We start from the raw sequence: 56142 nt of genomic DNA on the forward strand, positions 1-56142 counted from the left end.
CAGCAGATAACGGCGCTAATGTGCGCCAGTGGATGCGTGATGAAGCGCTGGTCGCGCAGATTAATCAGGAACATCGCAACGGGCGCTACCTGCCGCACTATGCGATAAATCCTGTCGTGCAGGCATCCACCGATATGCAGACCGTGCTGGAAAATGCCGAGTTAGTATTGATTGCAATACCCTCTAAGGCATTTCGTAGCGTGGTACAGGCGGCTAAGCCTTGGATGTCGCCAGAGCAGATCTTGGTCAGCACCACGAAAGGTATAGAGCAAGATAGTTTTTTACTGATGAGCCAAGTGCTCGAGCAAGAAACCGGCTTTCCTCACATTGGCGTTATCGCTGGGCCTAACTTGGCATCTGAAATAGCCGACAAGCAGCTCACCGCCACGGTCATCGCCAGTGCGGACGCGCTAACACGCACGCGGGTACAGCAGGCTTTAGGCTGCCGCTATTTCCGCGTATACGCCAGCAACGACCGTCACGGTGTTGAGCTAGGGGGCGCGCTCAAAAATATCTATGCCATTGCTGCGGGTATGGCGGCTGCGCTGGGAATGGGGGAAAACACGCGCAGCATGCTGATGACCCGCGCCTTGGCAGAGATGAGTCGCTTTGCGGTGGCTCAGGGCGCTAACCCCATGACCTTTTTAGGCTTGGCAGGCGTAGGTGATTTAATTGTTACCTGCTCATCCAACTTATCCCGTAACTATCGGGTAGGATTTGCTATGGGTGAAGGGCGCAGCCTAGAAGAAGCTGTCTCGGCGCTTGGGCAAGTTGCCGAGGGAGTGAATACGGTGAAGTTGGTATGTGAAAAAGCTCGTGAAATGGGTGTTTATATGCCATTGGCCGAAGGTTTAAATCGCGTGCTCTTTGACGGTGTGCCTGCCCAGGAGATGGCGGGCACGCTGATGATGGGCGAACAAAGCAGCGATGTTGAGTTTATCTTGCCCCGTGAAGCGGTTCAGCAGGCGCATCGCAACAGCGGTGGCTGGCATGAATAGTGGCGCAAACAGGCTGCTGATTATGCGCCATGGTGAAGCTGGGCCTGGCGTTCCTGATCACTTGCGGCGGCTCACGCTTACGGGCGAGCAAGAAGCAAGCGCGATGGCGCGTTGGTTGGCCGCACGAAAAGAGCAAGGCGAGTTGCCGCAGCTCACGCTGTATGCAAGCCCTTATGCGCGCGCCCAGCAAACCGCTCAGCAACTTGGCGAGGCGCTGGGCGTATCACTTTATACGCTGGACTTCATAACACCGGATGATTCGCTCGCTGCGGTGAGCGATTGGCTGCTGAGCCAGCCTGAAGACCAAACGATCATCTTGGTAAGCCATATGCCTTTTGTTGGTGACTTGGTGGGCCTGTTGGTTGAGGGAGCGTCCAGCCAGGGAGTCGGCTTTCCCACAGCCGCTATTGCCGAACTCGAAGCAGACGTCTGGGCTGCTGGCTGTGCACAGCTCAAGCGTTTTACCCAGCCCAGCCAGTTGCCATAGCGGCATAAAAAAAGCGGCTGCCGAAACAGCCGCTTTTAATGCTAATGTAAGCGGTCGCGCAGCTTATAAGAGCGCATCTAGCTTCGTTTTTAACACGCCGTTTACCTGCTGCGGGTTGGCTGTGCCGCGCGATGCTTTCATCACTTGGCCAACAAAGTAACCAATCATCTTGCCGCGTTTTTCAGGCTCTGCATCGCGGTACTGCGCTACTTGTGCCGGGCTTTCTGCAATGACTTGATCGATCATCGCTTCAATAGCGCCGGTATCGGTGACTTGCTTCAAGCCTTTGGCTTCAATAATAGCGTCTGCGCTTTCACCCTGGCCGTTCCACAGCGCCTGAAACACCTGCTTAGCGGCTTTGCCGTTAATGGTGTCATCGAGAACGCGGCTGATAAGCTCGCCGAGCTGCTGCGCCGAGACAGGGCTATTCTGAATGCTCAGGTTTTCACGGTTAAGCGCACCGGATAGCTCGCCTTGTACCCAGTTGGCCGCCTGTTTGGCATCACCGCATACCCGGTTTACCTGCTCGAAATACTCTGCCATTTCGCGGCTCGCGGACAGCACATTGGCATCGTAAGCGGACAGGCTCAGCTCGGTTTGGAAGCGGGCGCGCTTGTCAGCAGGTAGTTCCGGCAGCTGGCTGCGCAAATGATCTAAATACGCCTGATCCAGCACCACGGGAAGAAGGTCTGGGCAGGGGAAGTAGCGGTAGTCGTTAGCTTCTTCCTTGGTGCGCATGCTGCGTGTTTCATCGCGCTCAGGGTCAAACAGGCGAGTTTCCTGAACCACCTTGCCGCCATCTTCAATCAGCTCTATTTGGCGCTCAACTTCAAACGCAATGGCGCGCTCCACAAAGCGGAACGAGTTCACGTTTTTAACCTCTGCCCGGGTGCCAAACGCTTCTTGCCCTTTGGGGCGCACCGAGACGTTGACGTCGCAACGCATCGAGCCTTCGGCCATGTTGCCATCGGAAATGCCCAGATAGGTGACGATGGAGTGGATTGCTTTCAGGTAGGCGGCAGCCTCTTTGGCGCTGCGCATATCCGGCTCGGAAACGATTTCCAGCAGCGGTGTGCCTGCGCGGTTAAGATCGATACCGGTCATGCCGTGGAAATCTTCGTGCAGCGACTTACCCGCATCTTCTTCTAAGTGGGCGTGATGGATGCGAATCCGTTTAGTGGTGTCGTCATCCAGAGTGATTTCCACTTCCCCAGCGCCGACGATGGGGTGGTACATCTGGCTGGTTTGGTAGCCCTTAGGCAAGTCGGGGTAGAAGTAGTTTTTACGGTCAAATACTGAGACTTCAGGGATCTCAGCATGAACCGCTAAACCAAACTGCACGGCCATCGCTACTGCCTGTTCGTTGAGTACCGGCAGCACGCCCGGCAGGCCTAAGTCAACGGCACAGGCTTGGGTGTTTGGCTCGGCTCCGAACGCGGTGGAGGCACCGGAAAAAATCTTAGAGCGCGTTGCGAGCTGAACGTGGACTTCCAGCCCAATCACTGTTTCCCATTGCATTAGGCGTTCTCCTCGGCAAAGGCAGGCAGCTGAAGATGCCAGTCGGTGGCTTGCTGGAACTGGTGCGCAACGTTGAGCAGCTGCGCTTCGGCAAAGTGGGTGCCCAGAATCTGCAACCCAACGGGGCGGCCACCCGCAAAGCCTGCGGGCACGCTAATGCCGGGAATGCCCGCGAGGTTGACGGCAATGGTGTAGATATCTTGCAGGTACATGGATACCGGGTCTTTCTTCGCGCCAAGGTCAAACGCAGGCGTGGGTGAGGCCGGGCCCATCAAGACATCCACATCTTCAAAAGCATCGAGAAAATCCTGACGGATCAAGCGACGAACTTTCTGTGCTTTGGTGTAGTAAGCGTCAAAAAAGCCTTCGGACAGCGTATGCGTGCCGATCAAGATACGGCGCTTCACTTCCTCACCAAATCCTTCTGCCCGCGAGCGGGTGTAAAGGTCAATGAGATCCGCAGGTGCATTGCAGCGGTGGCCGAAACGTACGCCGTCGTAGCGTGACAGGTTAGAGGAGGCTTCAGCGGGGGCGATGACGTAGTAAGCCGGAATCGCATAATGCGTATGCGGCAGGCTGACTTCACGCACAGTGGCACCCAGGGATTCGTACTCTTTCACCGCCGCGCGAATAGCTTTCTCTACCTCGGGATCCAGGCCGTCACCGAAATACTCTTTAGGAAGGCCAATTTTGAGGCCAGAGAGCGGGGCATTCAGGGTTTCGGTGTAATCGGGCACGCCGCGGGCGACACTAGTGGAATCGCGCACATCGTGGCCGGCAATGACGTTCATCAGGTGGGCGCAATCTTCAGCAGTGCGCGCCATGGGGCCCGCTTGGTCGAGGCTGGAAGCGTAGGCGATCATGCCGTAACGCGATACGCGGCCATAAGTGGGCTTCAAACCTGTAATACCGCAGAACGCGGCGGGTTGGCGAATAGAGCCACCGGTATCAGTGCCCATGGCGGCAGGTACTAACCCTGCTGACACGGCGGCAGCGCTGCCACCGGAGCTGCCGCCGGGAACGGCAGACAGATCCCAGGGGTTTTTGACCGCGCCGAAATGACTGTTTTCGTTGGAAGAGCCCATGGCGAACTCATCCATATTGGTTTTGCCCAGGCTGATGGTACCTGCCGTCCTGAGTTTTTCTACCACCGTGGCATCGTAGGGCGCGATAAAGTTATCGAGCATTTTGGAGCCACAGCTGGTTTTGACGCCTTGGGTACAAAAAATATCTTTCAGCGCCAGTGGAATGCCTGTCAACGTTCCAGCATTACCCGCTTTGCGAGACTGGTCGGCAACTTCAGCCTGTTCGAGCGCTTGCTCAGCAGTCACCGTGATAAAGCTGTTGAGCGTGCCATCGGCTTGCTCAATGCGCTGTAAAAAGTGCGAGGTAAGCTCGCGACTGGAAAACTCACCACTTTTAAGCGCGGCGGCCAGTTGGGTAACGGTTTTATCATGCATGACCCGGAAACTCCGTTCGGGGCGAAAAGGAGAGGTGGAAAATAGTGGCGCTGGCAGCGCAGGCTATCTCTGCTTAATTCGCTATTTATTCCACGACACGCGGTACAAGGTAGAGGCCTTCTTCTACAGCAGGGGCGCAGCGCTGGAAGCTGTCGCGCTGATTGGTTTCCGTTACCTCGTCGGCACGTAGACGCTGGGTGGCATCCAGAGGGTGTGCAAGTGGCATAACACCTTCAGTATCAACGCTTTGTAGTTGGTCGACCATATCCAGTATGCGGCTTAAATCGTCCACAAAGCCACTGGCTTGGTCATCGCTAACGGCGAGCCGGGCTAAGTGCGCGGCCCGGCGTACATGAGAGTCTTCAAGCGCCATGATCGAGATTTCCTCGCAAATGTGATGGAACATATTCCGCGTTAAGCGGTATACATACGGTCATCTTAAATTCGTCTTATATGGTAGACATAGAAAATAGCCGCAAAAGGTACCACATATTGACTCTTTCGGGCAGTGTTGGGCGTGACTCGCGCTTGCTGCCAAGGGGTTGCGGTGATACCGTTTGCATCCGCACAGGGTTCCCGGTCTGCACTAGGTAACAACATCCATGTTCAAACGTCTGAGGGGGCTGTTTTCCAGCGATCTATCGATCGACCTGGGTACGGCCAACACACTGATTTACGTACGCGGTCGTGGCATCGTTCTTGATGAACCGTCCGTGGTCGCCATTCGCCAGTCTGGCAATATGCGCACTGTGGCGTCGGTAGGCACCGATGCAAAACGGATGCTTGGCCGCACGCCTGGCAATATCACGGCTATCCGCCCGATGAAAGACGGCGTTATCGCCGACTTTACCGTTACCGAGCAGATGCTTCAGCACTTTATTCGTAAAGTTCATCAGAGCACTTTTCTCACACCAAGCCCTCGGGTTTTGGTTTGTGTACCGTGCATGTCTACTCAGGTTGAGCGGCGTGCTATTCGCGAATCAGCCGAAGGGGCTGGCGCCCGTGAAGTCTTCCTAATTGAAGAGCCTATGGCGGCCGCTATTGGTGCTGGACTTCCGGTAGAAGAGGCACAGGGCTCGATGGTAGTGGATATCGGTGGCGGCACCACCGAGATCGCGATTATTTCTCTCAACGGCGTGGTGTATTCAGAATCTATCCGCGTCGGCGGTGACCGTTTTGATGAGGCCATCACTGCGTATGTGCGTCGTCATTACGGCAGCCTGATTGGTGAGGCCACCGCAGAGCGCATCAAAGAAGAGATTGGTTGCGCTTATCCAGGCGGTGAATTGCGTGAAATCGACGTGCGCGGACGTAATTTGGCCGAAGGTATTCCGCGCAGCTTTACGCTTAATTCTCATGAGATTTTAGAGGCGCTGCAGGAAACGCTCGCCTCTATTGTGGCGGCAGTGAAGAGCGCGCTAGAACAGTCTCCGCCAGAGCTTGCCTCTGATATCGCCGAGCGTGGTTTGGTGCTAACTGGCGGTGGGGCTTTATTGCGCGATCTTGATAAGCTGATTGCCGAAGAAACAGGCTTACCCGTGATTGTGGCAGAAGACCCGCTTACCTGTGTCGCCCGTGGCGGCGGTAAGGCGCTTGAAATGATTGATCAGCACACCTTTGAGCTGCTGTCTAGCGACTGAGTAGAGCGGTTATCGCGGGGGATTGCCTATTAAACCGCTGTTTTCGCACGGTCCGTTGCCGGGTTATCGTCTCTTTTTCTGCGTGTTGGCAGCATGTGCCCTAATGTTTGTGGACCATCGCTTTACACGCATGGAAAGCGTTCGCGCTCAAATGACCATGATTGTAGCCCCTATTCAGTGGGTAGTTAGCGTGCCTAGCGATCTACTGAACTGGGGGGCGCTGGCGCTCTCCGATCAGCAAGCGTTGGTGGATGAAAATCGCCGCTTACGTGAGCAGATTTTGACGCTCTCTCATCGTGGGCAGCGCTTAGCCAGCTTAACCGCTGAAAATGCTGAGCTCCGCAGTCTACTTCAGGCTGCCGAGCGCCACGATATTCCCTATATGGCTGCCGAGCTGCTCTCCCTGGATAATGACCCCTTTAGCCACCAGATGGTGGTTAATCGCGGTCATCGAAATGGCGCTTATGTCGGTCAGCCAGTCATTGATGCATTTGGCCTAGTAGGACAGGTAACGGCAGTGTCAGCGTATTCTAGTCGTGTTCTACTCCTTGCAGATGCTAGCCATGCGCTTCCTGTACAAGTGAATCGCAACGGGCTGCGCTTTATTGTGCAGGGTACCGGGCGTTATGGCAGTGTTGGCGTGCTGCATGTGCCTGATACGGCGGATATTCGTGAGGGTGATTTGCTCACGACCTCAGGTTTAGCCGGTCGCTTCCCCCCGGGTTATCCCGTCGCGAGAGTCACTGAGGTCTATCATGACCCTGGCCAACCGTTTGCCCAAGTAACCGCTGAACCCTCTGCCCAGTTGCAGCGTTCGCGGCATTTTTTGCTGCTTTTCCCGCCTCCTCCTGAGAAGGTCGATGAGACGGTGTGGGATGAGGATATGGCTATTTCAGCGAGCGCACTACACGCCGCGCAGCGCCTTAGCCTTTCTAGTCAGCCCGTCACGCAGGAGGTGCCCTAATGGCGCGAGCACCTGTAGTGCCATTGATAGTGGTGTGGCTGAGTTTTTTATTGGCGTTATGCTTACAAGTCATGCCGTTGGCCGATGGGTGGCAGGTCTATCGCCCTGAATGGATTGGCCTTATTTTGGTATATTGGTGTATGCGTGCGCCGAGCCGTGTAGGGGTCTTTCATGGGTTTGTCATTGGTATTTTGATGGACTTAATTGAGGGATCCTTGCTTGGTCAGCATGCGGCTATCCTTTCGTTGTTGGCTTTTTTGTGTGCGTTGGTTTATCCCCGTTTTCGCACCTACTCCCTTGTGCAACAGTCGGTACTAGTGCTGATTTTGTTAGGGATTGTGCAGTTGATTGAGCAATGGCTGCGCACACTAACCGGCGACTTTTCGATCCACTTGTCTTTCTTAATACCTTCTATGATTAGTGCGCTGCTTTGGCCATGGCTTGCGACCATGCTTCTCTCGCTGGAGCGCCGCTTAGCAGCCAGCTGACCAGTGGGCCGATGCGTATATGAGTACCAGTGCTGTGATGGGTGACACGTCTATGCCCCGGTAAGAACAATTGCGTAGAGAGAGGCTCTGATGAGTAAACCGAACTCAATCACGTCCACAGGGACGCTTGAAGAGCTGGCGCCTGTACTATGCCTCGCCTCTGCGTCGCCTAGACGTAAAGCGCTGCTGGCTTCCATTGGCGTTTCTGTAACTGTACTGCCCAGTGATGTAGATGAAACGCCGTTATCGGGCGAGTTACCTGGCGATTATGTTGAGCGATTAGCAGTGGCTAAAGCAGAGGCCGCAGTGCCGCAAACCCAATTGCCGGTATTGGGGTCGGATACAGCGGTTGTGATTGATGGCACCATAATGGGTAAGCCACGTGATGAACAAGAAGCCGCTGCAATGCTCACAAAGCTGTCTGGGCGCACTCATCAAGTACTGACGGCGGTCGCGGTAGTAGGGCCTCAGGGTGTACTCTCTTGCTGTGTGACGACACAGGTAAAAATGCGTGCTATCCATCCGGATGAAATAGCCTGCTACTGGCAGACAGGTGAGCCAGTTGACAAGGCCGGTGGCTATGCCATTCAAGGCTTAGCGGCGGCATTTGTTGAGCAAATTCACGGTAGTCACTCCGCTGTTGTGGGACTACCGCTATTCGAAACAACGCGCTTGTTGTGCCAGCAAGGGGTGCCAATATGGGCGGGACGTTATCGACGTACCTGATTGCTGTTTCACCGCCTGCTGTGCTGGCAAGGATTATGACTCAATAAGGAATTTTGCATGAGCGGTGAAGTTCTCATCAATTTAACGCCAATGGAGACCCGCGTTGCGCTGGTAGAAAATGGCGTGCTCCAAGAGGCGCTCATTGAGCGCTCCCGCAGGCGCGGTATTGTAGGTAATATCTACAAAGGTAAAGTAGTTCGTGTACTGCCTGGTATGCAGGCTGCCTTTGTTGATATTGGCTTAGAGCGTGCGGCGTTTATCCATGCCCACGAGGTGATGCCCTCGGGCACGCCCAGTGATGAGCAGCAAACGATAGGTCAGTTACTGCATGAAGGGCAAGCTCTGGTGGTGCAGGTCACCAAAGACCCGATTGGCACTAAAGGCGCGCGGCTCACAACCCATCTTTCAATCCCGTCTCGCTATCTTGTGTATATGCCTGACTCGCCGCACCATGGTGTTTCCCAGCGTATTGAGGATGAGCGGGAACGGGAGCGACTCAAAGCGCTGCTGGATAAGAGTATAGAAGAGCAAACGATTGATGTAACGGGCGGATTCATCGTGCGCACGGCGGCCGAAGGCGTGGGCGACGAAGAGCTGGCTGGCGATATGTACTTTCTGCTGCGTATCTGGCGCAAGGTCAGTGAGCGTAAAATCACCGCTGCCCCGCCCAGCGTCATCTATGATGACCTGCCGCTTTTTATGCGCACATTACGTGATGTGATGCGCGATGATATTGAAAAAGTGCGTATCGACTCACGAGAAAATTTTGTCAAGCTTGTTGAGTTCGCCGAAGAGTTTATGCCTGAAGCAGTGGATCGTATTGAGTACTATCCCGGCGAGCGCCCCATCTTTGACCTCTACAGTGTTGAAGATGAGATTCAAAAAGCGTTAGGACGCAAAGTGCAGTTAAAGTCGGGGGGCTATTTGGTGATTGACCCCACCGAAGCCATGACGACGATTGATGTTAATACCGGAGGCTATGTTGGCCATCGGAACCTTGAAGAAACTATTTTTAAAACCAATCTTGAAGCGGCCACGGCGATAGCGCGTCAACTGCGGCTTCGCAACTTGGGCGGTATTATCATTATCGATTTTATCGATATGGTAGATGTCGAGCATCAGCGTCAGGTACTGCGTGTGCTGGAAAAAGCGCTGGAGCGGGATCATGCTAAGACCAAGTGCACAGGGGTAACCGAGCTGGGCTTGGTCCAATTGACCCGTAAGCGTACGCGGGAAAGCTTAGAGCAGACGCTGTGTGAAGCGTGCCCCACCTGTAGTGGGCGCGGTACATTAAAAACGCCTGAAACCGTCTGTTATGAAATTTTTCGCGAGATACTGCGTGAAGAGCGGGCTTATAGTGCAGAAACCTATATGGTACTTGCTTCTCAGCCAGTGGTGGATCGTTTGTTAGATGAAGAGTCCGCAGCGGTAGCTGATCTTGAAAGCTTTATCAATAAAACGATTCGTTTTCAGGTTGAACAGCACTACTCCCAAGAACAGTACGATATTGTGCTGATGTAATGATAGCGCTACGTTCATGGATACGTTGGCTTCTTATCGCGCTTGCATGGTTGCTTGGTGGGCTGGCTATCTTTCTTTTGATAGTCAGGTTGCTGATTAGCCAAGTAGGAGGGCTAACACCAAAAATAGAAGCGCTGTTTGAGGCGCGAATTGGTGTGCCGGTGACGATTGATCACCTCTCACTAACCCTTGAGCGCAACGATTTATTTTTGCGCCTGGAAGGCATGGAAGCCGCGACGCTGCAAGGGCAAAAACTATTCTCTCTTGGCGAGGCTCACCTGCGTCTTGATAGCTGGGCCTCATTGCTTAGTGCCGCTCCGATTTTTAACGATGCCCGTATTACTGGTGCTGAGTTCCATCTTTACCAGCAGCAAGATGCTGCTTGGGGCTGGCCAAACCCTGCCGAGCTACCCGATCTGATAGCCTCAGAGCCTACGCTGGATTTAGCAAAAATAGACAAGTGGGCCGGTATTATTCTACGCCAACGCTTATGGGTGGATAATACGCGGGTGGTGCTGCACGGTGAGCAGGACGAAGTCACGATGCATGCGCCGATGCTGCTGCTCAACGGCGACGAACGGCGCACGCAGCTTGAGGGCGCCGTCAATATTCTTGAAACCCCCGATCTGCGCGATGACGAGGCGCTACCCGCACTGCATATGCAGGTGGAAATGCAGCCAGGGCCGCAAGGGTTCAGCGATTTTTCAGCGGCGCTTCAGCTAGATATGCAGCTTGATCACCTGCTGGCGTTAGCGGCCGTGTTCCGGCCAGACTATATGCCCCATCTTGAGCAGGCGGGGGGCGAAGTTAAGCTTTGGGGACGGTGGCATCGTGGGCGGCTCGATGAAGCGCGCCTTGCGGTGGATATCCCTGAACTTACGTTACGCCATCAAATTCAGTATGTGGTACTCCAAGATATTCAGGCGAGTGGCCTTTGGCAGCGTGATGGTGATGGCGGTGAAGCGTGGTTAAGTGGCGACGCAGAAAGCGTTGAGTGGGCGCGGCCTGACGGTATTAGTGAAGGCCCGGCGCTACCGATGCACTGGTATCTGTCTCATCAGTCTGATGCCTGGGAGCTCCGCACAAGCGCTTTTGAACTCTCGTCGCTCACCGCTTGGCGTGACTATGTATTGCTGCCTGAGTCGGTCACCCGAGTACTTCAAACGCTCTCTCCCAGCGGTCAGGTTCAAGGGTTGCGGGTAGGGCAGCGTGAAGGACATTGGAGCATTGATGCAGCGCTAACGGATGTTGCTGTTTTGCCGTGGCAGCAGGCGCCCGGTGGTGGGCCTTTGGATGCCTGGGTGCAGGCTCGGGATTTTCGTGGGCGGGTGACCTTCAATAGTGCCGGCGATAGCACGCTGCATTTCCCCGGGTTATTTATTGCGCCTATGCAGCTGAGCCATGCCCAGGGCGTGGTGGAGTGGGTCTATGATGGCCCCAGTACGATGATTAGTGGCCGAGAGTTAACCGTCGAGTGGGATGGTGCAGAGATCAGCGGCGGCTTTGGGTTAATTAGGGATAAACAGAAGGGGCAATTTGGTTTAGATATCGATTTTGCAAATGTCGATGCACTGGAATACCCCCTGTCACACTGGTTACCTGTCTATGCATTTGAACCTGGGCTTCGCGAATGGCTGCTCAACGATATCGGCGGCTACGTGCCCAAAGGATCTCTCCAACTTAGCCTGCCGCTTGCTGCGAACCAAACCGCTGATGAACTCTCAGCAACGCTTGCGCTGTCGGTGACGCAAGGTCATATGCCGATAGCGCCAGATTGGCCACGTTTAGAGCAACTGGAAGGGCGGTTAACCTGGAAAGATCAGGTGCTGGAAGCTCATATTGAGCATGCTGAGAGCCATGGTGTTGAGGCATCTGAAGGTGCCTTGAGAATGGCCGATGAGCAGCTAGCGCTCTCTGGGCAATTAAATAGTAATGGGCGATCCCTTATTAAATTTCTCCAGGCTATTCCTAGCGTAGATATGTCGTTGCTTGATGATGTGCGTGCTGAAGGTGACGTTGAGGGGGATATTGCACTGTCGCTACCGCTTAATGCACCGGACACATTGCAGATGGAAGTCAATGCACGACCACAATTTTCAAGCATCACCTACCAGCCGCTGGAGTTGCCTGTCACCAATGTCGAAGGCGCGCTCACTTGGCAGCAGTACGGAGACGATTACGCGCTGCTTGGTAATGCCAACGGCAGACTGTTAGGTGGCCGTATCGCAGCGGACGTTAATCGTCAGCAAGACCGGATCGATTTACGTGGCGATGTTAATACCGCCGCGCTATTTCGCTTGATTGGTATACCGGTTGAACAAGCGCGACAGGTAATTGAAGGGAGTGCCGAGTGGCGTGGTCAGGTTCAGCTTGAACCAACGCCTAAGCTGTCGCTAGAAAGTCGTTGGCTGGGCGTGGTAAGCCACTTACCCGAACCCTTTGCTAAAACCGCCGAGCAGGCTTGGCCGTGGCAGTTGACGGTTGATATAAAGAGTGGGCGACTGGACACACATCTGTCCGAACTCGTTCGGGCGAGGGTACAGCGGTTAGCAAATGATGAGTTAGCTGGCGAGCTGGCGTTGGGTGGGGCGACTCAGCCGCAAGCCTCGCCAAATCAGTCGGGTTTTCACGTGGCCGCCGAGCTGCCCGAAATAGACCCCGTCGCATGGTACGCAGCGCTTACACCATTAATGCAAGATCAGTCTGTTGGTATTAACAATCAGGATAGCGAGGCACCTATCTCGCTAAGGATAAATACCCCTTGTTTACGTTACCGCAGTGAATGCTTTGGAGCGCTAAGTGCATCGGGCGATCTTCAAGGTCAGAACGTAGGGATTCTGCTCAGCGGTGACTTTATGTCTGGTCGGGTTGAGTATTCGCCTGATGCCGAGCGGCCTCTGGATATCATCATTAGCTCATTAGAAGCAGAGCGTCTGCTTGATATGCCTTCTAAGGAGCATAGCAGCAGCGCGCCGTCTCCAGGTTCATGGGTTGAGGCAGTGGAAACCCAGTACGCCACGTCGCGGCCCATACCTTCATGGCTGTCCGATCTGCCCAATGGGCGGTTACGGCTTGCAGAGATCAGTTTGGGTGGAGGGCGATTTGGCCCGCTAACGGCCTACTGGCAAAGTGATGATCGACGCTTTTCTCTTTCACCTGTTGGATTGACCTTGGGCCAGCTTTCGGCTCGGGGCGAATTGTTCTGGGAAGGTAATGCCATTAACAGCCAAACCAGGGCCGATATTTCAATTTTAGGGGGCGATGTTGGTAGTGCCCTAGAGCAGCTTGGTCAACCGGTGGCGATGCGGAGTCGCTCGACGGAGATAAACGCTGAGTTAGCTTGGCCTGGCGCACCTTGGCAGTTTAACCTAAATCGGGCGGGCGGAGAGATGACTATCGATATCCGCGATGGTCGTTTTCTGACGCTAGACTCGGCACCTGCTAGGCTGGTCGGGTTGCTTAACTTTGACAATATCCTGCGTCGACTGCGCTTGGATTTTTCTGATGTCACCGGTCAAGGTACCGCCTTTGATCGAGTGCACGGCACAGCCGATGTGGCCGGTGGGCAACTAATGCTGCGCGGGCCATTACGTATCGAAGCACCAGCAACATCCATTACTCTTACTGGCAATATCAACTTGGCGCAGCGTGAACTCGATCAGCGTTTAGGCGTCACACTGCCAGTTAGCCAAAGTTTGCCCATCGCGGCCATTGCGGTTGGCGCCCCCATAGTGGGCGGAGCCTTATTTCTTGCAGACCAACTGTTTGGCGACGCGCTGGATCGAGCAACCACTATTCACTATCGCGTGCGAGGTCCCTGGACATCGCCGCAGGTTACCTTAGAAGGCCCTCAATGACCGCACTAAAAAGCGATTTAGATACCGCTGTTTCCATTCTGCTAACGCCGAGTGGTCTTGACTTGGAGGCGCTAGACACAGGACTTGGCTATGCCATGGGAGCCGGCATTGACTACGCCGATCTCTATTTTCAGCGCACCTGGCAAGAAGGTTGGGTACTGGAAGATGGCGAAGTTAAAGAAGCCAGCTACAACATTGATGGCGGAGTGGGGGTTCGCTCGCTAGCCGGTGAAAAAACGGGCTTTGCTTACTCAAACCAGATCACCGCTGATGCACTGGTGGATACTGGCCGCACGGCGGCAGGTATTGTACGGAGTGGTAAACAGCTGTCTGGGCAGGCGGTCAAGGCGGTGTCTGTCGCGCCTTTTTACGCCAGGCTTGATCCGTTGGCTGGCCTCACGGCAGAAGATAAAGTCGCGCTACTGAAGGAGGCTGACCGCGTGGCGCGTGCGGCTGATCCCTGTATCAGCCAAGTGAGCGCTTCACTTTCCGGTACCTACGAGGTCGTGCTGGTGCGCGCAAGCGATGGCACCTTGGCGGCAGATATCCGTCCGCTGGTGCGCTTTAATGTCAGCGTTATTGCGTTTAAAAATGGCCGTCGTGAACGCGGAAGTGCGGGGGGCGGAGGACGCTACTCCATGTCACGGCTACGCGATGAAGGCGTTGCTGAGCGCTATGCTAAAGAGGCGGTGCGCCAAGCGCTAGTCAACTTAGAGGCAATCGATGCACCGGCAGGACACATGCCTGTCGTGCTGGGCGCAGGTTGGCCAGGTATTCTACTGCATGAGGCGGTGGGCCACGGTTTAGAAGGCGATTTTAACCGCAAAGGTAGCTCTGCATTTGCTGGGCGCATGGGACAGCGAGTCGCTGCCAAAGGCGTGACAATTGTCGATGACGCTACGCTATCAGATGGCCGTGGGTCGCTTAGCGTCGATGATGAAGGAACGCCAGGACAAAATACACCGCTCATCGAAGATGGGATTTTAACCGGCTATATGCAAGATAAACTCAACGCGCGTTTAATGAAGATGGCGCCCACGGGTAACGCACGACGCGAGTCGTTTGCGCATCTGCCTATGCCAAGGATGACCAATACCGTGATGTTAGCAGGGCAGGATGAACCCGATGACATTATTAAAAGCGTTAAGCGTGGCATCTACGCGGTAAGTTTCGGTGGCGGGCAGGTCGATATTACGTCGGGTAAATTTGTGTTCTCAGCGAGTGAAGCCTATCTCATTGAAGACGGTAAAATCACCGCACCCGTTAAAGGGGCGACGCTCATCGGTAATGGGCCAGAGGCCATGGGGCGGGTCTCCATGATTGGCCACGATGCGGAGATGGACCCCGGTATTGGGGTATGTGGCAAAGAGGGGCAGGGTGTGCCGGTTGGCGTCGGTCAGCCCACTTTGAAATTAGATGAGCTGACCGTTGGCGGAACCCAGTCGTCTTAACCCGAACTTAGAGAGCCAAGGTTTCGCGTAGGTGCTTGAATAGCTTGCGCGAACTGGTTGGCGGCTTGCCTTGCTCGCGCTCTTTTCGTGCATTACGCACTAGCTGGCGCAATGTCTGGCGGTCGCCAGTAGGGTGCTCGGCAAGAAACAGGTCAACGCCGTCATCGCCTTCGTCGATTAAGCGGTCGCGCCATTTCTCAAGGCGATGAAAGGCATGGTCGCGCTGCTCTTTCTCTTGTTCAATGCCGTCAAATACCCCTTGAATAGCGACGAGGTCCTCTTTGCGAATAAGTTTGCCCACGTACTGCATGTGGCGTCGGCGCCCTTCATGGGAGCGAATGCGCGAGGTTTCCTCGATAGCCCGTAGCATGTCATCCGAGAGCGGAAAGCGCGCCAGTTCTGCGGGCTTCATGGCAATGAGTGTTTCACCAAGTGCCTGAAGTGCATGCATTTCTCGCTTTAGCTGAGATTTACTTGGGCGCTCTTCCTGTTCGTCACTATCGAAGGGTTCGGGGCGTTGCTTAGGCATACTAGAACTCACTGATCAGATTCGTTTGCAGCATTATATCAGCTGCGACAACAACATTGATTCGCCAATGTGATTCTGGCGAAAAGGAGGCCACAATATGGCACAGGCATTTGATGCAACCTCACAGCAGGCGCTGTTAACCACCCGCGCAGAAGAAGCGCTGGCGTTGGCCAAGCAACTCGGTGCCGATGCAGCCGAAGTCGGCGCCAGTGTCGATCAAGGCGTGGGCATCAGCGTGCGCCTAGGTGAAGTGGAAACCGTTGAACTTTCACGAGATCAGGGGATTGCCGTTACCCTGTATGTGGGCCAGCGCAAAGGCAGCGCCTCTTCGTCTGATGCAAGCAGTGCCTCTATCAAAGCGACGGTGGAAAAGGCCCTGGCGATTGCCCGATATACAGGGGAAGACCCCGCTGCTGGTTTGGCAGATGCTGGCCTAATGGCGACCCATCTACCCGATTTAAAAGTGCATTATCCCTGGGCGCTAACCACCGATGAGGCAATTGAAATAGCCCTGGCGTGCGAACACGCTGGCCGGAATGTGGCGGGTATTCATCAATCTGAAGGTGCGTCGTTCTCTAGCGGCGAAGGCGTGCGCGTATACGCCAATAGCCATGGTTTTTTGGGAACCCAAAAAGGCAGCAGCCACTCGCTCTCCTGCATGTTAATCGCCCAAGATGAAAATGGCATGCAGCGAGACTATGACTATACTTCGGCACGCAACCCGAACGAGCTTCGTGACCCTGAGAGTGTCGGCCGCGAAGCAGCTGCTCGCACACTTCGGCGCTTAGGCGCGAAACGTCCGCCAACAGGCACGTTCCCTGTGCTATTTGACCCAACGCTTGCTAGTGGATTGATTGGCCACTTGATGGGCGCATTAGCGGGTGGGTCGCTCTATCGTCAGGCGTCATTTCTATGCGATCGGTTAGGGACACCGTTGTTCCCAAGCTGGTTTAATTTAGAAGAGAAGCCAATGGAGGTGGGCGCTACCGCAAGTTCACCCTTTGATGGAGAGGGCGTTCAGACTAGAGATAATCGCTTTATTGACCAGGGAAATATCGCAAGCTATATGCTCTCGTCTTACAGTGCCCGCCGTTTAGGCATGCAGACTACCGCTAATGCTGGCGGTGCACGTAATATTCGGCTGAAGACCCCAGCCACTAGCCGGGAGGCACTGCTAAAGGAGATGGGGCGTGGGATTTGGGTGACCGAGTTGATGGGCCAGGGTGTTAATGGCGTTACCGGTGACTATTCAAGAGGGGCCGCAGGTTTTTGGATTGAAAATGGGGAGGTGCAGTACCCCATCGAAGAGTTCACTATTGCCGGAAATCTTAACAGCATGTTTGCGGGCTTGGTTGGCGTTGCTGATGATACAGATACCCGAGGCAGCATTCACACCGGCAGCTGGCTAATTGACGCCATGACCATCGCTGGCAGCTAGCGTCAGCAGTTAGCCGCTACTGATCCTCATCAAAGCGCGCATCGAACAGGCGTTGGATAGCCTCCAACGCCTGTTCAGCGTCCTCGCCCTCGGCAATGATCTTTAACTCGGTACCACAAGGGGCTGCTAGCATTAGCAGCGACATGATATTGGCCGCATCTGCCATCTGTTGCTGCTTATAAACGTAAATGCTGGCGGAATACTGCTGCCCACACTGGACTAGCTTAGTCGCCGCTCGCGCGTGTAAGCCGCGCTGATTGGTAAGGGTTAACGTTCGTTCTGGCACCCTGGTTCCTTTTTGCCGAGTGGTGTCGTCTTTGTTGGTGACGTACGCTTTAGACGTTATGGTTGATCATGTTTGATCAATTCTGAAGAGAGTTGCTTCGCTGGTTGCTCGCTAAGCGTGTATTGAAGTCCCAGTTCTCTGTGCCTTAGCTGCACTTCCCCTATGTTTTTTACGAGCCTTTGTGCAAGTTCTTCCACCATATAAACAGAGCGGTGTTGGCCGCCGGTGCAGCCAATGGCGACGGTCATATAGCTTCTCTGACTATTTTGGTAGGCAGGTAGCCACTTCTCTAGCCAGCTATAAATATCGCTACTCATTGCATCGACGATAGGATAGCTGTTGAGAAATGCCACAATCTTTGCATCTCGGCCGGTATATTGTCGTAATGTCGGGTCCCAATAAGGGTTAGGTAAACAGCGAACATCAAAAACAATATCGGCATCTAGGGGGACACCACGCTTATAGCCAAAGGACTCAAACGTAAGGGTGAGGCTATCACTATGCTGATGGGCAACTTGGTCAGTAATGCGGCGGCGTAAATCGTGCACTGACAAGCGAGAAGTGTCGATCATCAGATCAGCAAGGTCACGGATCTCTAACAGCGTTTCTTCTTCTTTATTGATCGCTTCCTCTAGCGTCATATCGCTATCACGAGTTAACGGATGGCGGCGCCGAGTGGCGGAGTAGCGTTCTAGTAAAACTCTGGCATCAGTCGTCAGGTAAATGACCTGGAAGCGAATATCCCGCTGCTTGAGCTCTTCAAGCAAAGATGGCAGTTGCTCAAGGGCAGTGGGCAAGTTACGGGCATCGATACTCACCGCTAAATGTGTACGCCCACCCTGAGCGCGCAGCTCGTCAACGAGAGAGCCAAGCAGCATGGCGGGTAAGTTGTCGATGGCGTAATAGCCTAGATCTTCTAGCGCTTGTAAGGCGATAGATTTACCGGATCCGGAACGGCCGCTAATGATCACCAGTTGCATAGATTTTCTCTTGGGCTGCCAAAAATAAGTGGGGCTTCAACAAAAAAGTCAGCAGCTAGCGTCGAAGTAGATGCTTAATGCGCGGTTTTTTCACGAATTTTAGAGGTGATAAGCTCAAGAAGCTCACGCTGGCTTTCGCTTTTGCGCAATTGCTGGCGCGTATCGGCCTCATTCATGATGGTGGCAACTTGCCCAAGCAACGCTAGGTGAGTGTCGTCGGCCTCTTCTGGTACTAATAAAACGAAGACCAAATCGACTGGATCTCCGTCGATAGCATCAAAATCGACCGGTTCAGCAAGTTTTAAAAAGCCAGCGATAGGCGCGGTGCAGTGCGGGCTTCGCGCATGGGGGATGGCAACACCGTTGCCTATCCCCGTGCTTCCCAGGCGCTCGCGACCGATTAAACGGCTAAAAACTTCCTGGCTATCAAGGCTAGGGGTATTTTGAGCAATAAAGGTGCTGAAAAATTCCAGCACCCTTTTTTTGCTGCCCCCGGGCACGTCGTAAAGAATGCGCTCCGGGGGAAGTATGGTTTCCAACGTCATTGAATTAACGCACGCCAGCGCCTTGGGCGCGAGCTTGTGCTTTTTCCTTGTGTTTAACGAGTTGACGGTCGATTTTGTCTGCTAAAGCGTCAATAGCAGCATACATATCATTGTCTAGCGCCTCGGCATGCAGGTCAGCCCCTGCTGCATGCAGCGTGCAGGCAGCTTGTTGGCGCTCTTTTTCAACAGATAAGGTCACTTGTACTGTCGTAATGTTGTCGTAATGTCGCTCAACGCGCGCTAGTTTTTCGTTGACGTAGTCACGCAAGGCGTCAGTCAGTTCTACATGATGACCAGTGATGTTTACTTGCATTGACGTGCTCCTTATCCATGGGACTGTACTTCGATTGTAACCCTTTTTGCGCTATTGCAAAGCCCTATAGCGGTGTTTCCTTGTTCGCTAACGTAAACGGCGCCGTTCACTGGAGGAGGGAATGCCCATTGACTCTCGATATTTAGCGACTGTGCGCCGCGCAACACTGATACCACCTGTTTCCAAAAGCGCTACCAAACGGCTGTCGGAGAGCGGCTTGCCGGGCGGCTCCTCTTGAACCAACTTCTTAATCCGTGCGCGGATGGCGGTGCTGGAGTGGCTATCGCCACCTTCCTGGCCGCTCACCTGGCTGGAGAAGAAATATTTAAGTTCAAATACGCCGCGAGGCGTATGAATATACTTTTGGGTGGTCACCCTGGAAATCGTGGATTCATGCATTTCCACGGCCTCGGCGATATCCGCTAGGATTAACGGCTTCATTGCCTCTTCGCCATGCTCTAAAAAGCCAATCTGGCGCGTGATAATTTCACGGCCCACCCGCAGCAGCGTGTCATTACGGCTGGAAAGGCTTTTAATCAGCCAGCGGGCTTCCTGCAGGTGCTCTTTAAGAAACTGGTTGTCTTGGCTTTTATCTGCACGCTTGATGAGGCTGGCGTAGTCTGGCTGAATGCGCAGCTTTGGCAATGCTTCCGGATTAAGTTCTAAGTGCCACCCTTCGTTGTCATGCCGTACGACTAAGTCTGGGGTTATGTAGCTATCGTCGCTATCGCCATAGGCACTGCCGGGACGCGGGTCAAGGCTACGAATAAGGCGAATAACGTCATCAAGCTGTTCATTGTCTAGACTCAACCGCCGCTTAAGCAGTCGTAGATCGTCTTTGCCTAACGCTTCAAGAAACTGGCGCACCAACCGTTTAGCGGGCACTAGAAACGGGGTTTCCTCTGGGAGTGTGGCGAGTTGAAGCATGAGGCACTCGCGTAAATCCCGTGCAAAAACTCCCGTGGGTTCGAATTGCTGCAAGCGCAACAGGGTATTTTCGACTTCACGCTGGCTTAGGCTATCGAGGCCCTGCGCTTTCAAGCCCTCACGGATATCGTTAAGCGGCTGGGTGAGGTAGCCGTTGGCATCTAGAGCGTCGATTAAGCTTTCGGCAATGGCGTGCTCTCGAGGCGAGAAGTCGGTCATAGCCAACTGCCAAAGGAGGTGGCCATGAAGGCTTTGGCCCGCTGCTTGACGCTCAAAGTCAGGCCCTTCGCTGGCACCGCCTACGCTGCCCATATCTTGGTAGGTATCTGACCAGTCACTATCAACAGACAGTTCGTTGGGGATGCTTTCGGCCCATTCTGTTTCTGGTGTTTCGGTGACTGCCTGCTCGCCAAATTCATCCTCTTGTTCCAACATGGGATTAGCATCGAGCGCTTGCTGAATTTCTTGCCGCAGATCGAGTGTGGAGAGCTGAAGCAGCGCAATTGCCTGCTGCAGCTGAGGTGTCATGGTGAGCTGTGTGCCGATACGCAGTTGAAGAGAAGCTTTCATGACCATCTGAGAACCACTCGTTAATCAGAAAGCTCCACCCTAGTGCGAGTTATCCTCTGGCGCAAGTGCAATAAGCATGCCATGAAAAGTAATTAGTCGGTAGACGCTTGTTTATAGGCGGAAATCAGCCCCAAGGTAAACATCGCGTACCTTCTGATTGTCGAGAATGGATTGCGGGTCGCCGCTGGCAATGATTTGGCCATCGCCGACGATATAGGCAATATCGCAGATATCAAGCGTATCCCGAACGTTATGGTCGGTGATGAGTACACCGATATGGCGCTGTTTGAGCGCACGTATAATCGTTTTGATATCACCAACGGAAATAGGGTCTACCCCTGCGAACGGCTCATCTAGCAGAATAAATGCAGGCTCTGTGGCCAGTGATCGGGCAATTTCAACGCGCCGACGTTCGCCACCGGATAGGCTCATGCCTAAATTGTCGCGGATATGAGTAATATGAAAATCCTCAAGCAACGACTCTAGGCGCTGTTCTCGCGTATCGCGATCGAGCTCCTTTCGAGTTTCAAGGATCGCCATGATGTTATCGGCAACGGAAAGCTTACGAAAAATAGAGGCTTCCTGGGGTAAATAGCCAATGCCTGCAATGGCCCTTTCATGCATGGGCGCACGAGTGAGGTCTAAATCATCGATACCCACGTTGCCAGCATCGGACTTTACCAGACCGACGATCATGTAAAACGACGTGGTTTTACCCGCACCGTTTGGGCCTAGCAGTCCTACAACGCTGCCTTGGGTAATTTCTAAGTTAATATCCTTAACTACGCGGCGGCGCTTGTAGCTTTTCGCCAAATGATGCGCGTAGAGCGTTTTTACCGGAGCAGCGTCGCTGGTTGCCATGGAGCTGGGGGTTGTCACAAATGAACTCCCTATTGCGAGGGCTGTAGGGTCATGCGTATGCGCTGAGACTCGCTTCCATCAACATCAGAGCGCGCCTGAACGACTTCTCGGTCGATGAAGTACTCTAGGCGTCCCCCTTGGAAACGGTCGCCTCGCTGAGTGAGCTCTGCTTGATCGATGAGCTCAACCCGGCGTTCAGCGACATGATAGATAATGCGGCGTGCCCAGCCTTCCATGGGTGTCTCTTCATCTTCAAGCTGATTACGCAGGTAAGCGCGCTCGCCTGTCGCGGTAGCTCGAGCGAGCTCGCCAGCATCATTACGCTGAATCTCGACGCGTTCTCCGCGAAGCTGCATTTCGCCCTGGCGGATGTTGACATTGCCGCTATAGACCGCCGTACCTGCGCGCTGGTCAAGATCTAAACGGTCAGCTTCAACTTCAACAGGGGCTTGTGTTGTTTGGGCAGCCGCCGAGAGCGGCACCGCTAAGGCTAAAAGCGCGATGCGGATTAAAGCGTTCATAGCGACTCCTAAGGCGCTTGAGTGGCGGGCGGATGGGTGCCCCGCACATTATCAGTTAATCGAACCTGGCTCGTGTCAAGCCACATATCCATACGTAAGGCACTGATTTGCTGCGGTGGCTGCTGAAGCAGTACCGGTGCCTCGCTCCATGCATGGCGAGTCATGCCGTTATAGTGTAATGACTCTGTATCCAGCTGCCAGCCTTCATCGGGTGCCAGCAGCCTTGCCGAACCCGTTAACGTGAGTGCGTGTGTGTCCGTATTGAGCGTGCCAGCGTTGGCGGTGGCTAGCCATTCCCTCTGTTCACTATCAAATATTGTCGCTCTGGGCGAGGTGGCTTGCGTTATGGCTTGCTGGGGCGTGTGAACTAGATAGGGCGTTATCAGCGATTGTTGAATCGCCCCGGTTTCGCCAAATAGGGTGATTTCAGCGTTTTCTAGCACATGCCCCGGCTCTTCGGCTTGAGCCTCAGGGTCTGGTGTGATGTCTTGTGGGCCGCGGGGGTCTATCCACACCAGCAGGGTACCCAGAGCTACCACCATCCCGGTCAGCCAGACGCGCTTTTTAACCCGTAGCGCCATTACGAATGCCTGTGCAAATAGGTGTCCATCACGGCATCCCAGTGGCCTTGGGACATCAGCAGCGTATCGCAGATCTCACGCACTGCGCCGTGTCCACCTAAGCGGTCGGTAATCCAATCCGCGTGGGTGTGCATGTAGTCAGGCGCATTGGGAACGGTAATGCCCACCCCAGAGCGCTTAATAGGTGCTAAATCTGGCAGATCGTCGCCGCAGTAGGCAACTTGCTCTAACGTGATATCCAGGCGCTGGCAGAGTGCTTTCAGCGTGACAAGTTTGTCTTCGCACCCTTGGTAGACATGCGTGATACCTAGCGACGCCGCGCGCTGGCTGACCATGGAAGAGTCTCGGCCGGTAATCAGCGCTACATGAATGCCTACGCGTTTTAATAGCTTTAGGCCGTGGCCGTCCTGGGTGTGAAACGCTTTAATTTCAATGCCGTCCGCTTGGAAGTAAAGGCGTCCATCCGTCAATATGCCATCGACATCTAGGGCCAGTAGACGAACACGACGAATGCGGTCAAGTAGAGCATCAGGTAGGGCCATAGAGCCTCCTTCAAGTGTTGAATGGCGATTAAATTACGCCGCTGGATAAAAGGTCATGCATATGTAGGGCGCCAATCGGCCGCTGCTGATCATCGACCACGGCGAGTGCGGTGATGCGGCTTTCCTCCATAATTCGGACTGCTTCTGCCGCCAGTATGTCTGGCCCAATGCGCTTGCCGGGCCGTGTCATGACCTCATCGACACAGATCTTTCGCAGGTCATGAAACTGATCGAGCGTGCGGCGTAGGTCGCCGTCTGTAAATACGCCGACTAAACGCCCTTCGCTATCGACAACGCAGGTGAAGCCTAAGCCTTGCCGAGTGATTTCCAGCAGGGCATCTCGTAACGGACTGCCCAGCGCCACTTGAGGCAGGCGAGCGCCATCATGCATAACGTCTCTTACGCGCAGTAGCAAGCGTTTGCCTAAGCTACCGCCCGGATGAGAGAGCGCGAAGTCTTCAGCGGTGAAACCGCGAGCTTCTAAAAGCGCGACGGCCAGCGCATCCCCGAGGGCGAGTGCTGCAGTGGTTGAGCTGGTAGGCGCCAGGTCAAGCGGGCAGGCTTCCCGTTCAACGCCACTGTCGAGGTGAGCATCGGCATGTTTGGCAAGCGTCGAACCGGGGCGGCCGGTCATACTCACCAGGGGAATGCCGAGCCTTTTAAGCAGTGGAAGAAGCGCAGTGACTTCAGCCGTTTCGCCAGAGTTGGAGAGGGCTAGTACCACATCGGTACGAGTGATCATACCAAGGTCGCCATGGCTAGCTTCGCCAGGGTGAACAAAAAAAGCAGGCGTGCCAGTGCTAGCAAGGGTGGCCGCTAGCTTGCCAGCAATATGACCAGATTTTCCCATACCGGTGACCACGACTCGGCCTTGGCAGGCAAGTATTAATTGACAGGCATGGTCGAAGCCCTCGTCAAGCTTTGCCTGAAGGCCCCCAATGGCGGCTTGCTCAATTTGCAGGGTGCGCAGTGCACTTTCACGCAGCTGGCTGGGGGTCGAGGGGGGCTTGCGCATGGTGCTGATCGTCTCTTTAACGTTTAGACATGAGTAAGCAAGAATAACATCTCGTTGCGCTTTAGAGGTAAAGCGCTTCATCGCTAAGTTGCTTAAAATAGTGAGATAGCCAAGTGCACAACATTGGGTTGCCGACAACCTGTGCGGCGGTTACTGCACGCTGTCACTAAAGATAGTGTTAGGATACGATGTTCGATAACATTTAGAAAACACTGTTTCTTTAACATTAAGTTTTCACTATGCAGTGCGCGGTGCTCTTATACTAATCCGCTATGATGCGGCGGCTTTGAAGGTTAATCAGCCTATGACAGATGTTCCCTTCATAGAAATTGAAGATTTGTACTTCTCCCGAGGAGAGCACGATATTTTCCGGGGGGTCAATATGACGATTCTGCGGGGAAAGGTGACGGCCATTATGGGGCCCAGCGGCACGGGTAAAACGACGCTGCTTAAGCTGATTGGCGGCCAGCTGACCCCTGACCGTGGGCGAGTGTTGATTGATGGTCAAGACGTTCATCGTCTGTCGCGGAAAGCCCTGTTTGCGCTGCGTAAGCGTATGGGGATGCTGTTTCAGAGTGGCGCGCTCTTTTCTGACCTTGATGTGTTTGAAAATGTGGCATTTCCCCTGCGGGTTCATACTGACTTACCCGATGCGATGATTCGTGACTTGGTGCTGCTCAAGCTGCAGGCCGTGGGGCTTCGCGGGGCGCGTCAGCTTTCGCCTGCAGAGCTTTCGGGGGGGATGGCGCGGCGTGTGGCTCTAGCCCGCGCGGTGGCGCTCGACCCTGAGTTGATCCTCTATGATGAGCCGTTTGTAGGGCAAGATCCGATCTCCATGGGCGTATTGGTGCAGCTGATCAAACGACTGAATCAGGCATTGTCGCTCACATCAGTGGTGGTCTCTCACGATATAAAAGAGACGCTAAGTATTGCTGATTATCTCTATTTGATTGCCGATGGGCAGGTGGTGGCACATGGTACGCCACAGACACTGGATACCAACCAGGATCCGCGCGTTAGCCAGTTTATCCATGGCGAGCCAGATGGGCCTGTGCCATTCCATTATCCCGCTGAGAGTTTCTATCGCGATATTCTCGGACAAGCTTCGGTTACAAGGGCAGGGTAAATGCAGTCAAAACTCAAGCAAAGCACCGCTTATATTACTCGCTTAGGTCGCAAAGGGTGTGATGCGATGGAGGCGCTGGGTCGTGCGGGCATTTTTCTAGCGCAGTCTGCTGTGGGCATTCCGTCTCGTGAGGGGTGGAGCCTTTGGTTAAAACAAGTGCACTTTGTCGGTGTGCTATCGCTGGCCATTGTGCTGGTGTCGGGCCTGTTTATCGGTATGGTTCTGGCGCTGCAGGGCTATACCATTTTGGTTGATTTTGGCGCTGAGCAGGCACTGGGCCAGATGGTCGCGCTCTCGTTATTACGCGAATTGGCGCCTGTGGTGGCGGCACTGCTGTTTGCCGGGCGTGCAGGGTCGGCATTGACCGCTGAAATAGGCCTCATGAAGGCGACTGAGCAGCTGACCAGTATGGAAATGATCGGCGTCGACCCGTTGCGCCGGGTAGTGGCTCCGCGGCTCTGGGCTGGCTTTGTGGCGCTGCCTATTCTCACCGTGGGTTTCAGCGTAGTGGGAATATGGGGGGGCTATTTAGTCGGGGTGGAGTGGCTGGGCGTTTTTGAGGGCTCGTACTGGGGCAATATGCAGGCCAGCGTGTCATTTATTAACGACATTGGTAACGGCATGATTAAAAGTGTCGTTTTTGCGGTGGTGGTGACCTGGATTGCGGTTTTTCAGGGGTACGATCTCATACCGACTTCTGAAGGGATTTCCCGTGCTACCACGCGCACCGTTGTGTATTCATCGCTAGCCGTCTTGGGGCTTGATTTTGTATTAACCGCCGTCATGTTCGGCGGCCTTTAATGGGTGGAGCAGTGTCATGAAGCGCACTAAAACCATGGAATTTGGCGTTGGCCTCTTTATGCTAGCGGGTATTTTGGGGCTCGTGTTTCTGGGCTTGCGAGTCAGCGGCCTTACGCTATCAGCCCCTTCCGAGACGTTTCAGCTTGATGCCAACTTCTCCAATATAGGTGGCTTGAGGCCGCGTGCCCGCGTCACCATGGCGGGCGTAACCGTTGGCAGAGTTGAAGCGATCGAGCTAGATACCGAGTGGTACGATGCTCGCGTTGTATTGAGCCTGAATAGCGAATTGGAGGGGCAGCTGTCTCGGGATACAACCGCCGCGATTCTAACCGCAGGCCTGTTGGGAGAGCAGTATATTGGGCTCAGTGTTGGGGGGGATCCCGATGTGTTGCAAGACGGCGACACCATCCGCGATACCCAGTCCGCTTTGGTCTTGGAAGAACTAATTCAGCAATTTGTATCCAATATGGTCAGTAACTAACGGTTCGAGACGTCCCGTTAAACCGTCTGAACATGCGACGCTTAGAATGACGAGGTGTATATAATGCAGCACATGAATAAAGTACCTGCGCACTGGCTGTTTGTTTTAGTGATGGCGGTGGTGATGTGGTTACCGATGAGCGCCCTGGCTCAGTCTCAAACGCCCGAGGCGCTTGTTCGTGAAAATGTTAGCGCGTTCATGGCTGAGCTAAACGGTAATGAGGCGTACTTTGCAGATAATCTTGATGAGTTAAAGGCGTTAGTAAACGATAGTCTGGATGACGTTGCCGACTTTCGTTACATCGGTGCCAGCGTGATGGGAAGCTACTTTCGCAATGCAACGCCAGAGCAGCGTAGCCGCTTCGCTAACGTCTTTCGTCAAACATTGATTGATACCTACACCCGTGGGCTCGTGACGTTTGATTATGATGAGCTTCGCGTGCTGGATAATCAGCGCGGACAGCGTTACGACGACCAAGCCAGCGTCGATATGGAAATCGTAGCGAACAACGGTCAAGTTTATCCGGTGAGCTATAGTCTTCGGCTTTCGGATGGCGAGTGGCGCGTGGTAAACGTGATTGTGAATGGGATTAATCTAGGTTTAACGTTTCGCAACCAGTTTGATCAAGCCATGCGTGAGAACAATCGCGACTATGATGCGGTGATTCGTGGCTGGTCGCCTGAGATTGGGGTTGACGAGCTAGAGCAGGGGGGCGATGCGTGACGCTGCTACTGTCACAGTCGAGCGTTTCCCTGGAAGCGCGCGGACACACGCTCAAGGTAAGTGGCGATGTGGATGTAAACGCAGCGGCCGAATTGGCCGCTGCCGGCGTTAAGTGGCTAAAAGCCAGTGGTTTGTTCGAGGCGGCCTTTGACTTTACAGATGTTTCCGTGGCCAGCAGTGTGGCGATTAGCGTTCTTTTTGAGTGGATGCGAACCTGTCACCGCCAGCAAATTACTATCGCCTCTATTTTGCTCTCAGCACCCCTCATGCGGCTAGCGTCACTCGCGGAGCTTGATGAGCTGATTGCTCACCCAGATACCGCGCTAAGCACATAGACCAACATCGCCAAGCGTGCTGCTTTTCTTTATCATGTTTGCCAGTCTTCATTATTTAAATGACCCCAAGGAGTTTCCAGTCCCATGCATCCCAATGAAGTAAAAGCACTGCTCGAATCCCGCATCGAAGGATGTGATTTTCATATCCAGGGTGAAGGCTGTAATTTTCAGGTGATTGCGGTTGGTGAAGCCTTTGATGGTCTCTCTCCTGTTAAACGTCAACAGCTGGTTTACGCCGCATTAAGCGACGAAATCGCTTCCGGCGCGCTTCACGCTATTAGCATCAAAACGTTTACTCCGGCGCAGTGGCAAACTGCTCCGGAGAACGCCCAATAACGGGCGCGCTTATGGATAAATTAATTATTACCGGAAACGGTTCGGTTGACGGTGAAGTGTGGGCAAGTGGCGCAAAAAATGCGGCATTACCAATCTTGTGCGCTAGCTTACTGGCTGATGGCCCCGTCATTATTGGTAACTTGCCACACCTTCAAGATATTACCACCACCCTCGAGCTGCTCGGGCGAATGGGGGTTGAACCGGTGATGGGCGAGAAGCTCAGCATTCAGCTAGATGGCTCTCAGGTGACCCAATGCCATGCGCCTTATGAGCTTGTGAAGAAAATGCGGGCGTCTATTTTGGTGTTGGGGCCGCTGCTTGCGCATTTCGGTAAGGCGGATGTCTCTTTACCCGGCGGCTGCGCTATCGGTTCACGCCCAGTTGACTTGCATATTCGTGGCTTGGAGGCGATGGGTGCGGAGATCCGCGTCGAAAGCGGCTACATTCGTGCCAGCGTAGATGGCCGTCTGAAAGGTGCCACCATCTATTTCGACACCGTGACCGTAACCGGTACTGAAAACCTGCTGATGGCGGCGACCCTTGCCGAAGGCAAGACCGTTCTTGAAAACGCAGCACGCGAACCTGAAGTGGTTGATCTTGCTGAATGTTTGATCAAGATGGGTGCTAATATTCGTGGGCACGGTACCGACACGATTGTGATTGAGGGGGTTGAGTCGTTGCATGGCTGCGAGCATGACGTGATGCCCGACCGTATTGAGACCGGCACCTTTTTAGTCGCAGCAGCCATGACAGGTGGCCGGGTTAAAGTGAAGCGTACCCGGGCGGATATCCTCGAAGCAGTGCTCGCCAAGCTTGAAGAGGCGGGCGCTGACATTACCACGGGCGACGATTGGATTGCCTTGGACATGCACGGCAAGCGCCCCAAGCCGGTTAATATTCGAACCGCGCCTTATCCAGCGTTCCCTACCGATATGCAGGCACAGTTTGTCGCTATGAACGCAGTCGCTGAAGGGGATTCGCGGGTAGTCGAGACTATTTTCGAAAACCGCTTTATGCACGTCCAAGAGCTGAATCGTATGGGCGCTAATATTGTGCTGGAAGGTAATGCGGCCCTTATTAAAGGGGTCGATAAGCTTTCAGGTGCCCCGGTCATGGCGACGGATCTTCGTGCCTCAGCATCGCTAGTGATTGCGGCGATGATGGCGGAAGGCGAAACCCTCGTTGATCGTATTTATCATATCGACCGGGGTTACGAGTGTATTGAAGAAAAATTGCAGCTGCTGGGTGCGAAAATTCGCCGTATCCCCGGCTAAGCCATGCTATTAACCATTGGCCTATACAATGAGTAAGCAACTAATTTTAGCCCTTTCAAAAGGGCGTATTCTGGACGAGACGCTGCCGCTTTTAGCGGATGCGGGTATTACTCCTGCAGAAGATTTAGGTAAAAGTCGCAAGCTGCTGTTCGATACCAACTTGCCTGATGTAAAGCTCGTCGTCATTCGTGCAACCGACGTTCCTACCTACGTTCAACTCGGTGCGGCTGATTTAGGCGTTGCAGGCAAGGATGTGCTGCTAGAGCACGGCGCGGAAGGGCTTTATGAGCCGCTAGATCTTGATATTGCGCGATGTAAGTTAATGACCGCCGGCGTGACGGGAGAATTCCCTGCCCGTGCCCGCCGCCGAGTAGCCACCAAATTTGTCAACGTGGCGCGCCGCTATTACGCGGAGCAGGGTATACAGGCAGAAGTCATCAAGCTGTATGGCGCGATGGAGTTGGCACCGCTGATGAACTTAGCGGATGAAATCGTTGATATTGTTGATACGGGAAATACGCTGCGTGCTAACGGTATGGAGCCTCGTGAATTGATTGCCCATATCAGCACGCGGCTAGTGGTTAACAAAGCGTCCATGACCATGAAGCATGACCGAATTAAGCCCTTGTTGGCTCGTTTGGACAGTGCGGTTAAGCAACGCCAGTCCCAGTTGATTGAATGACGCGAGGTTCCTCATGAGCGATAAGTCCAAAGCCACCATAGCCCGCCTCTCAACGGTCGATCCGGCGTTTCACCAACGTCTTGACGCACTGTTGGACTGGGAGGGCGTGTCTGATAAAGCAGTGCAAGCGCGGGTTGAGGAGATATTAGCCGATGTGAAACAACGCGGTGACGCGGCGGTTATTGAGACCACAAATCGTTTTGATCGGATGAATGTGCAGCATATCGATCAGCTTCGTGTCTCTGCCAAGCAGCTAAAGGCGGCGTTTGATGGGTTACCTGACCAGCAGCGAGATGCACTAGCCGTCGCTGCTGAACGAATCAAGTGTTATCACGAGCGGCAAAAGCCTAGCTCTTGGCAATATGAAGAAGCTGATGGCACGGTGCTGGGTCAAAAAGTAACGCCCCTAGACCGTGCAGGCATTTATGTACCTGGCGGTAAAGCGGCTTATCCCTCCTCGGTCTTGATGAATGCGATTCCTGCCCATGTGGCGGGGGTGCGCGAGATTGTCATGGTCGTGCCAACGCCAGATGGCGTGTTAAACAACCTGGTATTGGCCGCCGCCCACCTCGCAGGTGTCGATCACGTCTTCACCATTGGTGGTGCTCAGGCGGTGGCTGCGCTTGCTTATGGCACGCAAAGCGTTCCGCGCGTAGATAAAATTGTCGGCCCTGGCAATATTTACGTCGCAACGGCTAAGCGTGCGGTCTTTGGGCAGGTCGGTATTGATATGATTGCTGGTCCTTCGGAAATTATGGTGGTTTCTGATGGCAAGACCGATCCTGAGTGGCTGGCGATGGATTTGTTTTCCCAGGCGGAGCACGACGAGGACGCGCAGTCTATCTTGGTGAGCTGGGACGCTGAGCACCTGTATGCGGTGGAAGCCGCTATTGAACGTCTGCTGCCTACGCTTGAGAGAGAAGATATCGTTCGCGCGTCGCTAAGCCGTCGTGGAGCGCTAGTACTCTGCCAAGATCAAGCTGAAGCCGTCGAGATGATTAACCGTATCGCGCCAGAGCACCTTGAACTATCGGTAGCATCGCCGGAAACTTGGCTAGATGAGATTCGCCATGCGGGCGCGATTTTCATGGGTCGCTATACTGCAGAGGCATTGGGTGACTATTGTGCTGGCCCTAATCACGTGTTGCCTACGTCGGGCACTGCACGCTTTTCATCGCCATTGGGTGTGTACGATTTTCAAAAGCGCTCTTCAATTATCCACTGTTCTGCCCAGGGAGCATCGGAGCTAGGTAAGGTAGCGTCGGTGTTGGCACGGGGAGAGTCCCTGACCGCTCATGCGCGGTCAGCGGAGTATCGTATTCTAGACTAGTAGCGCACGCATGTAGCGCCAGGGCCAGCTCAGGAGCCGCTCTGGCGCTCGCTTAACGTGGCATTATCAGGTACCGGCCGTTCGCCTACTTCCAGCGTCATCTCCATGACTTCACCGCTACGAACGATAGTTAGTGGCAGTGAAGTGCCAGGTGGAATTGAGGCAATATCGCTCATTGTGGCGCGTGCATCCAAGATTGCTTGACCATCAATTGAGAGTAGTACGTCGCCAGGTTGTAAGCCTGCTTTTGCTGCGGGCCCTCTGTTGACGACCCCGGCTACGATGACGCCTTGAGGCGTCCGTAAACCAAACGATGCCGCAAGTTCACGAGAAAGTGCCTGAGCTTCAATTCCTAACCAGCCGCGAATAACGCGCCCCTGTGTTACTAGCTCGTTAAGAATGCTATGCGCTAGATTGGCTGGAATCGCAAAGCCTATCCCCTGAGACCCTCCCGAGCGAGAGAAGATCGCCGTATTAATGCCGACTAACGCGCCATCGGGGTTCACTAGAGCGCCGCCAGAGTTGCCGGGATTAATGGCGGCATCGGTTTGAATAAAGTCTTCGTAGGCATTTAGTCCGAGATGGCTTCGTCCCGTGGCGCTAATAATGCCCATGGTGACGGTTTGTCCGACGCCAAACGGATTGCCGATGGCTAGCGCTACATCGCCGACGGCAACATTCTCAGAGTTGGTTAGCTCAATAACGGGTAGGTTGTCGAGGTTAATGCGCAGAACCGCCAGATCGCTTTCTGGGTCGGTACCGACAACCTCAGCCAGGGTTTCACGACCATCACGGAGGGCCACTTGAATTTGGTCGGCACCATTAATGACGTGATGGTTCGTCAGTACGTAGCCATCCTGGCTGACAATGACGCCAGATCCCAGGCTGGAAAGCATACGTTGATGAGTCGTTGCGTCATCTCCGCTGAAAAATTGCTGAAAAAAGGGGTCTGACATGAGTGGGTGTTGGTCGCGCTCAACAATGCGAGATGAATAGATGTTAACGACCGCAGGGGCTGCTTGATTAACAGCATTTGAGTAACTTGCGGGACCCTGGTTGCGAGCCAATGGCTCGGCCTGACGTATTTCCGGTGGCGGTCGATGGGTGGGTTGCTCGCTGCTGGTAGAGACCAGTGAAGGCGGCGTCTCCACAGATGTGGTTGGTGCCTGCTGAAAGGGATTGGGAAGTTTTTCAGGAAAAGCTAATAGTGCCAGAGCGGCCAGTAGCAACCCGGTCATGATTGGCCATAAATAGGGCAGCACAAAACGGTGCATGCGTAAATTCCTCAGCGGGTGGCAGTCTTAATAGTCGCGAGGTTCGCGTAAGGGCGAAGCGAGTTTTACAATAGGCACATGGTAACACTTAATTGCTTAGTTCCTTAGGGCAGCTAATAAATCAGTCAAGGAGTCAGTGTGATTCATCGTGACCAGTTAGTGGCGGCATGTGATCATCAATTACAGTCTGTACAGTTTAAAGATTATACCGTTAATGGGCTTCAGGTTCAGGGTCGAGAAACCATTAAGCGTGTTATGTCTGGGGTAACGGCTTGCCAATCGCTTTTAGATGAAGCGGTGGTTTGGCAGGCTGATTTAGTGCTGGTGCACCATGGTTACTTCTGGAAAAACGAGCCAGTGGCTATTACAGGAATGAAGCAGAAGCGCATAAAAACGCTGTTAGATAACGACATTAATTTATTGGCTTACCACTTGCCGCTTGATGCTCATGCGGAGCTGGGGAATAACGCAGAGTTGGCTAGGCATTTGGGTTGGAAAGTAGAGGGATGCTTGGATGGTAGGCTAGGTGAAGGCCTGCTGTGGATAGGGCGTGTGTCAGAGCCTCAATCGCTTCAGGGGTTGGCGCAGCAAATAGCAGGTGTGCTAGGCCGTGACCCGTTAGTCATCGAAGCGCCTAAAGTAGGCGAAGTAGATAAGATTGCGTGGTGTACAGGCGGTGCCCAAGATATGATTTCCGCAGCCTTTGAGGGAGGGGCGCAAGCTTTTGTATCAGGCGAGATATCCGAGCGTACCACTCACCTCGCCCGGGAGATGGGTATTCACTATATTGCGGCGGGTCATCATGCGACTGAGCGTTACGGAGTGCAGGCGCTTGGCGAATGGCTGGCCAGTGAGTATGGAGTGGAGCATCGCTTTGTGGATATTGATAACCCAGCGTAATCCACTGCGTGAGCCGTTAGGTGTTCAATGGGTCATGCATAAAAATGGCAGTAACAACAAGCTGTTACTGCCGTTAAACGTTAAAACACTTGTTCGTAAAGGGTGTGACTAATAGCGCGGAGGCTGTGGGGCTGAGGTCGCCTGCTCGCTAACGCTCTCTTTTAAGCCAAAGTCTTCAGACAGGGTGCCGCTCTTGCCGTCCGCGTAGTCTCTGGGCATAGCCAGTGTTTCATCAATATCTGCAGTGTTTGGTGTTGATACGCCAGCTGCCAGTAGGTCGTTGGGTGCTTTGTCTAGCTTCCACCGTGTTGCGTCTTCTTCAAGCTGTTGCTCCAGCAAATCGGTTTCGGCACGAATGTTTGCCAGGCGCTGACGAACATCCAAACTCAGTCCACCCATGGCCTTCTTAAGTTCTGCGATGTGGTGTTCGCGCTCTAGTAGCGTTTGCCGGAGCGCAGCACGTTGGCGTTCGCCTTTGCTGAACAGACGATAAACAATCATGCCGATCAGAAAACCAACGACGATGCCAATAATTGCAAAGGTAAATGGCGAGCTTGCTTCCACGATGTTCTCCCTGAAAGTTGAGTTGCACCACCTTGGTGTGCGGCGGGTGCACCAACGAAACAAAGCCCATTATAGGCGTCTGCGTGGCGGTTAGGTCAATCGGCTCATGCGCTTAGCAGGCGAGCAGCGTATAATTAGCCTTTTTTGTCATTAGAATATGCCCGAGCGAGGGTGTATGGGTTAACGCTAAACGCTGAAGGAGGCGAAACAGATGCCATCATCATCTGGACAGCAGATATCGGGTCAAGCTCGGCGACAAACGCCGATGGAGCGTTATCGCGCTGACTTAACCCGCGATGACTTCCAGTACGATCCGGCACAGGAGGCAGCTGTTAAGCACCTTCAGCGGCTTTACGATGAGCTGGTGGCGGCACCTGCCAAAGCGCCTAAAGCGATGGTGGTAAATAGAGGCCTCAAAGCTAAAGTGGCTGGGTTGATGGGCAAGAAGAAATCGCCCAGTGAGCCGCTATTACCAGCGGTGCGTGGCCTCTATTTCTGGGGGGGAGTGGGGCGTGGAAAAACCTATTTAGTCGATACGTTTTACGAAGCGTTGCCGTTCCCCGAAAAAATGCGAACGCATTTTCATCGTTTCATGCAGCGTGTGCATAATGAATTGACCCATTATCGCGGCGAAAAAAATCCGCTAACGTTGATTGCCGGTAAGTTTGCAGCTGAAGCGCGTGTAATTTGCTTTGACGAGTTTTTTGTCAAAGACATTACCGATGCCATGATTCTAGCTAATTTATTGGAAGCGCTCTTCGAGCGCGGCGTGGTGTTAGTGGCAACCTCGAATATTGTCCCGGATGACCTCTATAAAGATGGTTTGCAGCGGGCGCGGTTTATGCCGGCTATTGATCTGGTGAATCGGCATTGTGAAGTAGTCAACGTGGATTCAGGAATTGATTATCGCTTGCGTGCCCTTGAGCGGGCTGAAATTTTTCATGCGCCCTTGGATGATGCTGCTGAGAAAGAGTTGGCGCGCAGTTTTAGAGAGATTGCCGGCCAGCCAGGGGAAGAGGAAGCGCCGCTTGAGGTGAATCATCGGGTGCTTAAAACGCGTCGGCTGCATGAAGATGTTGTGTGGTTCGAGTTTGTTGAGCTGTGTGATGGGCCACGCAGTCAAAACGATTACATCGAACTGGCTCGTGAGTTTCACACGGTGCTTGTCGCTAATGTGCCCCGTATGGATGGCAAGTCAGATGATCAAGCGCGGCGCTTTATCAATATGGTAGACGAGTTTTACGATCGTGGTGTGAAGCTGTTGATGTCCGCAGAAGTGCCGGTGGAGTCGCTTTACAGTGGTGGCAAGCTGACGTTTGAATTTCAGCGTACCTTATCTCGTCTGCAGGAAATGCAGTCTCGCGAGTACTTAGCGCTGGCCCATAAGCCATAGGCGAGGGCGTGTGTTAAAAAAAGTAGCAGAGCACTTAACTTGGGCGCATGCTTAATGTAGAATGCCGCCTCGCTACATGTTGTCAGCATTAGTTGGCAACCAAAAAAAATAGGGATGGTGCTTCGCCGCGTAGCGGTGTTTGTCGCCCCACACACTTAATCTGGTGATTTCATCCATGAAGACGTTCAGTGCTAAGCCGCAGTCCGTCCAGCGCGACTGGTATGTTGTCGACGCTACGGACAAAACGCTCGGTCGTCTGGCAACCGAGATTGCTCGCCGCCTGCGTGGCAAGCATAAGCCCGAATTTACCCCTCACGTTGATACCGGCGACTACATCGTTGTTATCAATGCCGAGAAAGTCCAAGTGACCGGCAACAAGGCGAAGGCTAAAACCTACTACCGCCATACTGGTTATCCGGGCGGTCTGCGTTCCATGACGTTTGACAAAATGCTTGATCATGCGCCTGAGCGTATCATTGAGTTTGCTGTTAAAGGCATGTTGCCGAAAGGCCCGTTAGGTCGCGCCATGTACTCCAAGTTAAAAGTGTACGCCGGTGCCGAGCATCCGCATGCTGCCCAACAGCCGCTTGAACTGAACATCTGAGGAAATCTTCGCCATGACACAGCAGTATTACGGTACCGGGCGCCGCAAGACTTCCACCGCTCGCGTGTTTATGAAGCCGGGCTCTGGCAAAATTACTGTCAACAGCCAGGATCTCGATCTCTATTTCGGTCGCGTTACAGGTCGCATGGTTGTCCGCCAGCCGCTTGAGTTGACTGAGACACTTAACCAATTCGACATCGTTGTGACGGTGGCCGGTGGTGGTAACTCCTCACAAGCAGGTGCTATCCGTCACGGTATCACTCGTGCATTGATGAATTACAACGAAGACCTGCGTCCCACGTTGCGTGCTGCTGGCTACGTAACCCGTGATGCGCGTCAAGTTGAGCGTAAGAAAGTCGGCCTGCGTAAAGCGCGTCGTCGTCCGCAGTTCTCTAAGCGTTAATTTTCACGCTATGCGGCAAAAACGCCCAGGTCGTCGACCTGGGCGTTTTTTATTGAAAAAACATAATATTATAAAGCTCCTACCACCATGGTCACGGGTGGTTGTTCTTGTGTCGAGCGCTTTGTTTTTTTAACATAGAGCGTATTTGATATTCGTCGTCGCAAGACGCCTTTGCGACGGAACGGGTAAGCTGATGGGAGAAACCAGAAATGGCAGATAACGGCGTAAACAAAGGTCGGCGCCGTTTCCTCGTAGGCGCCACCTCCGTTGTTGGGGCGGTGGGTGCTGTCGGGGTTGCGGTCCCCTTTGTGGCTTCTTGGCAGCCTAGTGCCAAGGCAAGAGCGGCAGGCGCGCCAGTCCAAGCGGATATATCGAAGCTTGAGCCTGGTCAGCGCATGACCGTAGAGTGGCGCGGTCGTCCGGTGTGGATTATTAATCGTACACCCGAAATGATCGAGCGGACTGAGGCGCTAGACGCAAGCACGCTTGCAGATCCTGAGTCTGAAGTGCCACAGCAGCCAGCATATATTCAAGGCGGTCTGCGTTCTATTAGGCCAGAGATAGGGGTGTTGATCGGCATTTGTACGCATTTGGGGTGCTCGCCACTGTACCGGCCTGAGCCAAATGCTGAAGGGGTGGGCGTGAGCAACTGGCCGGGTGGTTTTTTCTGTCCATGCCACGGTTCCCGCTTTGATTTGGCTGGCCGCGTGTACACTAACGTCCCTGCGCCGACTAACCTTGAAGTGCCGCCCTACCGTTTCGAAAGCGATGATATCATCGTAGTGGGCGAAGACGAGGAGGCTGCATAATGGGTAACCCTGATAAGGCCAAGGCTGAAAGCGGCATCATGCGCTGGGTAGATGATCGCTTCCCGGCCACGCAGATGATGCAAGATCATCTGACGAAATACTACGCACCTAAGAACTTTAACTTCTTCTATATTTTTGGTGTTTTAGCATTGTTAATGCTAATTAACCAAATCTTGACGGGCGTTTGGCTTACTATGAGCTATAACCCGTCAGCTGAAGGTGCATTCGCCTCCGTTGAGTACATCATGCGTGATGTAGAGTGGGGGTGGCTAATACGCTACATGCATACCACAGGCGCTTCTGCGTTCTTTGTGGTGATCTATCTGCACATGTTCCGTGGTCTGATGTACGGTTCCTACAAGGCTCCCCGTGAGCTGGTGTGGATCTTTGGTATGACCATTTACCTACTGCTGATGGCTGAAGCCTTTATGGGCTATCTGCTTCCATGGGGGCAGATGTCCTATTGGGGCGCGCAGGTTATCATTTCGCTGTTCTCAGCCATTCCTGGTATTGGTCCTGACCTTGCTCAATGGGTGCGTGGCGATTTCCTGATTTCAGGTATTACGCTCAACCGTTTCTTTGCGCTGCATGTGGTTGCCCTTCCTATCGTCATTTTAGCGCTTGTGGTGCTGCACATTATTGCGCTTCATGAAGTGGGTTCTAATAACCCCGATGGTATCGATATCAAGCAGAAGAAAGATGAGGCCGGTAAGCCGCTCGATGGCATTGCCTTTCATCCTTACTACACTGTGAAAGACCTAGTGGGTATTGCCATCTTCCTGTTTGTTTTTTGCGTCGTAATCTTCTACTTCCCTGAAGGGGGCGGTTACTTCATTGAAAAACCAAATTTTGAGCCAGCTAACCCGCTACAAACGCCTGACCATATTGCGCCGGTGTGGTACTTCACGCCTTTCTACGCAATTCTACGTGCCATTACCTTCTCGATATTTGGGCTAGATGCTAAGTTCCTCGGGGTCGTCTTTATGGGCGCTGCCATTGCGGTTCTGTTTGTCTTGCCATGGCTGGATCGTAGTCCGGTGCGTTCAATGCGTTACAAAGGTTGGATGTCCAAGGTAATGTTGCTGCTGTTTGCGATTAGTTTTGTCATTCTGGGTGTGTTGGGCGTATTGCCATCCACAGAGGGGCGGACTCTTTTAGCGCAGGTATGTACAGCCATTTACTTCGCCTTCTTCCTGCTCATGCCGTTTTATACCAAGCTGGAGAAGACTAAACCCGTTCCAGAAAGGGTGACTGGCTAATGAAAAAACAACTGATTGCACTACTGTTCGCGCTGGTGCCTATGGCTGCCTTTGCGGCGCCTGCTGCTGATGTGCCGCACTCGATGACCCCCGATTTACGTGATCAGGAGTCGCTGCAACGGGGTATGCAGCTGTACGTTAACTACTGCATGGGCTGTCACTCTTTGGAGCATCAGCGTTTCGCGCGTGCCGCTGATGATTTGGGGATTCCGCAGGAGTTAGTAGAGGAAAATCTTATTTTTGCCTCTGACCTAGCCTTCAACGACCAGATGCATAATGCGATGGAGAGCGGGGACGCTGAATCTTGGTTTGGTGTTTCACCGCCAGATCTTACCCTGTTTAATCGTCTACGGGGTTCAGACTATATTTACTCCTACTTGCTGACGTTCTACCGCGATCCTGATCAGCCGCTGGGTGTTAACAATATGGTGCTTGAAGCTTCGGCGATGCCAAATGTGCTGGAGCCGCTACAAGGCGTTCAGGAGATGGTTTGCTCTGAAACGGATCAGCCTGTCGCGGGTCAATCCCCGGATCCTTTGTCAGGCAAGTACCAGTCTTGTGACGTACTTCAGGTAACTCAACCAGGTTCTATGGAGCCTGATGAGTTCGAGGAAGCGGTATATGATTTGACCAACTTCCTTGCCTATGTGGGTGAGCCGTCTAAGCTGCAGGCTCAGGCGTTAGCGCCTAAAGTACTCATCTTTATCTTTATTTTTGGTGTGATTGCTTACTTGCTCAAGCGTGAATATTGGCGAGATGTCCACTGATTAGTAAAGTTGAGATAGGCAGGCAGGGCGCACGGCGAAAGCCGTGCGCCTTTTGTTTGCCTGTTCCGTTGTTATGCGCAGCAGGCTATCTTCCCCTAAGGTAGGGCTAGCGTGTTATTATTCTAGATTGTTTTGATGTGAGGATGCTTTCATGGGTGTTGTGGCCAAGCGGTCGTCAATGATCTTTTACTCAGGTAGTGATGATCATTTCAGTCATCGTGTACGCATTGTGTTGGCTGAAAAGGGGGTAGCTGTCGATATCGTTGAAGTTGTTGATGGGCAGCCACCTGAAGAGTTGGCAGACCTCAACCCTTATAACAGTGTGCCCACGCTGCTCGATCGTGACTTAGTGCTTTATGAGTCTAAGGTGATGATGGAGTACTTGGATGAGCGTTTCCCGCATCCTCCTCTGCTACCTGTCTATCCGGTCGCGCGTGCGCAAAGCCGCCTTTGGATGCACCGTATTGAGCGCGAGTGGTGCCCAATGCTGGAGCAGATTCGCAGTGGCGGTAAAAAAGAGGCCGATAAAGCACGTAAAGAGCTGCGCGAAAGCCTGATTGGTATATCGCCCATTTTTGAAGATATGCCCTTCTTCATGAGCGAGGAGTTTACGTTGGTAGATTGCTGTCTTGCGCCTATTTTGTGGCGTTTGCCAGAACTGAATATCGAGCTACCTGAAAAGCAGGTGAAGCCGCTCTTGAGCTATATGTCACGGGTGTTTGAGCGTGAAGCGTTTAAAGCCTCTTTAAATGAGCGTGAAAAAGAGATGCGCGCTTGAATTCATATTACCCCTTAGCTTAGACAGTCGCGGGGGTATTTGCTGGAGGAGGGAGTCTTATGAAATCGAGCCGTCCCTATCTCGCCCGAGCCCTTTATGAGTGGCTGCTAGATAATGAATTGACGCCTTACTTTGTTGTTGATGCAACGCAGCCAGGCGTCGAGGTGCCCAGACAGTTCGTGCAAAATGGGCAAATAGTGCTCAATGCAGCGCCTACAGCGGTGCGTGATTTGTTTATGGAAAACCAGGCCATTGGTTTTAGTGCGCGATTTGGCGGACAGCCGATGCAGGTGATGATTCCTACTCCTGCATTAATCGCGATTTATGCCCGTGAAAATGGGGCAGGTATGGTGTTTGGCCACGAGCCTGAGTTAGGTTCAGCAGAGTTCGATGATATCGATCTTGATGATGCAGAGCTTGGTGATGAGGGCGGGGATGAGCCTGTTAAAGCCTCTAAGCCCGAACTCACCGTAACTGAAACGTCTTCTGAGAAAACGGGGAGTAAGCCCGCCTCGAAGAAAGATGATGCCAAGAAAAAGCCTACACTGCGCGTGGTGAAATAATACCTTCTCTTAGGTAGAGTCTACTAAGAGCGTTTATCGCCAACTAAAAGCCCCACGTGATCTTCTTCATGTGGGGCTTTTTGGCGCTAAGGCTAGCCTGAATTATTCAATATAGTCGAACACTTTGACGATCCGCTGAATGCCAGCTACCGAAGAGGCGGCATTTACAATGCGGTCCGCTTCTTCGCGTGTCACCATGCCCATTAAGTAAACGCTGGCGTTCTCAGTAGTCACTTTTAATTTAGAAGAGTCGATGCGGTCGTTAGTGGCGAGATGGCTAATGACATTTGTTGTTAGCCAAGTATCACTCAGGCGTTGGCTAGCGGGTAAGTTTGCCGCAATGCTGAGTTCGTTATGTACCTTGTTAACACCTCTCAGCGAGCTAACAACGTCGCCTGCCTTGGAGCGAAGCTCTTCGCTCGGTACTTGGCCAACGAGCAGCAAAGTACCATCATAACTGTGCGCGCGAATACGTGCGTCCCCAAGCCGGGCGTCGGCGCGGGTAAGAGCGCGTTCAGCTTCACGCTCAACGGTTGCGTCGACCGCTTGGACATCATTGCTGCGCTGGCCGTAGTTGGCAGGGTTTGCTGCCGTATTATTGGCGCAACCGCTGAGTACAACGGCGCTGCATAGAGCAGCCATGATAAGTTTTCGAGAGGAGAAACTTAGGGCCATGGTGGTGGTTCCTATACAAGGGATAAGTAGGCGTATGGCTATTTAGGCGGCGCCACCAAATAGCTGTTCATCAATTAAATCACACAAACAGTGGATGACGAGTAGATGTACTTCTTGAATGCGGGCGGTGGAGGTGGCGGGAACGCGGATTTCACAATCATCCTGCCCTAAAAGCGATGCCATATTACCGCCATCACGCCCAGTGAGTGCGACAACAGTCATGTCCCGGTCGTGAGCCGCTTGAATGGCTTGAACGATATTGGCCGAGTTGCCGCTGGTCGATATAGCTAGCAGTACATCGCCCGGTTGACCAAGTGCTCTAATTTGTTTTGAAAATACCTCGTTGTAACTGTAATCGTTTGCAATAGATGTCAGCGTAGACGTGTCTGTTGTTAAGGCTAAGGCGGGTAGGCTAGGGCGCTCTCGCTCGAAGCGGTTAAGTAATTCAGAGGAGAAGTGCTGGCTATCGCCTGCGCTTCCACCATTGCCACATGCCAGGATTTTTCCTTCGCTGACTAAGCACTGCACCATCATTTGGCTGGCGACCTCAATAAACGGTGGTAGTACTTCGCTGGCGTAAGTCTTGGTATCAATGCTGGCATTGAAGTGGTCAAGTATGCGTGATTGAAAGTCCATTGGGGCTTCCTTGTTAAAAGGGTCAATAAGCGTCAAAGGCTGCTTTTTCCCAGTGAAACTCAAGAGAGGGTGGTATGCCAGTAATGGCTAGAATATCAAAGCGGCAAGGGCTGGAAACAGCGTATCGGGCTATATATAAACTGGCGGCACGGATCAATCGCTGTCGTTTTCGGGCGTTAACCGCTTCTAAAGGATGGCCGAAGCGCGTTGTGGTGCGGTGTTTAACCTCGATAAAGACCAAAATGTCTTCATCCATCATCACCAGATCCAGCTCGCCGCCTTTAACGTGATGATTGCTGGCGACCAGGCTTAATCCTTGCTGCTGCAGCCATTGAGCAGCAAGTTGCTCAATGGCTGCACCGCGGAATCGAGCTGTGCGGGCGTTATTCGTCATTTCCCAAAAGACCAGGGATCAAGATCGGTGAAGGTGTGCCGTTTTGGAATTTTGCCCAAGGGAGTTCACGGTAAATTCGGCCGTCATCGGCAAGGCGCAGAGTGCCGGTACTGCCGCTCAGTCCTTCAAGTGTTGAAAGATCCGACAGGCGCGTGGCAAGTTCTAGGGCATCAACCCCCATCGCCATAAGGCGAAATGAAGAGGCATCTGTTTCATCGCGAAGGCGCTGATACGTACTGTAGAAGGGTAAAACTTCTTCGCCGCCGACGGCTGCGTCAGGAATTTGCCAAGGTATATCCATAAACATGACATCGTTAAGATCTTGATCCAGGCGCGTTTGCTGGCGACCTTCATGCAGGTGTGATGTTGCATAAATAGGTAGATTTGGCGCGTAGTAGTAATCCATGGTGGGAGGTACTTGTCGTGCGTAATCAGGTAGCGCTAATAAAAACAGTGCGTCTATGTTGCCAAGACGTGCGCGCTCGCCGCTTACATTAAGCGCGGTTTGTACGGCGTTAGACACCGAGCTTCCGGGGTTGTAGCGCACGGCATTGGTTACTTCGCCTCCTTGGCGATGATACTCATTCCAAAAGGCTTCTCCAACACGTCGACCCCAGTCGTTGTCAGGCACCATCACGGACATTTGACGGTGACCATCTAAATAGGCGCGGCGAGCTGCCTGTCGAGCTTCATCTTCAGCAGATAAGCCGTATTGGAGCAGGCGGTTGGCGCGGTTGCTGTCGCTGTTGCCGTAGTTAAGCGCTAGCGTGGGCATCGGCACGCTGTCGCGCTGCTCCAATTGAGTGACTTGGTCTTTATCGAGCGGGCCAATCACCAGCTGTGCATTCATCTGCGCAGCGCGGTTGTAAATCTCGTCGAGTGAGTATTGGGAAGTATCTAAAAAGCTAAGCTGCACGCTGTTGCCACGAATTTCATTATGGTTACGCATGGCTGTGGCAATGGTAGAGGCGACGCTGCTTAAAGGGCCGGACTCCGGCAAAGCAACAAGAATACGCTGAATGTTGGCGCCTTCCAGTTCTGGAAGCGTGACAGCCGAAACGCTTGGCTGGTCTAGTGCCTCTCTGGCCCATTGCTGACGCTCAGCAAGCGTTTCTTGCTGATTAGCCTGCATGGGTAGCTCGTCATCAAGCACCTGGGTGGCGCGTAGTACTGCACGAGGATTGTTTAAGCCGCGGGCAAGTTCAGAGTAAAGCAGTGCCCAGCGAACGCGATTGGTGTCAGAAAGTAGGCTTTCATCAATCGAATCCGCCGCTTCAAATGCGTTTTCGCGTTGTCCCTGCCGGGCAAAAAGACTTGCCGCTTCTAAGCGTGTTTGTGCTGCTTGTTCAGGGGCTTGCTGTTCAGCTTGGCTAAGTAGACGGTTAGCATCCTGGTCAGGTACTCGATCGACCACGCTGGGCGGCTGCATGGCACACCCTGTGATGAAAAGTGCCATGAAGGCAGTGGCGAGTAAGCCACGTAATGACTGTTTCATGTATCCTTCCTTAGTTTCCATTTGCGCTGTCGCCGCTCAGCGAGCAGGGGGTAAGCTTTTGCATTAGCATAGCGCACCGGCAGGGCAAGCCATTAACAAATCGGGAGTCATGATGACACACCAAGATCCGGGTACATTGTACGTGGTTGCTACCCCAATTGGGAATTTGGAAGACCTAACGCCACGAGCTGCCCGGGTATTAGCGCAGGTATCGCGGATTGCCGCTGAAGACACCCGGCATAGCGGGCGCTTGCTCGCCCATCTTGGGGTTAATAAGCCCATGCTGTCACTGCATGATCATAATGAAGCGCGCCGAGTAGATACGCTGGATGCCTTCCTTCAGGCAGGTGAGGATATTGCGCTGATCAGTGATGCAGGTACGCCGTTAATTAGCGACCCGGGGTTTGTGCTGGTAAGAGAGCTACGCGCACGGGGGCGAAAAATAGTGCCGCTGCCGGGTGCTTGTGCGCTGGTGACCGCGCTGTCCGGAGCGGGCTTGCCCACTGATCGGTTCACGTTTGGTGGTTTTTTACCCGCTAAGCCCGGTGCGCGTCGTCAGGCATTAGAGCAATGGGAGGCGCGGGAGGAGACGCTGGTGTTTTATGAGTCGCCTCATCGCATCCTGCATACCTTGGAAGCGTTGCGAGAACAGATGCCGTCGCGGAACGTTGTGTTGGCAAGGGAGTTAACCAAAACGTTTGAAACGTTTCTGCATGGCTCGCCCGAGGAGTTGATTCGCTGTTTAACGGATGACACCAATCAGGCCAGGGGGGAGTTCGTAGTGATTATCTCCGGAGCGCCTGCGGTTGCGCCTGGCGATCATCAGGCAATTCATGCAGATGAGCTGCTGAAATCATTGCTGGCTGAGGGTGTGGGCGTTAAGCAAGGGGCGGCGGTGGCAGCCAGAATGTTAGGGGGGCGTAAGCAGGAGTGGTATGCCAGATTGCAAGCAATGAAAGGTGATCATTGAGGCAAACGCATGGCGCTGGTATGCTTGCCGCCGGAGTTGGCCAGACAGTCGCCGCTAATATTCCCGTAAGGGCTATTGGGGGAGGAAAGTCCGGGCTCCACAGGGCAGAGTGCCAGGTAACGCCTGGGCGGTGTAAGCCGACGGAAAGTGCAGCAGAGAGTAGACCGCCTAAGCCTCTGAAATAAACCTCAGGGGCCGGTAAGGGTGAAAGGGTGCGGTAAGAGCGCACCGCGCGCCTGGTAACAGTGCGTGGCATGGTAAACCCCACTCGGAGCAAGACCAAATAGGGATCCAATGGCGTGGCCCGCGCTGGGTCCGGGTAGGTTGCTTGAGCGCTACGGTGACGTAGCGCCTAGAGGAATGACTGTCCACGACAGAACCCGGCTTATCGGCCGACTCCCCATTTCCATTAAAGGGCGTGCCCAGCACGCCCTCCCAAATTTTGTGTGAGAGTAACATGCCTTCTCCTGACGCTGACCAGGTCGCTCCTAGCTTTCGCCATACCAGCGTGTTGTTAGAAGGGGCGGTTGATGCGCTAGTTCACGACCCCGATGGTATCTACATAGACGGCACGTTTGGTCGTGGAGGGCACTCTCGCGTTATTCTTTCGCGCCTAAGCGAGCAGGGGCGCTTAATGGCCATGGATCGTGACCCCCAGGCCATTGCCGCTGCCGCTGATATTAATGACGCCCGCTTTCAAATCACCCAGCGTGAATTCGCGCGTTTGGCCGAGTTTGCTCAGGAACAAGGGCTGCACGGCAAGCTGTCGGGCGTGCTGCTCGATGTGGGTGTCTCTTCTCCGCAGTTGGACGATCCGGAGCGTGGTTTCAGCTTTATGCGCAACGGGCCGCTGGATATGCGTATGGACCCAACCAAGGGAGAGAGTGCCGCAGAGTTTTTAGCCCGTGCCAGCGAAGGGGATATTGCCCATGTCTTCAAAACATTTGGTGAAGAGCGCTATGCCAAGCGTCTAGCGCGTGCAGTCGTCACGCGCCGACGTGAAATACCGTTTACGCACACGGTAGATTTGGCCGAGGTGCTTAAAACCGCCCATCCTGCTTGGGAAAAGGGCCGACACCCGGCAACGAAAGCGTTCCAAGGTCTGCGTATTTACCTAAACGGCGAGTTAGAGCAGCTTGACGCCGCGCTCGAAGCGGCGCTTGAAGCTCTGGCTCCCGGCGGGCACTTAGTAGTGATTAGCTTTCACTCGTTAGAGGATCGGCGTGTTAAGCGGTTTATTCGCCACCATGTACGCGGAGACACCCATTTGCCCCGGGGCGTCCCCATCCGCGATGACCAGTTAAATCGTCGCCTTGAGGCGCTAGGCAAAGGCGTAAGGCCAGGTGATGCTGAAGTGGATGCTAACCCCCGAGCACGAAGCGCTGTGATGCGAGCCGCCCGCAAACGAATGTGATCACGGATGAAGCCATGAACATGGATCGGATTCAGTATTGGGTCGCTACGTTGCGCACTGAGTGGCCGTTCAAGCTGCGTATGCGCTTCTGGCCGCTTGTTGTCAGCGTTCTGTTTTTATGCTGTTTGGCGACGGGGTTGGCTATCGTCACTACCACACACATGACCAGAGTGCAGTTTGCCCAACTTCAGCAGCTGGAGCAGGAAAAAAACCAGCTGCAAACCGAGTGGGGGCAGCTGTTGCTTGAGGAGGGAGCCTGGTCAACCCCCGCAAGGATCGAACAAATTGCCACGGAACGGCTGGATATGCGTATTCCCGATGTAAATGATGTCGAGGTCATTCGGCCATGAACCGGCAGCGACGGGGTGGAATGTCCCGGCAATTGCCGGTCGCGCCTCCTCTGGCGGGCGGGCGCTTTTTATTTATACTCATTCTTGTGATATTAGCGTCGAGTATTTTGGTTGGGCGGATTACTCTGCTGCAAGTGATCGACCGGCCTTTCCTGCAGAGCCAGGGGGATGCAAGAACCCTACGCCATGAGGCGATTCCTGCCCACCGGGGGATGATTACCGATCGAAACGGTGAGCCCCTTGCTATATCCACGCCGGTGGTAACACTTTGGGCAAATCCCCAAGAACTCCCCAGTGACGGCATTCAGCGTTTTATGCTGGCTCAAGCCCTTGGGTGGACGCTAGATGATTTTGAGTCCCGAGTTGAACGCTTTAGCGGCCGCGAGTTTATGTACCTGCGCCGTCAAATGACGCCAGAGGCGGCACAGCGTATTCTTGATCTGCGAACGCCAGGTGTTTATCCCCAGCGCGAATATAAGCGCTACTACCCGGCAGGCGAAGTGGCCGCCCAAGTACTCGGCGTGACCAATGTCGATGACGTTGGACAAGAAGGTTTAGAGCTTGCTTATCAACCCTATTTAGCTGGGCACCCTGGTCAGCGTCGAGTCATTAAAGACCGCCGTGGTCGGCTCGTACGAGAGCTGGGAGTGATTCGTGATGCCCAGCCGGGGGGCGAACTAACCCTCGCGATTGACCAACGCATCCAGTATATGGCGTATCGAGAGTTACGTGCGGCTGTGGCTGAGCATGAGGCAGATGGCGGCGTGCTGGTGATGTTGGATGCCCGTACAGGCGAAGTACTGGCGATGGCTAACTTGCCTTCCTATAACCCCAATAATCGTGCCGGCCTAGACCCGCGAGGATTGCGTAATCAAGCGTTAGTCGACGTGTTTGAACCCGGCTCGGTTATGAAACCGCTTGCGATGGCCGCTATCCTGGAAAGTGGGCTTGTTGATCGTGATGTGGTCGTGGATACCTCGCCGGGATGGATGCGCATTGATCAGTTTACTATCCGCGATTTCCGTAACTACGGTGAGTTAGATCTGGCGGGGATTTTAGAGAAATCGTCCAATATTGGTATGTCTCGTTTGGCGTTGCAGATGAGCGATACGGCTATTTGGGAAAAATATAACCAGCTAGGCTTAGGGCAAAGCCCTGGCACAGGCTTTCCGGGTGAATCGACGGGAAGCCTGCCTGCGCCGGTTCGCTGGTCACGCAGCGAGCGTGCTGCACTCTCTTATGGGTACGGTCTCTCAACGTCAGCGCTTCAGCTCGCCAGCGCATATACTGCTTTGGCAAATGGGGGGGAGCGTCTACCTCCTTCATTGCTAAGACTGTCAGCGCCTCCCCAGGGGATTCCTGCTATCTCCCCTAGCGTAGCCGATGACCTGTTAGACGTTTTAGAAACCTCGGTAGGCGCCTACTCGGGCGGGCGACGTGCCCGGGTGGAAGGGTATCGAGTAGGCGGAAAAACCGGAACGGTGCGCAAAACGGGACAGCAGGGCTACGTTGCTGATGCTTACCGCAGCGTATTTGCGGGTATTGCGCCCATTTCAGACCCGCGTATTGTCACCGTAGTGATGATCGATCACCCAAAAGCGGGTGAGTTTTATGGTGGAGCGGTGGCCGCGCCGGTTTTTTCAAGTGTAACGGGCAATGCGTTACGGTTACTGGACGTGCCGCCTGATCATGAGGTCGAATAGTGTTGAAGGAGATTGCATGACGTTGCACCCAGATAATTTATGGCGGGCACTTAAGCAAGTGTGGCCCAATGCCGTGCTGCCTGACTTAGAAGCAAGTTTGCCTGATACGATTCGTTTAATAACCGATTCCCGCAAGCTGGAAGCAGGTGATGTGTTTGTGGCGGTGCCGGGAAGCCAGCAGGATGGGCGAACGTTTATTGAGCATGCGCTTGAAGGTGGTGCCTCATTGGTACTGGCGCACACCAAACAGAGCAGTGTCACCTTCGAGGGGCGGGTACTCTTCTTGCCGCACCTCTCATTGCGCTTGGGAGAGCTAGGTAGGGCGCTGTTTAAGGTGCCTAATGATTTACAGGTCATTGCGGTGACCGGTACTAACGGCAAAAGTTCAGTTACTCACTATATTGCGGCCTTAAGTGAATTGCTTAACACGCCTGCAGGCGTGATTGGCACGTTAGGCGTTGGGCGCCCTGGCCAATTGGTAGAAAGTGGCTTAACGACACCTGGCCCTCTGGCACTTCAGCATATCTTAGGCGATTTAGCGCGACAGGGCGTAAAGCGTGTTGCGCTTGAGGCTTCCTCGCATGCATTAGACCAGTATCGACTGGAGTCTGTGGAGGTCGATGTAGGCGTTTTTACTAATCTAACCCGCGACCACCTGGATTATCACGGCAGTATGGCAGCGTACGCGGCTGCCAAGGCCAAGCTTTTTCGTCGCGCAGAACTCACGCTTGCTGTGGTGAATGCAGATGACCCATTAGCACGACTTATGTTAGCGGGATGTGAAAGCAATGTGCGTGTGCTGGCAACCGGTAGTGATGAGGCGGTAACGCTCCGCGTGATTGATTGGCATCCTCACGGGCAGGGGCAGCAAGCGCTTATTGCGACGCCTGAGGGTGAAAAAACCATCGACCTTAGCTTGATGGGGCGATTTAATTTAGACAATGTATTGCTGGCGATGGCAGTGCTCTACGGTCTAGGAGAGCCGCTTGACCGCCTCTTTGGGGCAGCGTCAAGACTTGCACCAGTGCCAGGGCGGATGGAGCTTTACCGCGCAGATAGCGGGCCAAGTGTGGTGATTGACTACGCCCATTCGCCTGATGCCCTCCAAAACGCACTTGAAGCACTTAAAGCGCACCTAGGCGGAAGCGAAGGTAAGTTGTGGTGCCTGTTTGGCTGCGGCGGCGATCGTGATACGGGCAAGCGCGCTGAGATGGCCGCGTTTGCAGAACGCCATGCCGATCATGTTGTGGTGACCGACGACAACCCCCGCTTTGAGTCTGCTGAACAGATACGCCAGCAGATTATTACAGGTTTTTCTGCCGGCGCCTCCTTTACGGAGATTGGCGACCGTCGTAAAGCAATTGCCTATGTGGTTGAACAAGCCGGGCCGCAGGATGTGGTGCTCGTGGCAGGTAAAGGGCATGAAGCTTACCAAGACATAGCCGGTGTTCGCCACGATTACCAAGATGAGCAGCAAGTGCACAAGGCGCTAGAGTTAAATGGCCGAGGGATAAAAGGTAAGCAATCGTGAACTGGTCGCTGAAAAGCGTGGCGGCGGCGCTTAACGTACCGTTATACATCGACGATGTAGCTTTGACGAGTGTCGTGACGGATACACGTAAAATCGTGCCGGGGTCACTGTTTGTAGCGCTAAAAGGGCCTCGTTTTGATGGGCACGACTTTCTGGAGCAGGCGCGTGAGCAAGGGGCAGTGGCTGCCTTGGTTGAGCAAACAGCCGATAGTACTTTGCCTCAGCTACAGTGTGCGGATACCCGCCTGGGACTAGGGTTGATAGCGCAGGCATGGCGCCATCGCTATCAGTTGCCTATCGTTGCGGTGACGGGCAATAGTGGTAAAACGACCGTCAAAGAGATGACCGCTGCGCTGCTAGCACCGCTGGGCGATGTGCTGGCAACAGAGGGTAACTTAAATAACGATTTTGGTGTGCCGTTAACGTTATTGCGACTCACGTCTGATCATCAAGCCGCGGTTGTGGAGCTGGGAGCGAATCATTTAGGTGAGATTGCCTGGACTAGCCAGCTTACGTTGCCTGAGGTTGCCATCATTACCAATGTGACTGGGGCACATGTGGGAGAGTTTGGTGGCATGGGGCAGATAGCCCAGGCAAAAAGCGAAATCCTATTGGGTTTAAGCGCCAACGGCGTAGCGGTGATCAATAGAGAAGACCGCTATTTCACCTTTTGGTCAGCCTGTGCTGCACCGCGCCGAGTGATTAGCTATGGCTGGGACAGCCAAGCTGATGTGTATGCTGCTGCTCTTTCCTGTAACTCCCAGGGGCGGTATGCTTTCACGCTTGTCTACCATGGGCAGCCGCTGGGTAAGGTATGTTTGCCATTAATAGGTAAGCACAATGTAAGCAATGCCCTAGCTGCTGCTGCTGCTGCACTGGCCGTTGGGATAATGCCTGCACATGTAGTGGCTGGCTTGTCACGACTGCCCTGCCTGCCAGGGCGTTTAAGCAGTGTGCCGGGTTTACGTAATGCCACGCTGCTAGATGACACCTATAACGCCAATCCAGGCGCGGTGAAAGCTGCCTTGGAGGTGTTGGCCAGTTTTCCAGCGCCACGCTGGTGTGCGCTGGGGGCGATGGGGGAGCTTGGGCAGGCATCTGAAGCACTGCACGCTGAGGTGGGCTGCTTTGCTGCTTCACTGGGTATCGACACGCTGCTGACGTACGGGGATGCCGCACGGTCAGCCAGTGACGCCTTTGGTCGCGGGCAGCATTTTGACGACCACGAGACGCTTGTGCGTCATATTATTAATACGTTGCCGCCTGACACTACGCTGCTGGTGAAAGGATCGCGGAGCGCGGGCATGGAAAATGTCATCGCCGCGCTGCGTTCGGATAAATAAGGTAAGCGCCGTTCATGTTACTTCATCTGGCGAATTTCTTAGCCCAATATCAAACTGCTTTTCAGGTTTTTAACTATCTTACGTTACGCGTTATCCTGGCCGCTTTAACGTCTTTGATGCTTTGCCTTTGGCTAGGGCCGTGGGTAATTCGACGGCTAGTAGAAGGTCAGATCGGTCAGGCGGTTCGTGATGATGGGCCGCAATCACATCTTTCGAAAGCCGGTACGCCCACGATGGGCGGCGCCATGATTTTGCTGGCTATTGCGATTAGCACGTTGTTGTGGGGGGATCTCACCAATCATTACGTCTGGGTAGTGCTGGCGGTTACGCTAGGCTTTGGTGCGATTGGTTGGGTAGATGACTACCGCAAAGTAGTAGAAAAAAATCCCCGAGGCCTACCGGCGCGCTGGAAGTATTTTTGGCAGTCGGTCGTTGGCTTAGGCGCGGCTATCGTGCTCTACACAACGGCGGCAACGCCGGTCGAAACCAGCCTGTTAGTGCCTCTATTTAAAGATGTAGCCCTCCCGCTGGGTGTGTTCTATATCGTGCTGACCTACTTTGTGATTGTGGGTAGCTCAAATGCGGTTAACCTAACGGACGGCTTAGACGGTTTAGCCATAATGCCGACCGTGTTAGTCGCTATGGGTCTATCCGTATTTGCTTACGCCAGCGGTAATGCAGTATTTGCCAACTATTTGCACATACCCTTTATTAATGGCACCGGTGAGCTAGCAATATTTTGTGCCACTATCGCAGGTGCAGGGTTAGGTTTCTTATGGTTTAACACCTATCCCGCTCAGGTGTTCATGGGCGATGTGGGTGCGCTAGCACTTGGAGCGGCGCTAGGTGTGGTCGCTGTGATTGTTCGCCAAGAGATTATTCTATTCATTATGGGTGGGATTTTTGTTTTGGAAACAGTGTCGGTCATTCTTCAGGTTGCTTCTTATAAGATGACCGGACGGCGTATTTTTCGTATGGCGCCGCTACACCACCACTATGAGTTGAAAGGCTGGCCAGAGCCTAGAGTCATCGTGCGCTTCTGGATTATCACTGTTGTGTTGGTGCTGCTCGGTTTAGCCACGCTGAAAGTACGTTGATGAGTCGCGCTATAGCGGAGCGCTGCTGGCGTGTCATGTAAAGGAGCCACAATGGTGCAAGTAGCACATGGAATGACGGTCGTGGTGGGGTTAGGGGTGTCAGGGCGGGCGATCTGCCGCCATCTAGCGCGTCATAATGTGCCGTTTATGGTGGCTGATACTCGTCAAGCGCCTCCAGGCTTAGATGATTTTTACGCGGCCCACCCTGGAACCCTTGTGCACTGTGGCCCGTTAACGGCGATTGATTTTAGTCATGCCCATGAAATAGTCGTCAGCCCTGGGGTTGACCCCAATACTCCTGGGCTTGAGGGGCTGTTGGCGCGTCATAATCCAGCCACCGGCGAGCCAATGCTGGTGGGAGAGATAGCGCTTTTTAAGCGGGCTGTGAAGGCTCCTGTCGCTGCTATTACTGGCTCGAATGCTAAATCCACGGTAACGACCCTGCTGGGGGAAATGGCCGCTGCTGCAGGCGTTTATGCAGCAGTAGGGGGGAACTTAGGAACGCCTGCGCTGGATTTGTTGGCCCAGCATCCCTATGCAGATCTCTATATTTTAGAGCTGTCTAGCTTTCAATTAGAGACAACGCCTTATTTAGGTGCTGCCTCCGTCGCATTTTTAAATATTTGTGAAGATCATTTGGATCGTCACGGGGATATGGCAGGTTACCGCGCCGCTAAACAGCGCATCTTTCTGGGGGCGCAACACGCGATTGTTAATGCGGATGACCCTCTTACTTGGCCATCCGATGATTTGGCAATCGTTGAGCACTTTACTTCTGATACGCCGGCAGGAGAGGCGTGGGGGCTAACATGTCTCGATGGCAATATCATGCTTGTTCAGGGAGATGATTGCTGGATCAGTGCACGCGAACTTACCGTTGCAGGCCAGCATAACTACCTGAATGCCCTGGCGGCATTAGCGATGGGCAGAGCTCTGGGCTTTAGCAAGCAGTCGATGTGTGAAGCGCTACGTGCATTTAAAGGGTTGCCGCATCGCAGTGAGGTCATCGCGCACATTAACGGGGTAACATGGGTAAATGATTCAAAAGGTACCAACGTCGGCGCTACCCTTGCGGCGATTAATGGCATTAGCGCGACGCTGGCAGGGAAATTGATTTTATTGGCTGGCGGTGTGGGTAAAGGCGCTGATTTTACGCCGCTGGCGGCACCGCTAGAAGCGTGCGCCAGAACGGTACTCCTGTTTGGTGAAGATGCCCCTCGCTTATCCGCTGCGCTGTCGGCCTCTAATAACGTTCACCGCGTTGATAATTTGCATCAGGCTATGGCGGCTGCTTGGCAAATAGCGCAACCAGGCGATTGCGTGCTGCTTTCCCCCGCCTGTGCAAGTCTCGATCAATTTGCTAACTACCAGGAACGCGGTGATGCGTTTCGTCATTGGTTAATGGATAAGCAGACCGAGGTGAACTCATGAGTCGCCTGGAGCGTCTGCGTGAGGCGCTAACCACGCGCCATTTGCCCTGTGATGTTTGGTTAATCATTTCGGTCGTTGGGCTGGCAGGGCTCGGATGGGTTATGGTCAGTTCTGCGTCTATAGGGTTGCTGGAAAACAGTTACTACTACTCTCGCCAGCACGGGATTTTCTTGGTGATATCCATACTGGCGTGCCTTTTCATGATTAGCGTACCGCTTGAAATGTGGCGCCAGAATGCGGCACTGCTCCTGCTAGCCAGTATTTTTATGCTTGTTTTGGTGCTTATTATCGGCCAAGAGGTCAATGGCAGTAAGCGCTGGATTTCATTGCCAGGGCCACTGCCAAGCTTGCAGGTGTCAGAGTTTGCCAAGCTGGGGCTGATTTTCTACATGGCGGCGTTTATGTCGCGCTTTACCTATGAGCTCCGTCAGCGCGCTTTTAGTATGTGGCGGCCATTAGCCGTATTGGCAGTGCCTGCAGGGTTGTTGTTTTTGGCGCCCGACTTTGGTGGCATGGTGGTTTATACCGTCTGCGTTATTGGCATGTTAATGATGAGTGGTGCATCGCTGACGCTACTTTTAGGCAGTGGTGGGGTATTGGCATCAGGTGCTGTCATGATGGTGGCAATGGAGCCTTATCGATTAGCACGTTGGACCAGCTTCTTAGACCCCTGGGCGGACCAGTTTGCGACGGGGTATCAATTAACCCAGGCACTCATTGCGTTTGGGCGCGGGCATGTCACCGGCACGGGGTTGGGCAATAGCGTCCAGAAGCTTCATTATTTACCAGAAGCGCATACCGACTTTATTTTTGCCGTGGTCGCAGAAGAGCTGGGTATGATCGGCGCCATCGCCGTCGTGCTTCTGTTTACTGTTTTTATTGCGCGTGCAATGTGGATTGCTCGCCGAGCAGAGCTGGCAGGTCACATGTTCGGTGCCTACGTTAGCTATGGCATTGGTTTTGTGATCGCGGCCCAGGCCTTTATTAACATGGCGGTGAGTGCCGGGTTACTGCCTACCAAAGGTTTAACGCTCCCGCTGATTAGCTATGGTGGCTCAAGTTTATTAGTCACTGGATTAATGGTGGGACTGTTGCTTCGTACGGATGCGGAAACACGTCATCGTCCACGCCGTACGCCTACGCCTTACAAGTCTCGTCACGAACCACGATTGTCGTAATTATTTAAGGAGTGGTGTGTGGCAACGAATACACGTCGGCGCGTTTTGATTATGGCTGGGGGAACCGGCGGTCACGTTATCCCAGCGCTTTCACTGGCTCGCGCCTTGCAAACGCATCATGTTGACGTTGAATGGCTGGGGAGTCCGCGTGGTATTGAGAATCGCTTGGTTCCCGAGGCAGGTATTCGACTGCACGCGATTGCGATTAGTGGGCTGCGGGGCAACGGCGTAAGCGGCTGGCTCAAAGCGCCCATTAATCTTACGCGGGCTGTGTGCCAAGCACGGCAGGTGATCCAAACATTTAAACCCCATGTTGTGGTTGGGTTAGGCGGCTTTGCGAGCGGTCCGGGCGGCCTTGCCGCTTGGTTATCGCGTATTCCGCTGGTGATCCATGAGCAAAATGCCGTGGCTGGCTTAACTAATCGGGTTCTTTCCCGCCTAGCGACGCGCACTTACGCTGCTTTTGGTGAGGCGTTTGGGCCGCGAGCGGAAGTGATTGGCAATCCAGTGCGTGACGATATCGCGGCCCTAGGAGAGCACCCCCGCGCTGCTGCCATCATGAGTGCCCGGCCGCTTCGCTTACTGGTGGTCGGTGGGTCGCTGGGTGCCGTGGCGCTTAATGACAGATTGCCGGCTGCCTTAGCTGCTATCGCCCCGGAAAGGCGTCCCGACGTGCGCCATCAGGCGGGTAAAGGCCGTGATAATGAGACTGCGCAAGCTTATGCAGAGCACGGCGTTGTGGCACAGGTAAGCCCGTTTATCGATGATATGGCTGCGGCGTATGAGTGGGCGGACCTGGTGGTCTGTCGCGCTGGCGCATTGACAGTGGCTGAGCTTGCAGCGGCCGCAAAGCCTGCGCTGTTAGTGCCCTTTCCTTTTGCTGTAGACGATCATCAGCGTATCAATGCAGACGTTTTAGTAAAGGCGGGTGCTGCCCTTTGTGTCGTACAGAAAGAGCTTACGACAGAGCGCTTAACTGACTATTTAAATGAATTATTAACGCCAGACAAATTAGCTGAGATGGCATCGAACGCTCGCCAAGCGGCCTATTTAGATGCTACCCAGCGCTTAACAGATGGTTGCTTAGCGTTAGTAAATCGAGGAGAAACGGCGTGACCGATATAGTGAATAGTACGTCTTTACAAGATGTTCGCCCAAGCGGTCCTGGTATGCGCCGCATTAAACGGCTGCATTTTGTGGGTATCGGTGGCGCAGGCATGTGTGGTATTGCAGAGGTCCTGGCGAATCAGGGGTATAGCGTCAGCGGTAGTGACATGAAAGCGTCGACCGTTATTGAACGGTTAC

Annotated in this window: 59 protein-coding genes and 1 other RNA gene (2 of these 60 cut by a window edge); 40 read left to right on the forward strand and 20 right to left on the reverse strand. The window is 53.7% G+C overall.

All coding sequences use genetic code 11. The features are described 5' to 3' along the window. Together LOS15_RS03900 and sixA are read left to right on the forward strand one after the other, a co-directional pair. Window positions 1-998 carry the 3' portion of an NAD(P)H-dependent glycerol-3-phosphate dehydrogenase gene (locus LOS15_RS03900; protein WP_263068251.1) on the forward strand. The gene continues 70 nt to the left of window position 1, outside the view, so the window shows 998 of its 1068 coding nt (coding positions 71-1068); its start codon lies off the left edge, out of view; its stop codon occupies window positions 996-998. Continuing rightward, the gene (gene sixA, locus LOS15_RS03905; protein WP_263068253.1) at window positions 991-1485 is read left to right on the forward strand and encodes a phosphohistidine phosphatase SixA; all 495 of its coding nucleotides are present in this window, start codon (window positions 991-993) and stop codon (window positions 1483-1485) included. Before LOS15_RS03900 ends, sixA begins: the two co-directional genes overlap by 8 nt. Before the next feature lie 63 nt (window positions 1486-1548). On the opposite strand, the gene gatB is transcribed toward sixA, so the two are convergent. The 3 genes from gatB to gatC form a co-directional block, all read right to left on the reverse strand. Beyond that, window positions 1549-3003 carry an Asp-tRNA(Asn)/Glu-tRNA(Gln) amidotransferase subunit GatB gene (gene gatB, locus LOS15_RS03910; RefSeq protein WP_263068254.1) on the reverse strand — a complete coding sequence of 485 codons (1455 nt, stop codon included), beginning with the start codon at window positions 3001-3003 and terminating at the stop codon, window positions 1549-1551. Next, window positions 3003-4463 (reverse strand): Asp-tRNA(Asn)/Glu-tRNA(Gln) amidotransferase subunit GatA, encoded by a 1461-nt coding sequence (gatA, locus tag LOS15_RS03915; protein ID WP_263068256.1) that lies wholly within the window; start codon window positions 4461-4463, stop codon window positions 3003-3005. The genes gatB and gatA overlap by 1 nt, the downstream gene beginning before the upstream one ends. A gap of 85 nt (window positions 4464-4548) precedes the next feature. Further along, complete coding sequence (gene gatC / locus LOS15_RS03920) at window positions 4549-4836, reverse strand: Asp-tRNA(Asn)/Glu-tRNA(Gln) amidotransferase subunit GatC (RefSeq protein ID WP_263068257.1); 288 nt, start codon at window positions 4834-4836, stop codon at window positions 4549-4551. Window positions 4837-5065: 229 nt separating this feature from the next. On the opposite strand from gatC, the gene LOS15_RS03925 reads away from it, so the two are divergent. The 7 genes from LOS15_RS03925 to tldD all read left to right on the forward strand — a co-directional run bounded on the left by LOS15_RS03925 (window position 5066) and on the right by tldD (window position 15110). Beyond that, window positions 5066-6103: a rod shape-determining protein gene (locus tag LOS15_RS03925; RefSeq protein WP_263068258.1), complete on the forward strand. Its 1038-nt coding sequence runs from the start codon at window positions 5066-5068 to the stop codon at window positions 6101-6103. 22 nt (window positions 6104-6125) lie between these two features. Next, a complete protein-coding gene (mreC, locus tag LOS15_RS03930; protein ID WP_263068259.1) occupies window positions 6126-7067 on the forward strand; it encodes a rod shape-determining protein MreC in 942 nt (313 codons plus the stop codon). Then, window positions 7067-7555, forward strand: coding sequence for a rod shape-determining protein MreD (gene mreD / locus LOS15_RS03935; protein WP_263068260.1), 489 nt, complete (start codon window positions 7067-7069; stop codon window positions 7553-7555). Before mreC ends, mreD begins: the two co-directional genes overlap by 1 nt. 90 nt (window positions 7556-7645) lie before the next feature. Next, entirely contained in the window at window positions 7646-8281 is a 636-nt protein-coding gene (locus LOS15_RS03940) for a Maf family protein (RefSeq protein WP_263068262.1), read from the forward strand. A gap of 57 nt (window positions 8282-8338) precedes the next feature. Then, window positions 8339-9802, forward strand: coding sequence for a ribonuclease G (gene rng / locus LOS15_RS03945; RefSeq protein ID WP_263068264.1), 1464 nt, complete (start codon window positions 8339-8341; stop codon window positions 9800-9802). After that, window positions 9802-13659 carry a YhdP family protein gene (locus tag LOS15_RS03950; protein ID WP_263068265.1) on the forward strand — a complete coding sequence of 1286 codons (3858 nt, stop codon included), beginning with the start codon at window positions 9802-9804 and terminating at the stop codon, window positions 13657-13659. Before rng ends, LOS15_RS03950 begins: the two co-directional genes overlap by 1 nt. After that, window positions 13656-15110: a metalloprotease TldD gene (tldD, locus tag LOS15_RS03955; protein ID WP_263068266.1), complete on the forward strand. Its 1455-nt coding sequence runs from the start codon at window positions 13656-13658 to the stop codon at window positions 15108-15110. The genes LOS15_RS03950 and tldD overlap by 4 nt, the downstream gene beginning before the upstream one ends. Window positions 15111-15117: 7 nt before the next feature. Here tldD and yjgA read toward each other — a convergent pair whose 3' ends face one another. Continuing rightward, the gene (yjgA, locus tag LOS15_RS03960; protein WP_263068268.1) at window positions 15118-15639 is read right to left on the reverse strand and encodes a ribosome biogenesis factor YjgA; all 522 of its coding nucleotides are present in this window, start codon (window positions 15637-15639) and stop codon (window positions 15118-15120) included. Window positions 15640-15736: 97 nt separating this feature from the next. Here yjgA and pmbA point away from each other — a divergent pair, with 97 nt between their 5' ends. Then, the gene (pmbA, locus tag LOS15_RS03965) at window positions 15737-17077 is read left to right on the forward strand and encodes a metalloprotease PmbA (RefSeq protein ID WP_263068269.1); all 1341 of its coding nucleotides are present in this window, start codon (window positions 15737-15739) and stop codon (window positions 17075-17077) included. Window positions 17078-17093: 16 nt separating this feature from the next. Here the strand turns inward: pmbA and LOS15_RS03970 are convergent, their stop codons facing one another. From LOS15_RS03970 to LOS15_RS04015, 10 genes are all read right to left on the reverse strand, one after another. Then, complete coding sequence (locus LOS15_RS03970) at window positions 17094-17363, reverse strand: HPr family phosphocarrier protein (RefSeq protein ID WP_263068270.1); 270 nt, start codon at window positions 17361-17363, stop codon at window positions 17094-17096. A 56-nt stretch (window positions 17364-17419) separates the two neighbouring features. Next, window positions 17420-18343, reverse strand: a complete 924-nt coding sequence (rapZ, locus tag LOS15_RS03975; RefSeq protein WP_263068271.1) for an RNase adapter RapZ — start codon at window positions 18341-18343, stop codon at window positions 17420-17422. Window positions 18344-18417: 74 nt separating this feature from the next. Further along, a complete protein-coding gene (gene ptsN, locus LOS15_RS03980) occupies window positions 18418-18888 on the reverse strand; it encodes a PTS IIA-like nitrogen regulatory protein PtsN (protein WP_263068272.1) in 471 nt (156 codons plus the stop codon). A gap of 4 nt (window positions 18889-18892) precedes the next feature. Beyond that, window positions 18893-19201: a ribosome hibernation-promoting factor, HPF/YfiA family gene (hpf, locus tag LOS15_RS03985; RefSeq protein WP_263068273.1), complete on the reverse strand. Its 309-nt coding sequence runs from the start codon at window positions 19199-19201 to the stop codon at window positions 18893-18895. 87 nt (window positions 19202-19288) lie between these two features. Beyond that, window positions 19289-20704 carry an RNA polymerase factor sigma-54 gene (locus LOS15_RS03990; RefSeq protein WP_263068274.1) on the reverse strand — a complete coding sequence of 472 codons (1416 nt, stop codon included), beginning with the start codon at window positions 20702-20704 and terminating at the stop codon, window positions 19289-19291. 105 nt (window positions 20705-20809) lie between these two features. Beyond that, window positions 20810-21559: an LPS export ABC transporter ATP-binding protein gene (gene lptB / locus LOS15_RS03995; protein ID WP_263069615.1), complete on the reverse strand. Its 750-nt coding sequence runs from the start codon at window positions 21557-21559 to the stop codon at window positions 20810-20812. Window positions 21560-21588: 29 nt separating this feature from the next. Then, window positions 21589-22080 carry a lipopolysaccharide transport periplasmic protein LptA gene (lptA, locus tag LOS15_RS04000; RefSeq protein ID WP_263068275.1) on the reverse strand — a complete coding sequence of 164 codons (492 nt, stop codon included), beginning with the start codon at window positions 22078-22080 and terminating at the stop codon, window positions 21589-21591. Between the two features lie 8 nt (window positions 22081-22088). Continuing rightward, window positions 22089-22661 carry an LPS export ABC transporter periplasmic protein LptC gene (gene lptC, locus LOS15_RS04005; protein ID WP_263068277.1) on the reverse strand — a complete coding sequence of 191 codons (573 nt, stop codon included), beginning with the start codon at window positions 22659-22661 and terminating at the stop codon, window positions 22089-22091. Next, window positions 22661-23203 carry a KdsC family phosphatase gene (locus LOS15_RS04010; RefSeq protein ID WP_263068278.1) on the reverse strand — a complete coding sequence of 181 codons (543 nt, stop codon included), beginning with the start codon at window positions 23201-23203 and terminating at the stop codon, window positions 22661-22663. Before LOS15_RS04010 ends, lptC begins: the two co-directional genes overlap by 1 nt. A gap of 28 nt (window positions 23204-23231) precedes the next feature. Then, a complete protein-coding gene (locus LOS15_RS04015) occupies window positions 23232-24218 on the reverse strand; it encodes a KpsF/GutQ family sugar-phosphate isomerase (protein ID WP_263068279.1) in 987 nt (328 codons plus the stop codon). 304 nt (window positions 24219-24522) lie between these two features. Between LOS15_RS04015 and LOS15_RS04020 the strand changes: the two genes are divergently transcribed. The 9 genes from LOS15_RS04020 to hisD all read left to right on the forward strand — a co-directional run bounded on the left by LOS15_RS04020 (window position 24523) and on the right by hisD (window position 31306). Beyond that, a complete protein-coding gene (locus tag LOS15_RS04020; RefSeq protein ID WP_263068281.1) occupies window positions 24523-25344 on the forward strand; it encodes an ATP-binding cassette domain-containing protein in 822 nt (273 codons plus the stop codon). Next, window positions 25345-26145, forward strand: coding sequence for a lipid asymmetry maintenance ABC transporter permease subunit MlaE (gene mlaE, locus LOS15_RS04025; RefSeq protein WP_263068283.1), 801 nt, complete (start codon window positions 25345-25347; stop codon window positions 26143-26145). It begins immediately after the preceding gene. Between the two features lie 16 nt (window positions 26146-26161). Further along, window positions 26162-26626 carry an outer membrane lipid asymmetry maintenance protein MlaD gene (mlaD, locus tag LOS15_RS04030; protein WP_263068284.1) on the forward strand — a complete coding sequence of 155 codons (465 nt, stop codon included), beginning with the start codon at window positions 26162-26164 and terminating at the stop codon, window positions 26624-26626. Between the two features lie 72 nt (window positions 26627-26698). Further along, window positions 26699-27349: a phospholipid-binding protein MlaC gene (locus LOS15_RS04035; protein ID WP_411537731.1), complete on the forward strand. Its 651-nt coding sequence runs from the start codon at window positions 26699-26701 to the stop codon at window positions 27347-27349. Next, a complete protein-coding gene (locus tag LOS15_RS04040) occupies window positions 27346-27684 on the forward strand; it encodes an STAS domain-containing protein (protein WP_263068286.1) in 339 nt (112 codons plus the stop codon). The genes LOS15_RS04035 and LOS15_RS04040 overlap by 4 nt, the downstream gene beginning before the upstream one ends. Window positions 27685-27768: 84 nt before the next feature. Continuing rightward, window positions 27769-28020 carry a BolA family protein gene (locus tag LOS15_RS04045; protein ID WP_263068288.1) on the forward strand — a complete coding sequence of 84 codons (252 nt, stop codon included), beginning with the start codon at window positions 27769-27771 and terminating at the stop codon, window positions 28018-28020. Between the two features lie 11 nt (window positions 28021-28031). Then, window positions 28032-29294 carry a UDP-N-acetylglucosamine 1-carboxyvinyltransferase gene (murA, locus tag LOS15_RS04050; protein WP_263068289.1) on the forward strand — a complete coding sequence of 421 codons (1263 nt, stop codon included), beginning with the start codon at window positions 28032-28034 and terminating at the stop codon, window positions 29292-29294. 28 nt (window positions 29295-29322) lie between these two features. Continuing rightward, window positions 29323-29976, forward strand: a complete 654-nt coding sequence (gene hisG, locus LOS15_RS04055; protein ID WP_263068290.1) for an ATP phosphoribosyltransferase — start codon at window positions 29323-29325, stop codon at window positions 29974-29976. 13 nt (window positions 29977-29989) lie between these two features. Beyond that, complete coding sequence (gene hisD, locus LOS15_RS04060) at window positions 29990-31306, forward strand: histidinol dehydrogenase (protein ID WP_263068292.1); 1317 nt, start codon at window positions 29990-29992, stop codon at window positions 31304-31306. Window positions 31307-31335: 29 nt separating this feature from the next. Here the strand turns inward: hisD and LOS15_RS04065 are convergent, their stop codons facing one another. After that, entirely contained in the window at window positions 31336-32580 is a 1245-nt protein-coding gene (locus LOS15_RS04065) for a Do family serine endopeptidase (RefSeq protein WP_263068293.1), read from the reverse strand. A gap of 138 nt (window positions 32581-32718) precedes the next feature. On the opposite strand from LOS15_RS04065, the gene LOS15_RS04070 reads away from it, so the two are divergent. Beyond that, window positions 32719-33480 carry a Nif3-like dinuclear metal center hexameric protein gene (locus LOS15_RS04070; protein WP_317629631.1) on the forward strand — a complete coding sequence of 254 codons (762 nt, stop codon included), beginning with the start codon at window positions 32719-32721 and terminating at the stop codon, window positions 33478-33480. 108 nt (window positions 33481-33588) lie between these two features. On the opposite strand, the gene LOS15_RS04075 is transcribed toward LOS15_RS04070, so the two are convergent. After that, on the reverse strand, window positions 33589-34044 hold the full coding sequence (locus LOS15_RS04075; RefSeq protein WP_263068295.1) for a YhcB family protein: 456 nt from the start codon (window positions 34042-34044) through the stop codon (window positions 33589-33591). A gap of 211 nt (window positions 34045-34255) precedes the next feature. Here LOS15_RS04075 and zapE point away from each other — a divergent pair, with 211 nt between their 5' ends. The 8 genes from zapE to LOS15_RS04115 all read left to right on the forward strand — a co-directional run bounded on the left by zapE (window position 34256) and on the right by LOS15_RS04115 (window position 40620). Beyond that, on the forward strand, window positions 34256-35437 hold the full coding sequence (zapE, locus tag LOS15_RS04080; protein WP_263068297.1) for a cell division protein ZapE: 1182 nt from the start codon (window positions 34256-34258) through the stop codon (window positions 35435-35437). Between the two features lie 175 nt (window positions 35438-35612). Then, on the forward strand, window positions 35613-36041 hold the full coding sequence (rplM, locus tag LOS15_RS04085) for a 50S ribosomal protein L13 (protein ID WP_106373125.1): 429 nt from the start codon (window positions 35613-35615) through the stop codon (window positions 36039-36041). Between the two features lie 13 nt (window positions 36042-36054). Further along, complete coding sequence (rpsI, locus tag LOS15_RS04090; RefSeq protein ID WP_263068301.1) at window positions 36055-36444, forward strand: 30S ribosomal protein S9; 390 nt, start codon at window positions 36055-36057, stop codon at window positions 36442-36444. 209 nt (window positions 36445-36653) lie between these two features. After that, entirely contained in the window at window positions 36654-37253 is a 600-nt protein-coding gene (gene petA / locus LOS15_RS04095; protein ID WP_263068302.1) for a ubiquinol-cytochrome c reductase iron-sulfur subunit, read from the forward strand. Further along, on the forward strand, window positions 37253-38512 hold the full coding sequence (locus LOS15_RS04100; RefSeq protein ID WP_263068303.1) for a cytochrome b: 1260 nt from the start codon (window positions 37253-37255) through the stop codon (window positions 38510-38512). Before petA ends, LOS15_RS04100 begins: the two co-directional genes overlap by 1 nt. Then, the gene (locus LOS15_RS04105; protein ID WP_263068305.1) at window positions 38512-39279 is read left to right on the forward strand and encodes a cytochrome c1; all 768 of its coding nucleotides are present in this window, start codon (window positions 38512-38514) and stop codon (window positions 39277-39279) included. The genes LOS15_RS04100 and LOS15_RS04105 overlap by 1 nt, the downstream gene beginning before the upstream one ends. Before the next feature lie 151 nt (window positions 39280-39430). After that, window positions 39431-40057, forward strand: coding sequence for a stringent starvation protein SspA (gene sspA, locus LOS15_RS04110; RefSeq protein WP_263068307.1), 627 nt, complete (start codon window positions 39431-39433; stop codon window positions 40055-40057). Window positions 40058-40116: 59 nt separating this feature from the next. Further along, window positions 40117-40620 carry a ClpXP protease specificity-enhancing factor gene (locus tag LOS15_RS04115; RefSeq protein ID WP_263068308.1) on the forward strand — a complete coding sequence of 168 codons (504 nt, stop codon included), beginning with the start codon at window positions 40117-40119 and terminating at the stop codon, window positions 40618-40620. Between the two features lie 102 nt (window positions 40621-40722). Here the strand turns inward: LOS15_RS04115 and LOS15_RS04120 are convergent, their stop codons facing one another. The 4 genes from LOS15_RS04120 to LOS15_RS04135 are packed head-to-tail and all read right to left on the reverse strand — an operon-like array spanning window position 40723 to window position 43820. Beyond that, window positions 40723-41295, reverse strand: a complete 573-nt coding sequence (locus tag LOS15_RS04120; protein ID WP_263068309.1) for a BON domain-containing protein — start codon at window positions 41293-41295, stop codon at window positions 40723-40725. 42 nt (window positions 41296-41337) lie between these two features. Beyond that, window positions 41338-41931 (reverse strand): phosphoheptose isomerase, encoded by a 594-nt coding sequence (locus LOS15_RS04125; protein WP_263068310.1) that lies wholly within the window; start codon window positions 41929-41931, stop codon window positions 41338-41340. A gap of 22 nt (window positions 41932-41953) precedes the next feature. Next, window positions 41954-42325 carry a YraN family protein gene (locus LOS15_RS04130; RefSeq protein WP_263068312.1) on the reverse strand — a complete coding sequence of 124 codons (372 nt, stop codon included), beginning with the start codon at window positions 42323-42325 and terminating at the stop codon, window positions 41954-41956. Further along, entirely contained in the window at window positions 42315-43820 is a 1506-nt protein-coding gene (locus LOS15_RS04135; RefSeq protein WP_263068314.1) for a penicillin-binding protein activator, read from the reverse strand. The genes LOS15_RS04130 and LOS15_RS04135 overlap by 11 nt, the downstream gene beginning before the upstream one ends. A 112-nt stretch (window positions 43821-43932) precedes the next feature. On the opposite strand from LOS15_RS04135, the gene rsmI reads away from it, so the two are divergent. The 12 genes from rsmI to murC form a co-directional block, all read left to right on the forward strand. Next, on the forward strand, window positions 43933-44790 hold the full coding sequence (rsmI, locus tag LOS15_RS04140; RefSeq protein WP_263068315.1) for a 16S rRNA (cytidine(1402)-2'-O)-methyltransferase: 858 nt from the start codon (window positions 43933-43935) through the stop codon (window positions 44788-44790). Window positions 44791-44822: 32 nt separating this feature from the next. Next, window positions 44823-45194, forward strand: an RNA gene (gene rnpB / locus LOS15_RS04145) — RNase P RNA component class A. 53 nt (window positions 45195-45247) lie between these two features. Continuing rightward, window positions 45248-46204 (forward strand): 16S rRNA (cytosine(1402)-N(4))-methyltransferase RsmH, encoded by a 957-nt coding sequence (rsmH, locus tag LOS15_RS04150; RefSeq protein ID WP_263068316.1) that lies wholly within the window; start codon window positions 45248-45250, stop codon window positions 46202-46204. Between the two features lie 14 nt (window positions 46205-46218). Next, on the forward strand, window positions 46219-46554 hold the full coding sequence (ftsL, locus tag LOS15_RS04155; RefSeq protein ID WP_263068317.1) for a cell division protein FtsL: 336 nt from the start codon (window positions 46219-46221) through the stop codon (window positions 46552-46554). Further along, a complete protein-coding gene (locus LOS15_RS04160; RefSeq protein ID WP_263068319.1) occupies window positions 46551-48257 on the forward strand; it encodes a peptidoglycan D,D-transpeptidase FtsI family protein in 1707 nt (568 codons plus the stop codon). Before ftsL ends, LOS15_RS04160 begins: the two co-directional genes overlap by 4 nt. A gap of 16 nt (window positions 48258-48273) precedes the next feature. Further along, window positions 48274-49788 carry a UDP-N-acetylmuramoyl-L-alanyl-D-glutamate--2,6-diaminopimelate ligase gene (locus tag LOS15_RS04165; RefSeq protein WP_263068320.1) on the forward strand — a complete coding sequence of 505 codons (1515 nt, stop codon included), beginning with the start codon at window positions 48274-48276 and terminating at the stop codon, window positions 49786-49788. Then, complete coding sequence (locus LOS15_RS04170; protein WP_263068321.1) at window positions 49785-51131, forward strand: UDP-N-acetylmuramoyl-tripeptide--D-alanyl-D-alanine ligase; 1347 nt, start codon at window positions 49785-49787, stop codon at window positions 51129-51131. Before LOS15_RS04165 ends, LOS15_RS04170 begins: the two co-directional genes overlap by 4 nt. A gap of 14 nt (window positions 51132-51145) precedes the next feature. Beyond that, window positions 51146-52228, forward strand: coding sequence for a phospho-N-acetylmuramoyl-pentapeptide-transferase (gene mraY / locus LOS15_RS04175; protein ID WP_263068322.1), 1083 nt, complete (start codon window positions 51146-51148; stop codon window positions 52226-52228). A 51-nt stretch (window positions 52229-52279) separates the two neighbouring features. Continuing rightward, window positions 52280-53659: a UDP-N-acetylmuramoyl-L-alanine--D-glutamate ligase gene (gene murD / locus LOS15_RS04180; protein WP_263068323.1), complete on the forward strand. Its 1380-nt coding sequence runs from the start codon at window positions 52280-52282 to the stop codon at window positions 53657-53659. Next, on the forward strand, window positions 53656-54837 hold the full coding sequence (gene ftsW / locus LOS15_RS04185) for a putative lipid II flippase FtsW (RefSeq protein ID WP_263068324.1): 1182 nt from the start codon (window positions 53656-53658) through the stop codon (window positions 54835-54837). Before murD ends, ftsW begins: the two co-directional genes overlap by 4 nt. A gap of 51 nt (window positions 54838-54888) precedes the next feature. Then, a complete protein-coding gene (gene murG, locus LOS15_RS04190) occupies window positions 54889-55953 on the forward strand; it encodes an undecaprenyldiphospho-muramoylpentapeptide beta-N-acetylglucosaminyltransferase (protein ID WP_263069617.1) in 1065 nt (354 codons plus the stop codon). Window positions 55954-56006: 53 nt separating this feature from the next. Then, on the forward strand, window positions 56007-56142 hold the 5' portion of the coding sequence (murC, locus tag LOS15_RS04195) for a UDP-N-acetylmuramate--L-alanine ligase (protein ID WP_263069618.1). It continues 1277 nt past the right edge of the window; 136 of the gene's 1413 nt are visible here — the first part of the coding sequence; its start codon is at window positions 56007-56009; the stop codon falls past the right edge of the window.

The organism is Halomonas sp. 7T (assembly GCF_025643255.1).
In the GTDB taxonomy this organism is placed as follows: domain Bacteria; phylum Pseudomonadota; class Gammaproteobacteria; order Pseudomonadales; family Halomonadaceae; genus Vreelandella.

Bases quoted from the DNA above. Each gene is read 5' to 3' on its own strand.
- sixA (WP_263068253.1), top strand. From the start codon at position 991: ATGAATAGTGGCGCAAACAGGCTGCTGATTATGCGCCATGGTGAAGCT.
- gatB (WP_263068254.1), bottom strand. From the start codon at position 3,003: ATGCAATGGGAAACAGTGATTGGGCTGGAAGTCCACGTTCAGCTCGCA.
- gatA (WP_263068256.1), bottom strand. From the start codon at position 4,463: ATGCATGATAAAACCGTTACCCAACTGGCCGCCGCGCTTAAAAGTGGT.
- gatC (WP_263068257.1), bottom strand. From the start codon at position 4,836: ATGGCGCTTGAAGACTCTCATGTACGCCGGGCCGCGCACTTAGCCCGG.
- LOS15_RS03925 (WP_263068258.1), top strand. From the start codon at position 5,066: ATGTTCAAACGTCTGAGGGGGCTGTTTTCCAGCGATCTATCGATCGAC.
- mreD (WP_263068260.1), top strand. From the start codon at position 7,067: ATGGCGCGAGCACCTGTAGTGCCATTGATAGTGGTGTGGCTGAGTTTT.
- LOS15_RS03940 (WP_263068262.1), top strand. From the start codon at position 7,646: ATGAGTAAACCGAACTCAATCACGTCCACAGGGACGCTTGAAGAGCTG.
- rng (WP_263068264.1), top strand. From the start codon at position 8,339: ATGAGCGGTGAAGTTCTCATCAATTTAACGCCAATGGAGACCCGCGTT.
- LOS15_RS03950 (WP_263068265.1), top strand. From the start codon at position 9,802: ATGATAGCGCTACGTTCATGGATACGTTGGCTTCTTATCGCGCTTGCA.
- tldD (WP_263068266.1), top strand. From the start codon at position 13,656: ATGACCGCACTAAAAAGCGATTTAGATACCGCTGTTTCCATTCTGCTA.
- yjgA (WP_263068268.1), bottom strand. From the start codon at position 15,639: ATGCCTAAGCAACGCCCCGAACCCTTCGATAGTGACGAACAGGAAGAG.
- pmbA (WP_263068269.1), top strand. From the start codon at position 15,737: ATGGCACAGGCATTTGATGCAACCTCACAGCAGGCGCTGTTAACCACC.
- rapZ (WP_263068271.1), bottom strand. From the start codon at position 18,343: ATGCAACTGGTGATCATTAGCGGCCGTTCCGGATCCGGTAAATCTATC.
- ptsN (WP_263068272.1), bottom strand. From the start codon at position 18,888: ATGACGTTGGAAACCATACTTCCCCCGGAGCGCATTCTTTACGACGTG.
- hpf (WP_263068273.1), bottom strand. From the start codon at position 19,201: ATGCAAGTAAACATCACTGGTCATCATGTAGAACTGACTGACGCCTTG.
- LOS15_RS03990 (WP_263068274.1), bottom strand. From the start codon at position 20,704: ATGGTCATGAAAGCTTCTCTTCAACTGCGTATCGGCACACAGCTCACC.
- lptB (WP_263069615.1), bottom strand. From the start codon at position 21,559: ATGGCAACCAGCGACGCTGCTCCGGTAAAAACGCTCTACGCGCATCAT.
- lptA (WP_263068275.1), bottom strand. From the start codon at position 22,080: ATGAACGCTTTAATCCGCATCGCGCTTTTAGCCTTAGCGGTGCCGCTC.
- lptC (WP_263068277.1), bottom strand. From the start codon at position 22,661: ATGGCGCTACGGGTTAAAAAGCGCGTCTGGCTGACCGGGATGGTGGTA.
- LOS15_RS04010 (WP_263068278.1), bottom strand. From the start codon at position 23,203: ATGGCCCTACCTGATGCTCTACTTGACCGCATTCGTCGTGTTCGTCTA.
- LOS15_RS04015 (WP_263068279.1), bottom strand. From the start codon at position 24,218: ATGCGCAAGCCCCCCTCGACCCCCAGCCAGCTGCGTGAAAGTGCACTG.
- LOS15_RS04020 (WP_263068281.1), top strand. From the start codon at position 24,523: ATGACAGATGTTCCCTTCATAGAAATTGAAGATTTGTACTTCTCCCGA.
- mlaE (WP_263068283.1), top strand. From the start codon at position 25,345: ATGCAGTCAAAACTCAAGCAAAGCACCGCTTATATTACTCGCTTAGGT.
- mlaD (WP_263068284.1), top strand. From the start codon at position 26,162: ATGAAGCGCACTAAAACCATGGAATTTGGCGTTGGCCTCTTTATGCTA.
- LOS15_RS04035 (WP_411537731.1), top strand. From the start codon at position 26,699: ATGAATAAAGTACCTGCGCACTGGCTGTTTGTTTTAGTGATGGCGGTG.
- LOS15_RS04045 (WP_263068288.1), top strand. From the start codon at position 27,769: ATGCATCCCAATGAAGTAAAAGCACTGCTCGAATCCCGCATCGAAGGA.
- murA (WP_263068289.1), top strand. From the start codon at position 28,032: ATGGATAAATTAATTATTACCGGAAACGGTTCGGTTGACGGTGAAGTG.
- hisG (WP_263068290.1), top strand. From the start codon at position 29,323: ATGAGTAAGCAACTAATTTTAGCCCTTTCAAAAGGGCGTATTCTGGAC.
- hisD (WP_263068292.1), top strand. From the start codon at position 29,990: ATGAGCGATAAGTCCAAAGCCACCATAGCCCGCCTCTCAACGGTCGAT.
- LOS15_RS04065 (WP_263068293.1), bottom strand. From the start codon at position 32,580: ATGCACCGTTTTGTGCTGCCCTATTTATGGCCAATCATGACCGGGTTG.
- zapE (WP_263068297.1), top strand. From the start codon at position 34,256: ATGCCATCATCATCTGGACAGCAGATATCGGGTCAAGCTCGGCGACAA.
- rplM (WP_106373125.1), top strand. From the start codon at position 35,613: ATGAAGACGTTCAGTGCTAAGCCGCAGTCCGTCCAGCGCGACTGGTAT.
- rpsI (WP_263068301.1), top strand. From the start codon at position 36,055: ATGACACAGCAGTATTACGGTACCGGGCGCCGCAAGACTTCCACCGCT.
- petA (WP_263068302.1), top strand. From the start codon at position 36,654: ATGGCAGATAACGGCGTAAACAAAGGTCGGCGCCGTTTCCTCGTAGGC.
- LOS15_RS04100 (WP_263068303.1), top strand. From the start codon at position 37,253: ATGGGTAACCCTGATAAGGCCAAGGCTGAAAGCGGCATCATGCGCTGG.
- LOS15_RS04105 (WP_263068305.1), top strand. From the start codon at position 38,512: ATGAAAAAACAACTGATTGCACTACTGTTCGCGCTGGTGCCTATGGCT.
- sspA (WP_263068307.1), top strand. From the start codon at position 39,431: ATGGGTGTTGTGGCCAAGCGGTCGTCAATGATCTTTTACTCAGGTAGT.
- LOS15_RS04115 (WP_263068308.1), top strand. From the start codon at position 40,117: ATGAAATCGAGCCGTCCCTATCTCGCCCGAGCCCTTTATGAGTGGCTG.
- LOS15_RS04120 (WP_263068309.1), bottom strand. From the start codon at position 41,295: ATGGCCCTAAGTTTCTCCTCTCGAAAACTTATCATGGCTGCTCTATGC.
- LOS15_RS04125 (WP_263068310.1), bottom strand. From the start codon at position 41,931: ATGGACTTTCAATCACGCATACTTGACCACTTCAATGCCAGCATTGAT.
- LOS15_RS04130 (WP_263068312.1), bottom strand. From the start codon at position 42,325: ATGACGAATAACGCCCGCACAGCTCGATTCCGCGGTGCAGCCATTGAG.
- LOS15_RS04135 (WP_263068314.1), bottom strand. From the start codon at position 43,820: ATGAAACAGTCATTACGTGGCTTACTCGCCACTGCCTTCATGGCACTT.
- rsmI (WP_263068315.1), top strand. From the start codon at position 43,933: ATGACACACCAAGATCCGGGTACATTGTACGTGGTTGCTACCCCAATT.
- rsmH (WP_263068316.1), top strand. From the start codon at position 45,248: ATGCCTTCTCCTGACGCTGACCAGGTCGCTCCTAGCTTTCGCCATACC.
- ftsL (WP_263068317.1), top strand. From the start codon at position 46,219: ATGAACATGGATCGGATTCAGTATTGGGTCGCTACGTTGCGCACTGAG.
- LOS15_RS04160 (WP_263068319.1), top strand. From the start codon at position 46,551: ATGAACCGGCAGCGACGGGGTGGAATGTCCCGGCAATTGCCGGTCGCG.
- LOS15_RS04165 (WP_263068320.1), top strand. From the start codon at position 48,274: ATGACGTTGCACCCAGATAATTTATGGCGGGCACTTAAGCAAGTGTGG.
- mraY (WP_263068322.1), top strand. From the start codon at position 51,146: ATGTTACTTCATCTGGCGAATTTCTTAGCCCAATATCAAACTGCTTTT.
- murD (WP_263068323.1), top strand. From the start codon at position 52,280: ATGGTGCAAGTAGCACATGGAATGACGGTCGTGGTGGGGTTAGGGGTG.
- ftsW (WP_263068324.1), top strand. From the start codon at position 53,656: ATGAGTCGCCTGGAGCGTCTGCGTGAGGCGCTAACCACGCGCCATTTG.
- murG (WP_263069617.1), top strand. From the start codon at position 54,889: ATGGCTGGGGGAACCGGCGGTCACGTTATCCCAGCGCTTTCACTGGCT.